Origin of the sequence: Chroococcidiopsis sp. [FACHB-1243], from assembly GCF_014696895.1 — a bacterium.
GTDB lineage: Bacteria > Cyanobacteriota > Cyanobacteriia > Cyanobacteriales > Chroococcidiopsidaceae > Chroococcidiopsis.
This window is the reverse complement of record NZ_JACJQX010000029.1, coordinates 57,672-99,653: the sequence shown is the minus strand read 5'-3', so window position 1 is coordinate 99,653 and position 41,982 is coordinate 57,672. Positions and strand designations below refer to the sequence as shown.

Genomic DNA, 41,982 nt, shown 5'->3' with positions numbered 1-41,982 from the left:
GAGAAAGAGGAAACTATAGTACCAGGCGTGTTAAATTTCACTCGAATCAGTCTAATTAATTTTTTGTTACATACTTGTAAATTTTCCTGTCTACTTACTTACCTACAATATAATATATTTTTTAAAGATCTATACCGCTCTAAATAACTATTAAATAGGAAGTATGTCCATTATCAAGACTAAATGTTTACGTCCATTTACCAGTCCTGAGCAGATTGACAAAATTGATGAAAGTTTGAGCTGGGCTGTCCGTTGTCAGATGAAATCGAGATGGTCTGACGAATTAAAGTGATTGCAGGTCTAGCTGACTTTATCCGTCAATTTCTCAATTGTGAGATAGAGGAAGCTTTCTCCCGCTTTAAAAACTTTGTCATGCACGAGTCAATGCCAAAGCAGTTGAGGCAATATTTACACCTTGTCTACAATGGACTCAAAGATAACTATCACAGTGCTGAGGTCGATGCGGAATTTTGTCTAACCCCATAGAGTGTGAGTAGATGGAATTAGAACAAGATGTGTATAAGATTGTGCAATTCTGGTTCGCGCAGCCTGTGTGTTAGTGTCGCCTACTCTTTTACGACTTCTAATAAGTCTTCTATAATCACATCAAAAGTTTGCGCTAGTTTACGCAGTGCGTTAATATCTGCCATTGCCATTCCAGGAGAGGCAGCATAAGTCTTCACTGTACCGTAAGCTACTCCCGATCGGTCGGAAACTTCTTTTAACGTCCACCCTTCTTTCGCAGCAAATTCTCTAATCTTTAATCGTACTAATCCGTTTGTTGACATGCCGTTGACTTGTCAGCTGAAGCGTTCTATAATACTCAAGCCTATTAAAAGCGATCGCCCTGGTCTGGCAAACTGTGACGATCGCTTTGTCAAAATACAACCCACGATGTGGGAAGTCATTCATATGATAGCAACAGAAAACCCGCAAGCAAAGTATATTCATCCTCTAGCGCGATTTGTCACCAAAGAAGCGATCGCCCTCTGCCTTAACTTGCAACCAGAGCAAATCTACAAAATCGACTGCTGGCGCTACGTCATTCACGTTGTAGGTAAAGGCGTGAGTACGTTTGTCAGCTATGCCGATTTACCTCCGATTTTGGGAGTAGAACCACCCACAGATAGAGATTTCTGGCGCTGGCGCAAGCGGTTTGCCAAGCAGAACAAACAAGCTCCCCAATTTTGGCAAGAATTCTACCAGCAAAAATTGCAGCAAGCAGCTTCCCAGATAGAGTTAGACAACTGGGAAATAATCATCAGGACAATAGAGCAAATCTTTCCCCTAGATGTTTTAACAGCATTACGCACTGTATTTGAGAAAATGCGATCGACAGTTATCAGTTATCAGTGACCTGTTACCAGTTAACAGGGTGTGGGGTGTGGTGAGAAATTTCTTGTCAATGACAAATGACTAACTACCTAAGCTACAATTATTAAGGCATATTTACAGAATTGCTATTATTGACCCAATTCTGCTAAAGGCTGCTAAATCCATACCAGCTTAATCCTATACAACATTCTGGAACGCCCTTATGACGCTCCCCATTCGCAACGTCGCCATTATCGCCCACGTCGATCACGGCAAAACAACTCTCGTTGATGCCCTCCTGAGACAATCTGGCATCTTCCGCGAAGGGGAAGACGTACCTGATTGCGTGATGGATTCAAATGCCTTGGAACGAGAGCGAGGCATTACCATCTTGTCAAAAAACACAGCGGTGCGCTACAAAGAGACGCTGATCAACATTGTCGATACTCCCGGTCACGCTGACTTTGGCGGCGAAGTCGAACGAGTTTTGGGCATGGTTGACGGTTGTATCTTGATCGTAGATGCCAACGAAGGACCGATGCCGCAGACGCGCTTCGTGCTGAAGAAAGCCTTAGAAAAGGGACTGCGCCCGATTGTCGTGGTTAATAAAATTGACCGACCCCAGGCAGATCCCCACGGTGCAGTTGATAAAGTCTTGGATCTGTTTTTGGAACTGGGTGCAGACGATGACCAGTGCGATTTTCCTTATTTATTTGCTTCTGGTTTAAGCGGCTATGCCAAAGAAGATTTAGAAGCCGAAGGGGTAGACATGCAGCCCCTATTTGATGCGATTTTACGTCACGTTCCGCCACCTGTAGGCGATCCGGCAAAGCCATTGCAGTTGCAGGTCACGACTCTAGATTACTCGGAGTATGTAGGACGAATTGCTATTGGTAAAATCCATAATGGTACGATCCGCGTCGGACAGCAAGCTGCTTTGATCCGCGATACGGGGGAAATTGTTAAAGGTAAAGTCACGAAATTGATGGGCTTTGAAGGGTTGAAACGAATCGACCAAGAAGAAGCATCTGCGGGTAATATTATTGCGATCGCCGGATTTGCCGATGCTAATATTGGCGAAACAATTACCTGTCCCAACGAACCCCAGGCACTACCACTAATTAAAGTGGACGAGCCGACCTTACAAATGACATTTTCCGTCAACGACTCGCCCTTTGCCGGACAGGAAGGAAATTTTGTTACTTCTCGTCAAGTGCGCGATCGCTTGATGCGAGAATTGGAAACAAACGTTGCTCTGCGCGTGGAAGAAACCGACTCCCCCGATAAATTCCTAGTTTCGGGACGCGGCGAACTGCATTTGGGAATCTTAATTGAAACTATGCGACGCGAAGGCTACGAGTTTCAAGTTTCTCAGCCACAAGTCATTTATCGCGAAGTTAGCGGGCAACCCTGCGAACCATTTGAATATTTAGTATTAGACGTACCGGAAGAAGCTGTAGGTAGTTGTATCGAACGCCTGGGACAGCGACGGGGTGAAATGCAAGATATGCAAGTTGGCGGGAACGGACGCACCCAACTCGATTTCGTCATTCCCGCCCGTGGATTAGTGGGCTTCCGAGGTGAATTCATGCGGATGACTCGTGGTGAAGGAATCATGAACCACAGCTTCCTCGAATACCGTGCTATTTCTGGGGAAATTGAAGCCCGTCGCAACGGCGTACTGATTTCTTTTGAAGAGGGAGTAGCCACCTTCTACGCCATGAAGAACGCCGAAGACCGAGGCGTATTCTTTATCACTCCTGGTACTAAGGTCTACAAAGGTATGATTGTCGGCGAACACAACCGCCCGCAAGACTTAGAACTGAATGTTTGCAAAACCAAACAGCTAACTAACCACCGCGCTGCTAGCGGCGACGAACTAGTGCAGTTGCAAGCACCTGTAGATATGAGCCTAGAACGCGCTCTAGAGTACATTGGACCCGATGAGCTAGTAGAAGTGACCCCTAAATCGATTCGGCTGCGGAAGCTATCGAAAAAGCTGGCTAAACGATAATCCCTGTAGAGACGTTATATGTAACGTCTCTACATCTGGTGAAATAAATCTTCTGTAGGGGCGCACAGCTGTGCGCCCCTACGTATATGCATCAACAATTGACAGGCTTTTCAATAATTCCCCCACCCAGGACAGCATCACCGTCGTACCAAACAGCAGCTTGTCCAGGCGTGATGCTAAATTGGGGTTCGTCAAACACCAACTTAACACGAGAATTTGCCAGTGGAACCACCGTCACATCTACCGCACTAGAACGATACCGCACTTGGACTTGAGCGCGAATTGGTGCATTCGGTTCTGTAATAGAAACCCAGTTGACTCGCCCGATGGTACATTCTAGCTGGTTAGCAGTGGTGCGATCGCCCACAATCACTCGATTCATCACCGGATCTAAGCCAATTACGTACAGCGGTTCGGCTGCGGCAATTCCTAAACCCTTGCGCTGCCCGATCGTATAATGATGGACACCATCATGCTGTCCTAGTACCTTACCAGTAGCATCGATAATTTCGCCCTTTTTAGGAGCAATGTATCTATCCAAAAACTCCTGCATAGAACCGTGGCTTTCAATCAAGCACAAGTCTTGGCTTTCTGGCTTGTCGGCTGTTTTCAAATTGTATTCAGAGGCGATTTGGCGCGTTTCGGCTTTTAGTTTTTCGCCTAATGGAAATACGACACCTGCTAAAACGTCTTGGGACAAATCGTATAAAAAGTACGATTGATCTTTATTCCGGTCTACAGCTCGTCGTAGTTGGTAGCGTCCCGATGTTGGGTCGTGAGTAATGCGAGCGTAGTGTCCTGTTGCAATTTTGTCTACACCCAATTTTTCCCTAGCATACTGCAACATAGGGCTGAATTTTACCGTTTTGTTGCACTGCGAACAGGGTAGTGGGGTAATACCGTCGCTATACCCAGATACTAGGTAATCGACAATATGGGTTTGAAAAACTTCCCGCATATCGACGATATGGTGTGGAATATCAAATTGTTCGCAGATATATGCAGCATCTACCATTCCCTCCGAACAGCACTGTCCTTTGCCTTTCATCAGCCAAAGGGTCAGACCAACGACATCATATCCTTGGTTATGTAGAATGGCGGCGGCGGTGGAACTATCAACTCCACCAGAAAGACCGACGACGATTTTATTCATGGTTCTGGGAAAATGGCGAGATACTGATACTAATTTAGATCTTCTTGGCGATCGCCTGCTGCTATTATCGGGAGTCGGGAGTCGGGGAAGAGAGCAGGGAAGCAGGGGAGTAGGGGAGCAACAACAGTTAACTACCAATTACCAATTACCAATTACCACTCACTACTGCGAACCATCCAATTTTAGTACAGCCATAAATGCTTCTTGGGGTACATCTACCGTACCGACAGCTTTCATCCGCTTTTTCCCTTTAGCTTGCTTTTGTAGCAGTTTCTTCTTGCGGCTGATGTCACCACCGTAGCATTTGGCGAGTACGTCTTTACGCAGTGCGGGAATGTGTTCGCTGGCAATGACTTTACTGCCAATGGCGGCTTGAATGGGGACTTTGAATTGATGGCGCGGGATTAATTCTTTGAGTTTTTCTGCCATCGCTCGTCCGACACCATAGGCTTTATCACGATGGACGATCATTGCTAAAGAGTCTACCGGATCGCCGTTGATCATCAAATCTAGGCGGACTAAGGGATTTTCGCGGTAGCCAATCAGATGATATTCCATGCTGGCATATCCGCGCGATCGCGATTTCATTTGATCGAAAAAGTCTGTGACTACCTCTGCCAAAGGCAATTCATAAGTTAATGTCGTGCGCCCCTGGGTAAGATACTTCATATCTTTGAAGATTCCCCGCCGATTTTGACACAACTCCATCAACGTGCCAACAAAAGATTCTGGCGTAATCATTTCTACTTGAGCGTAGGGTTCAGCAATGCTTTCCCGTTCGTTGGGTGCTGGTAACTTGCTGGGATTATCAACATAAATTTCTTCGCCGTTGTTGGTAACTACTTTGTAAACTACCGATGGAGCTGTAATTACCAAATCTAAATCGTATTCGCGTTCTAAACGTTCTTGGACGATTTCCATGTGTAACAATCCCAAGAAACCGCAACGGAAACCAAACCCCATCGCGCTTGAGGTTTCTGGTTCGTATTGCAAGGCTGCATCGTTGAGCCTCAGCTTTTCCAGAGCATCGCGCAGATTTTCAAACTCGTCTGAGTCAGTGGGAAACATCCCGCAAAATACCATTGGCTTTGCTTCGGTGTAACCTGGTAAAGCTTGAGCTGCTGGTTTTGTTGCCAGGGTAATTGTATCGCCTACCCGCGCATCGGCTACAGCTTTGATCGCAGCGGCGAGATAACCGACTTCTCCGGCGTGCAGTTCTTCGACTTGCTTTTGATTTGGAGAGAGGACACCTAATTCGTCAATTTCGTATTCTTTTTTCGATGCCATCAAACGGACGCGATCGCCTTTTTTCACCGTACCATCCATGACACGAAAATAGACGATGACCCCTCTGTAGCTATCGTAGTAGCTATCAAAAATCAACGCCCGTAAGGGATCGTTAATCGTGTTACTTGGAGGTGGTACGCGCTTGACGATCGCCTCTAAAATCTCGTCTATGCCAATTCCCTCTTTTGCCGATGCTAAAATTGCATTGCTGCAATCTAAGCCAATAATTTGTTCGACCTCTTCAATTACCCGTTCTGGTTCTGCACCTGGCAAGTCAATTTTATTCAGTACGGGAATGATTTCTAAGTCATGCTCTAAGGCTAAGTAGACATTTGCTAAAGTTTGTGCTTCTACTCCTTGGGAAGCATCGACAACTAATAATGCTCCTTCGCAAGCTGCTAACGAGCGAGACACTTCATAAGAAAAGTCAACGTGTCCTGGGGTATCAATTAAGTTAAGGACGTAGGCTTCTCCGTCCTTTGCTTGATAGTTCATCCGAGCCGCTTGTAACTTAATCGTAATGCCGCGCTCTCGTTCCAACTCCATATTATCGAGAAACTGCTGCTTCATCACCCGTTCTGCAACCGTACCAGTTGTCAGCAACAGGCGATCGGCTAGAGTTGATTTCCCGTGGTCAATGTGAGCGATAATTGAAAAATTACGAATACGCTCGGCGGAAACATCTGTCATATTTTTACGATTTAGTAGCAAGCAAATAGCGATCGTACTTAACGCATTTTAATCTTTTATTGAGGGAGTAGGAAGGTAAGTCGTAAGTCGTAAGTCGTAAGTTGTAAGTCACTGACAACTGACAACTGATAACTGATAACTGGTCGCCAATCGAGCTTACAATAGACCTATTCGGACGCGATCGCCCTTGAGTAGCGCCGGAAAAGTCCTGTTCTAGTTTAGATAGCTGCGCAGGAAGAACTGCAAGCCAAGTATGGCAAAAGGTACGTTTGCTAAATCAATTACCGTTTAGCGCTTATGAATGACAACATCGATACATCAGACGCAAACCTCGACAAGGTAAAACTTTCTATTCATTTAGATTCGGAACTCGTCGATCAAATTCAGCATTTAACTAACGATCCGAGTAAAGTGATAGAAGTCGCTATCCGTCAATGGTTGCGCGGTGAAACGCAGCGAGATGATGAACTAACCCGTACGATCCCTCGTATACCCGTACCACCGCGAGGTGAGTGGAACGATTAACAGGTTTCATCTGACTTGGTAAACGCTTTCTTGACTAGAGTGCTTGGTAAATTGTTGGCGACACCAAGCAAAATTCCCAATCTATCAGGTTTTGTGCCAAACTCGAAGCAAATGTTTGTCGAGTCATTCGACTTGCGCTGTGTCGAACTATCTTTAGTAATGAGTGCTAATACAGATTCCCACCAGCCAGCTTTCACATCTTCATTCGAGTCATTTGGTATGAATTCCAACGGCTCTCTATCATCTCTAGGAGCTGAATTAGCTTGCGTGCAGGATAGCTTGGGTTGCTATCTTGACTTTTCATGGCAACAAGCCGATAGTGTAGGTTTGCAGCAAGAGCGGATTGTAGGACAATCTTTAGAACAGACATTTGGACCTTTAGAGCCAACTCCCTACTTAAGACGGGTGCAAAGGATTTTGGAAAGTCTCGTTCCCGAACGCTGTCATTGTGTATTTCGCTACGGACAAAAATTGTTTGGATTTGAGTTGGCAATTAGCCCAATTTTACCCGCAACGGGATCGGCTACTTCTGTTTTAGTCATGGGGCGACACTTAGAAGAAATAGACAACGAAGTGGTAGCCGATGTCTATTCGGAATTGGCGACTACCGCAATGGGATCGCTCGGTTCAGTTTCGTCTAAAAAGCTTCTCAGTCAAATTGCGCGTAACATTCGCCGCACTTTAGATCTAAATACAATCTGGCAGCAAACTGTAGAAAGTTTGGGTCAAGCCTTGGGTGTCAGTCATTGTATTATCTGCTCGTATAGACCGGAAGATCTCCATTTACAAGTGGTAGCTGAGTATCGCCAAATGGCAGTGCGATCGATGCTGGGTCAATCAATTGATATCATGCACGAACCAGGTTATTGTCAGGCTTTAGAGACTCTTGCACCTGTGGCGATCGAGAAGACAGAAAATCTCCAGTTTCAACAATCAATCTTACTATTAGCAACGGTCGATCGCGATAAGCCCAACGGCTTAATTTGCTTGCAGCATTGCGAACGCAGCCTTCAACCACAGACTCACAGTAGTTCGATGTTGCATCCGATCCCTCACTTACGCCAGTGGACGACGGAAGAAATCGAGTTAGTCCGAGATTTAGCCGATCAAATTGGTACGGCGATCGCCCATGCTACTCTATACAGGCAGCTAGAAGAAGCTCGCCAACAAGCAGAAGAAGCCTCTCGCCTCAAAAGCGAATTTCTTGCTAACACTTCCCACGAACTCCGCACACCGCTGAATGGAATGCTGGGATTTTTAAAGTTAGTGCTGGAGGGGATGGCAGACGATCCTGAAGAACAGGAAGAATTTATCCAAGAAGCTTATCGCTCCGGCTTGCACCTGCTCAATATCATCAACGACATTCTAGATATTGCCAAAATTGAAGCAGGCAAAATGGATTTGGAGTTAGGTCAAGTTAGACTCAACGAACTATTTAGCGATCTCGAAGACTTTACCAGAACCCAAGCCGAGCAGAAAAATTTAAATTTGCAAATCCAATTACCACCTACGGCAGACGAAATAATTGTCTTAGGGAATTACCAAAGGCTATTGCAAGTGATGCTAAATTTGGTTGGTAATGCGATCAAATTCACCCATGAAGGCGGAGTCACCATTAGTGCGGATATCACCCGGAAAAAAACCATTTTTCAAAATCAAGTCCTACCGGGAATGGTGAAAGTTCGCGTTGCCGATACGGGCATTGGTGTTTCTTTAGATAAACAAGATAAACTATTTCAATCCTTTAGCCAAGTAGACGGCTCTCGCACGCGACAGTACGGCGGTACTGGTCTGGGATTGACTATTTCCCAAAAACTAGTGGAAGCTATGGGGGGAACAGTCAATTTTTATAGTATGGGCGAGGGACTCGGTTCCACAGTCACCTTCACCGTCCCTTTGTATCAAGAGCCGTTGATGGTATTAGGACTGGGAGATGGAGAATAGAAATACAAACACGCATCACGCGCCACGTACCACGCACTACTCACTCGGACTACACTGTAAAAGGTGAAGTCACAACAGTGCTATGACAGAGCAAACAAGTGCGCGAGACTTATTCAAGACGGCTTATGAAAACCGCTATACCTGGGATGAAAACTTTCCTGGTTACAGTGCAGACGTGCAATTGACGCAAGGTAATGAAGTCTACACGGGGAGAATTCGGATTAATCGCGATTTGAGCGTAGAAGTTACAGGCATAGAAGACGAAAAAGTACAAGAAAGCGTTTACACGCAGCTGCGAGATATTGTTACTCACCGCAAGCGATCGCAATTCGAGCAGTCTCACGGCAAAAATGAGTTTAGCCTCGGTAAACTCGATGACAGTGGCGCAGTGGAAATCCTGGTCAAAGGCGATGCTATGGGTTCTAACTATAAAGTGCGCGGTACGGAAATTTGCCAAGTCAGCCGCGTTATGGGTCGCATGGCTTTTGTTATCGACACCCACGATAGCTTAGATACAGGCGGGGGTTACGTAGCTAGTCGCTACGATGCGGTGTTCCGCAATCCCCAAACTAACGAAGTCATCAAGGTATTAAAGTTTCAAGACTTTTACGAAAAATTTGGTGACTATTACGTCATGACCAAGCAAATCGTAGAAGACTATCAGCAACAAGAACGGATTAAAACCGAGTTCAACTTCTCTAACATCAAATTACTAGAACCTGTAGCTGTTTAGGTGTATGGCGCGTGGTGTGTGGTGCGTGGTGCGTGAAAAGAGTTAAATTCTTCCCTACTCCCAGCTCCCAGCTCGTCCCTGCTCTCTCGGAAAAGCTAGGATCGTTTTAGCAAGTTTGTTAAATAAAGGTCTAATTCTATGGAACTTACAACAGATAATGTAGAAACAGTTTTGGATGAAATGCGCCCCTATCTGATCTCAGATGGTGGCAACGTAGAACTAGTCGAACTCGACGGTCCAATCGTGCGGTTGCGGTTACAAGGAGCTTGTGGTTCTTGCCCTAGTTCTACCATGACTCTGAGAATGGGAATCGAGCGCCGTTTGCGGGAAATGATCCCCGAAATCGCTGAAGTCGAACAAGTGATTTAAGGGAGCAGGGAGCAGGGACGAGCAGGGAGCAGAGAGAGTGTGACCAGTGAAGAGTGAGTCGATTTGTAGTAAGTAATGACTTACGAATATCCAACTTACAACTTAAGGCTTCTCCCTTGTCTTCCTTGTCCTCCTTGTCTCCTTCGTCTCTCCGTCCTACTCTAACCCCTAGTCCCTAGCCTATGTCTCATCCTTTATACGTTGCATTCGTCTGGCATCAGCACCAACCACTGTATAAAAGTCGCGATCGCAGTTCTACTTCTACATCCAATCAGTATCGCTTGCCGTGGGTCAGGTTGCACGGGACAAAAGACTATCTGGATTTGGTGTTAATTCTAGAGCGTTATCCTAAGTTACATCAAACGGTTAACCTCGTTCCTTCTCTGATTCTGCAACTAGAAGATTACATTGCTGGGACTGCTTTCGATCCCTATCTCACAGTTAGCTTGACACCTACAGAGCAACTGCAAAGGGAGCAGCAACAATTTATTATTGCTAACTTTTTTGATGCCAACCATCATACCCTGATCGATCCCCACCCCCGTTATGCAGAGTTGTACCATCAACGGCAGGAACGCGGTGCGGCTTGGTGTTTGGACAATTGGCAGAAGGAAGATTACGGCGATTTACTGGCTTGGCATAATTTAGTTTGGATCGATCCAATTTTTTGGGATGAACCCGAAATTGCTCAATGGTTGCAGCAAGGTCGGGGTTTTACTTTAAGCGATCGCCAGCGGATTTATTCTAAACAAAGGGAAATTATCAGTCGGATTGTCCCCCAACATCGCCACATGCAAAAAACGGGGCAACTAGAAGTTACTACCTCGCCTTACACTCATCCAATTCTGCCTTTACTTGCCGATACTAACTCCGGTCGGGTTGCCGTACCGAATATGAATCTGCCTAACTACCGCTTCCAATGGGCAGAAGATATTCCGCGTCACTTGCAAAAAGCATGGGAGTTATACGAAGACCGCTTTGGACAAATACCCAGGGGATTGTGGCCTTCCGAACAGTCTGTCAGTCCTGAAATTCTTCCCTATATTATCAAGCAAGGATTTAATTGGATTGTTTCGGATGAAGCTGTTTTAGGGTGGACGCTCAAGCACTTTTTCCACCGCGACGGGGCGGGAAATGTCATCGAACCAGAATTGTTATACCGTCCCTATCGCTTGCAGACAGCAGCAGGAGATTTATCTATTGTCTTTCGCGATCATAGATTGTCAGATTTAATTGGCTTTACGTATGGGTCGATGCCACCCAAACGCGCCGCAGCAGATTTGGTAGGGCATTTAGAGTCGATCGCCCATCAGCTCAAACAGCACCAAGAAGGCGATCGGACTAGCTTAGAACAACCTTGGCTCGTCACGATCGCCCTAGACGGAGAAAACTGCTGGGAATACTATCCTCAAGATGGCAAACCCTTCTTAGAAAACTTATATCAAACTCTCAGCAACCATCCTCATATCAAACTCGTCACCGTCTCGGAATTTATCGATGCTTTTCCCCCAACTGCAACAATTCCAGGTGAGAAATTACACAGCGGTTCCTGGGTAGATGGCAGCTTTACCACTTGGATTGGCGACCCGGCAAAAAATCGAGCTTGGGACTTGCTAGCAGCAGCGAGAGAGGTATTGGCACAGCATCCGGAGGCGACAGAAGAGAATAACCCCGAAGTTTGGGAAGCTTTATACGCCGCCGAAGGGTCTGATTGGTTTTGGTGGTTTGGTGAAGGTCATTCCTCCAATCACGATGCTATCTTCGACCAGTTATTTCGAGAGCATTTGTGTGGCATTTATCAAGCCTTAAATCAACCCGTTCCTCCAGTGCTGTTGCGTCCGGTAGAAATTCATGCCGCTCCAGCCGACCATCGCCCCCAAAGCTTCATTCACCCTAATATTGATGGCATGGGCGACGAGCAAGACTGGGACAAAGCCGGACGCTTAGAAGTTGGTGGAGCGCGGGGAACGATGCATCAAAGCAGCACGGTACAGCGCATTTGGTACGGGGTAGATCACCTAAATTTCTATCTCAGATTAGATTTCAAAATAGGGGCAAAGCCGGGTCAGGACTTGCCGCCAGAACTCAATTTACTCTGGTTCTATCCCGATCGCACCATGCATAACAGCCCCGCACCTTTGGTAGACTTGCCAGAGCAAGCGCCAATGAACTATATGTTTCACCATCGCTTGGAAGTTAATTTACTTACGCAATCGGTTCACTTTCAAGAGGCGGGAGAACACTATCAATGGCATCCCCGCGCCAGTCGCGCTCAAGTAGCGCTAGAGCGGTGTCTAGAAGTAGCAGTTCCTTGGGCTGATTTGCAAATGCCACCAGACTTTCCCTTGCGCTTGGTTTTGGTCTTGGCAGACGAGGGTAGATTCCAGCAGTATTTGCCTGAGAATGCTCTGATTCCGATTGAAGTACCGTAGAGAAGAGAGAGTCGCGGAGCTGAGGGAGCTGAGGGAGCTGAGGGGGTAATTTAAATATAGTTTTTCTGGCTTCTGTACGGACGGGTTTTGAACGAAGATTTATTGTCAAAGCCCGTGGAGTTTTTGCTAAACCCGCCCCAACAAGTACGGGTGGGTTTTGAGCAAAGATTTATTGTCAAAGCTCGTGGAGTTTTTGCTAAACCCGCCCGTACGACTCCCATCGCCGATCGCACATACTCGCATTTGTATACCCTTGAAAATAAATTTTTGTAAATGTGTGCGTAACCTCTATACTGCTGGATGAAGTGGTGAGTATAGGTTGCTAACTAAAGCTTAGCAATACAACTTAAAAATTTAGAATTTGGAATTTGAAATTCGGAATGAGTTGAATGCTTTCAAGCCCATATAAGGCGTGAAAAAATTGGATTTTTCTGTTTTCAGCCCCGTAGATTTGTCTGTGGGGTTTGTCATTCATAGTTCTACGACTATAATTCTAAATTCTTTTGATCGGAGTTTGCTGAGCTATTACTGTAACTTGAATTAAACAATCGGAGGTAAATAAAACCTATGTCTGATATGAAATCACAAAATTTAAATTCGTCAATTCCTTTTTTCGCTCGCTTTCTAGAAGGGCAATTCGGAGCAGAACTCTCAGAAACAGAAATGGCATCTGTGAGTGGTGGTAGCGAATATGTAACGCTAGCGTATCCATCTGACGTTGACGTTGACGGTGGGAATAAAGGTTATGAATTCCCCTCGATCGATGTACCCAAGATGCCATCTATGCCTGAGTTTCCGAAATTCCCATCCATCTCGGATTATTACAAAGAATAATTTGTAAGTCATAATTCGTAAGTCGTAATTCGTAATTTATTAACTCTAAGTACAAGCACTTAGCTTAGTGATAGAAAATAATTATCTAGTAATGATGTAGAGAGTAACAGCTACGAATTACGAGTTGGCGATCGCAAATTGGAGTATAACGATATGACAGTTTTGATCGTGACTCATAGTCGAGATCATGAGGGTATTTCCTTAGTTATGAATGCGATCGCAGCTCAAGGTGGAAAGGCATTTCGCTTTGATACCGATCGCTTTCCGACGCAGACACAGTTAGAGGTTTATTTCGGACTGGGAACAGAACGGTTCGTGCTGATTGATGGCGCAAACCAACTCAATTTACAAGATGTATCCGCAGTTTGGTATCGGCGCATTCGCATGGGTGCAAGGATTCCGACAACGATGGATACTCAACTACGCCAAGCCTCAGTTCAAGAGTCGCAAGCTACGATTCTGGGGGCGATCGCTAGTCTCAATATTTTTCATCTCGATTCTGTATCTGATATTCGCCGTGCAGAACACAAGCAATTACAATTACAAATTGCGCGATCGCTCGGTTTAGAAACTCCGCGTACTCTAATTACAAACAATCCCCAAGCAGTGTTGGAATTTGCGCGAGAGTGCAGTTCGGGTATGGTGACGAAAATGCTCACTGCTTTTGCAATTTACGATCGAGGACAAGAGCAAGTTGTTTTCACTAATCCAGTCAAGCCCGAGGATTTAGAAAATTTAGAGGGATTGCGCTTTTGTCCGATGTGCTTTCAAGAAAACATTCCTAAAGCGTTGGAACTGAGGACAACGATTGTCGGACAGCACGTATTTACAGCTGCTATTGACTCTCAGATTTCGCCTGAAGCGCGTCATGACTGGCGGCGACAAGGATTGACTTTGATTGATGCTTGGCAACCCTACAGTCTTCCTCAAGAACTTGCTGTAAAATTGCGACAGATGATGACATATTTTCAGTTAAACTATGGAGCATTCGATCTCATTTTGACTCCAGACGGGCGTTATATATTTTTAGAAATTAACCCTATAGGGGAATTTTATTGGCTGGAAAAACACGCGGGTTTACCAATTTCGCAAGCGATCGCAGATATCCTCATAAAAAGCTCTCCTTTTTAAGGCAATGATGTTTACGTAAAAAGCCCCCCTTTTTAAGGAGGGTTGGGGGGATTTTCTTTACTTGGTAAGCAAGATTCTGAGAATACAAAAGCCCCCTCAAAAACTGAAAACAAAAGGTATTAGGGAAATCTTCTAGCGATAATCTGAAGTCTGAATTTGCCGCAAACGTGCCGCATTTCTCATATCAAATTCTGGACGACAGAAGCGATTAATTTGCTTTTCAAAAAACTCGCGATTTGCTTGCAAATGTTTTGGATTTGGATCGTCTAATGGATACAACAATGCAGTCCTCAACGCTTGAATAACCGCAGAAGTTACGCAGTACATCGATCGCTGGAATGTAATACCCAATTGTACCAAAATATCATCTTCGCCTCGACAGTGCTGCTGATAATAATCTCGAAGATATTGAGGCAAGAAATGATACATATCTTGTGCTAACAACGTAGGTGGAATACCAGCCGTACCTACAGGAAATTTATCTGCATATAAAACGCCATAGTGGAAATCTTTTTGATCGGTAGGAATTTGTCCGGCTTGGGCATTATATGATTTCGTTCCACGGAAAGGAGAGGTGCGGTAGAAAACAGCTTCGACATAAGGTAACGCCGCTTCGTAAAGCCAGGTAAACCCTTTTGATTTAGGAATAATTTCGTAGCGTTCGCCGCGAATATAAACGTGGTGGTAAATTGGACGACCCGCGATCGCAAAAATTCCATTCACCAAGAAATTCATCGCGTCGGGGACTCCCTTAAATCCACCTTCATCGTAAATATCAGACATCTCGAAGAAGACTGGAGCCATCACCTCCCAGAATAAGCCCAGATTGGCGTAATAAGAAGCCTGACGGCACTGTTCTAAAAACATTTCTGGGAACAGTTTATACAGCCCCAGCATGGCTGGATTGTACTTGAAATAAGCTTTAATGGCGCGATCGGCGTTGGCTTTGTATTCATCTGAATCGAGATAGGCATCGAACTTGCCATAACCCATATCTCTACCGTGCCATAGCATCGCCCGCATACATTCTTCGGCAAATTCCATGTTGATGCGATCGTGGAACCAGTGATGCAACAATCTAGGCATCTTGCGGGTTTCACCTTCTTCCATAAAGGCAAGTAGTTCGGGATGCGCTGTGGCTGGTCCCCGCCAAATCCGCAAATCAGCATCGTCGCCTGCATAATGATTGTGCAGGTCTAAATACTCTTGGGGAATGAAGTATTTAAAGAAAGGTAGCGGATCGAGAAAGACTCGTTCGCCAATATAAAGTAAGTCGCGCCAGTAGAAATCCATCGGTACGGCATAAGCCTTGTAAATACCGATAATTTGCATCAGGTTTTCTGGTGTATCTGGTAGCATCGCCCCACCTGCTTCTAAGCGATGGATGATATCGGCAAATTCATGCTTGGATGGGGGCAGTTTCGCTGTAGATTTTTCTTGAGCAAGTACCATGATGGGAGTGAGTAGTGAGTAGTGGGGATTTGTAGGGGCGGGTTCACCAAGATACTTCACTCATAACAGAGATGTCCGGTGAACCCGCCCGTACAGAAGTCGTAGGGAATCGTAGGGGCGCACAGCCGTGCGCCCTTTCCTAATTTTTAATCGCAATTTGCTGTGTAGTGTTGACGCGGACGGAAGCAACCATAGCCGTAGTAGTGGTCTCACTCCAACGTACTAACCAAGTAGGTTGAATGCCCAAAAATAGGATCAGTGCCGTGAGGACGAGGGCGGGAACTTTTTCCGACCAGGTGACGACGGGATAGTAAGCTGTCTTGTTGTCTAGCTTGCCGAAGCAAGTCCGGTTGAGCAAAATCACAAAATATACCGCTGTTAACCCCGTACATAGAACGCAAACGAGGGTAGGTAAGGGAAATCTAGCGTAGCTGCCTTGCAGGACTAAAAATTCGGCAATAAAACCAGTCATGCCTGGAATTCCCGCGCTTGCCATGCCCCCCATTACTAGCAGGGCGCTAATGTATGGTAATCCGCGAATTGGACTCATCAATCCATTCAAGACATCGAGTTCGCGAGTCCCAACTTTGGCTTCAACGACACCAATCAAATTAAATAGAATTGCCAAAATTAGACCGTGAGCAACCATTTGCGCCACTGCGCCGACCGTACTCAACTCAGTAGCAGCAGCCGCAGCCAGCATGACATAACCCATGTGTCCGATCGAACTATAGGCAACCATGCGCTTGATGTCTTTTTGAGCGATCGCCGTTACCGCACCGTATACTGCGCTAATTGCGCCGATAATTGCTAATCCAGGTGCGACAATCGCCCAAGTTTCGGGAAATAATCCTAAACCAAATCGGATAATTCCATAAGTTCCTAACTTTGCCAGGATTCCCCCCAACATAATTGCTACGGGTGGAGAAGCCTCCGTGTAAGCATCGGGTAACCAAGTATGTAGGGGAACCAGAGGAATCTTGATGCCAAATCCAACTAACAGGATGGTGAGGAGGATCAGTTGCGCTTGTAGAGGTAATCCTTGGGTGGCGATCGCGTTGTAATCGAAACTAGAAGATCCTGTCAGCCAAGTAATCCCCAAAAAGCCAGCTAGAATCAAAATTCCTGAAACTGCCGTGTAGATCAAAAACTTCATCGCAGCGTAGCCGCGCTTTGCCGTTCCACCCCAGATTGCGATCAACAGATAAAAAGGAATCAGCTCGACTTCGTAAAATAGAACGAACAACAGCAAGTTTTGCGCTAGGAATCCACCCACCACCCCAGCATAGATCAGCAGTAACAAAGCGTAGTACAGCCGAGGACGGGTAATATTTTCGCTACTACTATAAATTGCAATCCAAGTCAATACCCCCGCTAAGGCGACTAGAGGGATAGACAAACCATCTGCCCCCAAGCTGTAGCTCAACCCCAGGGTATCGATCCAAGGCAACAGTTCGGAAAATTGCATCCCAGCTAGGGAGATGTCAAATTGACTCAGCAGTACCAGCGTCCAAATAATCATGCCAGTGGCGATCGCCAAAGCCAGCGATCGGGCGCGATTGCCTTGCATTGGTATAAATCCAATGCAAGCAGCACCGACGACAGGTATCCAGATCAAAGCACTCAGCATAACGATTTTGAAATTGGTAGTTGGTAGTTGGTAATTGGTAATGGGTAATTGGTCGCTAGTGCTTTACAAATGACTAATGACCAATTACCAATGACTTTTAGAATGAAAAACTGAGTTCCATATGGGATAGGAGGGGCCAGCCGACGATCGTGCCTAGCAAACAAACGCCTAGCAAGATGGTTAAGGCGTAGAATTGCGATTGTCCAGAAGTGCTGTATTTTAGGGTTTCGCCTCCGAAAATCGAGACTAAGCCAACTAAATTTACAATCCCATCAACTAAGTAGCGATCGATCAGAGCAATGAGGCGAGAAACTACGGCTACTCCAAATACAATCGTTACCCGATACAAGTTAGCTGTATAGAGGTCGTAGGCGAAAAAGTCTTGCAGTGGTTTCCAAGGTAGCGTGACTGGTTTTGGAACCAAGGGTGAGAGGTAAACTACAGATGAGATACTGCACCCAAAAATCGTAGACCAAATTAATAACAAAGCTACATCTTTGTTGATGTATGCCCATTCTGGCAGTAACGATAAGCTTTGCAATACTAAAGGAGCGTGCATGACAAAGCCCATTAAGATTGTCATTGGCAACATCATGGGCCAATGAACTTCAGGCGATCGCACGGTCATTGGCTTGGGTTTATTGCCAAACATGAGACAAAATACCCTGGTGACGCTGAAAGCTGTCAGCGCATTCGTGACTAAGATAACTCCGACTAGCAAAGGCTGAGTTGTCCACAGTCTATCTGCGATTTGCAGCAATGCCCAAAATCCGCCCAAGGGTGGAAAAGCCACTAATCCGCCTGCACCAACAATAAAGGCAATAGCTGAAATCGGTCGGCGCGACCACAAACCTCCATAAAGACGGAGATCCTGAGTAATGCTATTCCAGACCACACCACCCGTACTCATGACGAGCAGTGAAATTGCTACGGCATGGGTAAACACTAACAGTAGTGCGGCTTGAGTTTGTCCCGTACCTACAGCCACAAATACCAAACCCATGAAGGCACTGACAGAATATGACAAAGCGCGCTTGACATCAACTTGAGCGATGACAATCAAAGAAGCACCTACGGCTGTCACCGCACCGATGAATGTGGCAAAAGATAGGGCGAAAGGCGACAGTGCCAGGACTGGCTGAAGTTTCACGAGTACCCAAGCACCTGTTGCTACAACTACGGAATTACGCAAAATCGTTGCTGGTACGGGACCTTCCATTGCCTCGTCCAGCCATAAGTGCAGTGGAAATACGGCACATTTACCCATTGGACCGGCAATCAGAGCCAAGCACACTAACGTTATTGCTGTAGGGTTGACGTTAGCTGTTTGCACCCACCGTGCAAGTTCTGAGAAATCCCAAGTTCCAGCGAGGGGATATAGGGCAAGTACCCCCATCAATAGAAACAAATCGCCTACCCGTTTGGTCAAAAAAGCGTCTCTTGCTCCGGTGACTACCAATGGCTGACTGAACCAGAAGCCTAGTAACAAATAAGTACACAGGGTGAGAATTTCTAGAATAAAGTAGCTGAAGAACAGGGAGTTACATAGTACTAAGGCGCACATCCCGGCTTCAAACAGCGCCATCATGACGTGGAAACGCGCCCACCCCCAGTCCATTTCTAAATAGCCGATCGCAAAGACGATCGCCAGCACGTTTAAGCCTGTAACTAAAGCGATCGCACCTACCGTAAGTGAAGAGACTTCTACGGCGATCGTAAAGTCAAAATTGGCTACGTGCAACCAGGAAAAATATAAGTATTGAGCTGGTTTGTTCCAAGATGCGCTCAGGGCAATTAAAGCATGGGTGAAAGCAATAGCAGTCGTTACCAAGTTAATATATGCTGCTGGGCGGGGTCCCGTGCGTCGAATAATTCCAGGCGACCAAGGAATAGTCGATACTGCCCCTATCAGGGCATAAATAGGAACTAACCAGATGGTTTGGAGGAAGGTGTCAGCCATCGGTATAAATACTCACTGCGTAAAACAACTCAAACTCTGAATACATCGAATCTGCTTGGAAAAGCTATGGGTGTAGCTGAGAATATGTAAACCAAGCAGATTTATGATTATTTAATTTTTCAATTAATCAAAGCTTACACTTATATGGATTACAAAGAACTAATTTCTCTAATAAACTATGCGATAAGTTAGATAAATTTTTCTTATAAAGGGAAAATCATTGAGAATAACTATGCTTAAAATTGATTTCTGTTGATGGTTTGAAAGCGTACATTGAAATTGCTAATGGTTAGTATCGAGATCTACCGATTAGCAGAACGAGTGAGATCGCTTGCAGACGAAATTACAGAAGACGGGAATTAGAAATTAGAAATAAGAGTATTTTTACCTAAATAAAAATCCCAAATAAAAAACCTCCAAAATAAAAACCTCAAGTTCACAACACTTGAGGCAAATAAAAAAGTATTACCAAGGATACAGAATTTACAGACGGAGACACATGATACACATTCTTGTGAGAGCGTGTAACGGTAATTTTTGATTTGCTTGTTGGCAATAGCTATAGTTGTCAGTCTTGTCAGGCTGTTCTCAATGGATGGTTTCACATCCCTCTAAAGACTGTAAAGCAGGGGAAACGATAAAAACCCTACACCAGTACCAGCACTGCCAACAATTAAGTTGTACGGTCAATCAAACACTCGCGAGTTTGAGGCAACCATTTTCTACCCTGACATCGTTCTCCTTCGGGCGAAAATTAGCAGACTAAACAGCAAAATTTCTGCTCTGGTTGAACAACATTAGCGGTTTGTTCGCTAATAGTTTGTACTTTTAATTATGGACGATGCCATACAATTCTGTATAGCTTAAAACAATTTTTTAAGATTTTATTTCCGAATTCCGACTTCCGTAGTTTGTTTCCCCGTAGGAGTATTCCAAATTCTTTGTTGGTGTTGCTGGCGGTTAAACTGCTGCTGTGCGGAAGTAAGTAGTGCATATTCAATTGGCGATCGCATATCCCACTGTAATTGAGCTAGCAGTAGTAAATTACAACTCATGACCGCACCAGTTGTGAGAAACTGCCAACCGCCGACGTAAGATAAGAAACCAACGCTCAAAAAGTGAAGACATCCAGCCAAGCATAAAGCACGCGATCGCAAACCAATCCCCGTAAACAAATAACCAATTGCACTCAAACTCAACCACATCGGGCATAAGTGGATTAAAATCTCACCCCAACCGAGAAATATCCCCAAATCGGTTAAAACCACACCCGTTAGTACTAAAATTGCCCAACCACAGACGACCCAACGCAGACGTTCTACTCCTGCCCAAAACCAAGTTAGACTCATCATGGCGATCGCGCCAACTATAGTCAAGCTCGACCACCAAATTGCTTGTATTGTCCAACTAATCGGTAAAAACTGTGCTGTGGCAAACATAACGCCAACAATGACAGCCCAAATAACAAACACTTGGTCTACTCGTGTATAAATTCCTGAGTAAAGTGTAATGCGATCGATTTTCCAATTAATTCGCCATAAACCTTGTAAATCTTGAATATCTAACTCTTCTTGCTTTTCTTTGAGCAATGGCTGCGCTAAGCTACTCAGATTCATTTATATTTTGCTACTAGTTATTTTTACAATTCGTAACTCCCTCTATTGATAGATTATTTCATAAATTTTACAAAATGACACAAATCGTAAGAAGCACGATGGATAGCGAACTGAGTGATGTTAGGCAACCTAAAGTTATTTTTCTCGATGCTGTCGGGACAATGTTTGGAGTTAAAGGCAGTGTTGGTGCAGTGTACGCTCAGATCGCACAACAATTTGGCGTTACCGTACCAGCAGATCGTGTCAACAGTGCTTTCTATCAAAGTTTCAAAACTGCACCACTACCTGTATTTCCTGGCAAGCAGCCAGAGGAAATTCCTCAATGTGAATTTGAATGGTGGAAAGCGATCGCGCGAAATACTTTTCAAAAAGCTGAATGTTTAGATAGTTTTACCGATTTTTCTGGCTATTTCAGCCAACTGTACGTACATTTTTCCACAGCAAAACCGTGGGTACTTTATCCCGACGTGCTACAAGCATTGCAGTCTTGGCAGAAATTAGGCATTGAGTTAGGGGTGTTATCTAATTTTGATTCGCGCTTGCATTCGGTTTTACAAGCTTTGGATTTATCCAAGTTTTTCACTTCCGTAACAATTTCTACCGAAGTTGGTGCGGCTAAACCCGATCCACAAATTTTTGCTGCTGCTTTAGACAAACATCAATGTTCGGCAAATTTGGCTTGGCACGTAGGCGACAGCTTACAAGAAGATTATCATGGTGCAAAAGCGGCTGGACTGCGGGCAGTTTGGTTGCAAAGATGATGGAAAAGTCAAAAGTCAAAAGTCAAAATTCACTCACTCTCAACGAATAGTGATAAAACTCTTCATCTCTGGTATATCCGAGTGATTCATATAAAGCTTGTGCTGAGATATTAGAAATTTGTGTGGCGAGAGTCATTCTGATTGCTCCAGTTTCTTGAGCATACTGCTTTGCTCCTGCCAGCAATAATTTGGCAATCCCTTTTCTACGATGCGTTGCGACGACGAATAGATCGTTCAAAATCCAAATTCGTTGCATCGATACTGAGGAAAAACTGGGGTAAAGCTGAGTAAATCCGACGATTTTTCCATCGCTTGCAACAAAGATGACAGAATCGTGTTTTTGCAATCGTTCTTGCAGAAAAATCTTTGCAGTTGCCAAGTCCGATGCTTGTCCGTAAAAAACGCGATATTGGTCAAATAGTATAGCTAGCGGTTCAAGATACTCGATTTTAGCCTGAAAAACTTCCATAGTCTGCTTGGAGTTTGCTCTATTCCCAGATTACCAGGCTAAGTTGGTAATAGCAGAGGTATAGAAATCAGGCTTAAGTACGCTTGTACTATAATGGTAGGCAGGTATATTTTCACTTACAGCTCGAACGGAGTCGATCGCCTCTGAATCCAGCTTGAGGTAACACCACCAAGGATAGCGTTATGAGCGAAACATTAACTAGCGCCACAGCAACCAGCGAAACAGCGACTCATACCAAAAGTCAGCTATATAAAAAGATCTTAGCCGTACAAAAGAATTTGCAACCTTTAGAAAAAACTGGTTGGAACGACTTTCAGAAATATAGCTACACCACTGCTGGCGATGTTCTTCTACCAGTACACAAAGCCTGTAGCGAACAAGGATTAATTGCGATCGCCGATTGTATTGAATCTCACATCGAGCCGGGACGAGCTTCAGTCGTCGTCCGCTTAACAATTGTAGATACAGAAACAGGTGAGTCTTTAAGTGTCAGCGCGCCAGGCTATGCCGAAGACTATTCGTGGAAAGATAGTCGTCCTACTGGCGATAAAGCTGTATATAAAGCGATTACAGGAGCCACAAAATACGCCGTCCGTTCTTGCTTTTGTCTTCCATCAGATGACGATCCAGAAAGGACACCACAAAGGCTCAATAATAGGCAGCCGATGAATCGATATGTCGTCAATTCTAGCAAAGTAGACTCGGTACTGCTGGAACAAACCACAGCAGAATTAAAGCGTGTCGGTTGGTCGAGTACCCAAGGACGGCTATACTTACAAGATAAATTTGGCAAATCTAGCCGTCAGCAGCTCAGCCAGCAGGAACTACAACAATTTCTCAATCACCTCCGCTCCTTACCAGAACCAGAAGCCCAACCGATTCTGCAAGAAAGCTGATAATTATCTGCTTATGATGAGAGGTAATTGGTAGTTAGTCATTTGTGTAGAGTTTTTGACTTTTGACTTGCACGAGCGTTACCAATTACCCATGACCAATTGAATTAGGACACTTGAAAGGTGACTCTATCTCATTCAGCCGAAAAAAGTTCATCTGAAAATAACTTGTCCCAATCTAGATCGCGATCGCTCTTTAGTATTGGTGAAGATTTAGAGCGATTAAATGAAATCCTAGATGAAGCTGGCGACGACACCCAACAACAAGAACTCCTCAACGAATGGTTACAACAGTTAGGAACAGAACGCGATCGCAAGTTGGATGGATACGCGGCTTTGATCTCGGAAATACAAGCGCGTGCTGAGGCGAGAAAAGCAGAAGCGCAACGCCTAATGGAGTTAGTTAGAGCGGACGAAAGGCGATCGCAACTCTTAAAAGAGCGATTGAAATGGTTTTTTGAGTCGCAGCAACTCAAGACGATTGAAACCACTCGTTATCGGCTGTCTTTATCCAAAAATGGTGGTAAAGCCCCCTTAATCCTTAAACCAGATCTCTCACCGCAGCAACTCCCCGAACGGTTCACAACCACTTCAATCGAACCAAACACGAGTGCCATTCGCGCCGCCTTAGAAGCAGGAGAGAGTTTAGATTTTGCTTCCCTGGGCGATCGCGGTACGAGTATAAGAATTAAGTGACTAGTGGCTAGATAAAGAATCTAGCCACTCACCAACTACCAAAAAAAACTCTCCCGCAACAGCAGCTTTCACAGGGGGATAAGGCTGAGAATTGTTGCTGTGCAGGAGATCTTGAAAATTAATAGAGAGCGAGCTTTTGACTCGATCGCTGCGATTAAGGGGTAGCAGCAGGAGAAGGGGATTCAGCAGGAGAGGGGCTAGTACCAGTACCGCCACCACCACCAGCATCACCACAGGCTCCTAAAAAGCCGCCCAATAAGCTGAAAACTAAAGCTAAACCGATGAATTTTTTGTTCATAACTCCTCTTTCACCAAATGCGGTAAAAATGAACGAGCCGCTCCTGATCACGATACCGCATTTGTTGACTTTTTTTACACTACCGGAACTATAGCGGCTGAAGTTGACGGCTGATATACAGCCTGGACTGAGGGTTTTGACGATTGGTTGAATTTATTTACTTGCAGTACAGAGCTTCATTTATAAAGCTTATACTTCAAGCATGGATGCCATGCCCTCAAAATTAAAGTTTTATTTAAGTCGTTCCTGATGTCAAATATCTTCCCTCTCTGGACGTAACTTTGAGTGCGAGAAATTCAACAGTACTTTTATAACAGGAGACAGGAGACAGAATGTTTTCTGGCGACTTCTTCAGTGAATAAATTTCTTTAACAAAGTTGACGAGAGTATCTGTTAGAGAAAGTTGCCATTAGAATTGGGGTGTTCATCTGCCCAAAGTATGATGGCTAAGTATGATGGCTAAGGCTCCTAAAACTCGTGTTTCCAATCGCCAACGGCAAAAACCAGTGCCTGCTAATGCTAAGAGCGTCAGATCTTTGAATAGTTCGCGATCGGCTCCTGTATGGCTGACTAGCTTGCGCCACTTACAAAATCGCTGTGCGGCTGTGACTGCTCTATTAGTGACTGCATTACTTGTAGCTTATGGCTGGTCGGCGTACTCCCAAAGCTCATGGCAAGAAGCGCACAGTCAACTAGAAGACTTAAAAAAACAAGAACGGCAATTGATGCAAAAAAATGAAGTGCTAAAAAACGATTTAGCAACGCAAGCACAGCAACCAGAAACGGGACTCGTGTATCCTAGACCTGCTGAAGCGATCGCCCTAGAGCCTGCCAGCCAGACTAACAGAGCGCCAAAGCCAATTTCACCCGCACTTCAATCTCCTCGTTTGACTTCTTTGCCACTAGGTTATTAGACAGTTATCAGTTATCAGCGAACAGGGTGTGGGGTGTGGAGTGTAGGGTGTAGAGTTTATGTTATTCGCTCCCTCAGCTCCCGAGCGCTCCCTCAGTTCTCTTATCCCGACTCCCTACGGGCGGGTTTGGAAACCCGCCCCTACCGACTCCTGACTCGTACGCTCCCTGCTCCCTCACCACGCATTACTGAAAATGTCGATCTTTCCTTCTTCTGATGCCCGTCGTCAGCGTCGTACTGCTAAAAACCGCGATCGCAGCCAAGCAAATCGCCCTCAGCATCGCCAACGGCTGAAGCAACCTCGGACAGTAGAAAAGCCAGTTTCAAATCAGCAACAAAAGAGCAACCGCTTACCCTTATTTCGGCTGCTACTTGTATGGAGCGTCCTGATGGGGACTTGCGTAGCAATGGGAATAAAATTGTATCGGCTGCAAGTCATACACGCACCAAAATTGTTTGCACAAGCACGCAAACAGCAGTTGACAAGTATGCCTGGGTTTGTCATCCGTCGCCCAGTGGTAGATTGCAATCAAAATGTACTGGCGATGGATCGGTTGGTCTATCACTTATACGCTCGTCCCGGTCAATTTAATGTATCCAAAGAAAAACTTGCCGCTCGGCTAGCACCCCTGCTTCAGAGTTCTCCTGCTCAACTTGTCAAACGGTTCAATCAATCTAGCAATTCAATTCGCTTAACTTCTGTCGTACCTGAAGAAATGTTTCAACAGATCGATAGCTTGACAATTGATGGTAAGAAGGTTAGAGGTCTTGAGCTAGTTCCACAATTTTCGCGCTTCTATCCGCAACACACTCTCTTAGCAGACATAGTGGGATATGTCAATACGGATCGTGAAGGCAAGGCAGGGGTAGAAGCGAGTCACAATCAGCAACTAGAAAGCTTGGTCAAACCAATTCCATCGTTGTCCAGGGACGGAAATAACGAAATTATGAGTTATTCCGTTCCCGATAACTTTGCCGAGGTTGACGATACACGCTTGGAATTGACTGTAGATCTGCGCTTGCAGCGTGCAGCTCAAGCAGCTCTCAGTAAGCAGTTAAAAGCAGTGCAGGCGAAGCGGGGTAGCGTTATTGTCATGGATGCGCGAGACGGCAGCATTTTGGCAATGGTGGACGAACCATCTTACGATCCAAATGAATTTTACAAATTTGATTTTGAGTTGTTTCGGAATTGGGCAATCTCAGATTTATACGAACCAGGCTCGACATTTAAGCCATTGAATGTGGCGATCGCGCTGGAGCTAAAAGCAATTCATCCTAATGAAATCTTTCCCGATCCAGACACGATAAAAATAGGCGGAAGGATAATTAAAAATGCCGATCCAGAACCTTATAAAGAGCTTTCCGTCGCTGGTATCCTACAACATTCTAGTAATGTTGGAATGGTACAAATTGCACAACGCATTCCGCCAGCTACCTACTATGATTGGTTGAAAAAATTGGGGATAGGGCAATCTCTCGCTACAGATTTAGCTGCTGTCGCTCCCAGTCAAATCAAAAGTAAAAAGCAGTTTGTAACTTACCCAATTGAACCAGCTACCGCTTCATTTGGTCAAGGTTTTGCTCTTACGCCGATTAAACTCGTACAATTGCACGCTGCTTTAGCCAATGGCGGTAAACTCGTCACGCCTCATGTCGTTAGAGGACGCTTCGATTCCAATGGTCATCCTCAATGGCAACCGACCTTACCAACACCGCAGCAAGTGTTTTCTCCTTCTGTTGCGAAAACAGTACTAGAAATGATGGAGACTGTGGTTACACAAGGATCGGGGAAAAGTGTTCGGATTCCCGGTTATCGAATTGCGGGTAAAACGGGTACGGCTCAAAAAGCCAGTGCCAGAGGTGGCTACGATAGTACAGCCAAAATCACCAGTTTTGTGAGTATTCTGCCCGTAGATGCTCCGCGCTACGTTATTTTAGCAGTCATAGACGAACCGACCAAAGTACCTAAAGGTCAACTGATTCGCGGCTCCACCACAGCCGTTCCCGTAGTGAAATCTGTCATAGATGCCCTAATCTCTACGGAACGAATTCCACCGAATCAACCCACTCAAAGAATTCAGAATTCAGAAGTCGAAATTCAGAATTAATGTATATTGCTCCTTACTCCCTGCTCCCTGCTCTCTACTCCCTACTTCCTAATAACTGTTGAGTTGCTCTGCATTCTTGCCTAGAATAAAGCAAATCCAAGAATCACCTTGGCTAGCCTTTTTAGCTTCGTAGGAGTCACCATGAGCAATCGTCCGATCGTGCTAGGTATTGTTGGTGATAGTGCCGCTGGCAAAACAACTTTAACTAAAGGAATTGCTCAGGTGCTAGGTGAAGAAAATGTTACGGTAATTTGTACGGATGATTACCATCGTTACGATCGCGTCCAACGTAAAGAGCTAGGAATTACGGCATTACATCCCGACTGCAACTATCTAGATATTATGCAACAACACCTGTCTCTCTTGCGAACGGGACAGCCAATTCTCAAACCAATCTACAGCCACAATACGGGTACGTTTGAGCCACCACAGTACATTAAACCGAGTAAATTTGTCATTATTGAAGGCTTGCTCGGTTATTCTACGCGGGGTGCGAGAGACAGCTATGATGTTAAAGTCTATCTCGCTCCACCCGAATCGCTGCGGGCGACTTGGAAAGTTAAGCGCGACACCATGAAGCGCGGTTATACTCCAGAACAAGTCATGAGAGAATTACAAAAGCGCGAACCCGATTCTGAAGCTTTTATCCGTCCCCAGCGCCAGTGGTCTGATATTGTAGTCAGTTTCTATCCACCGCGCGAAGATGCAGAAGAGAGCAACAGTCATTTAAATGTCAGACTAGTCCTGCGTCCTACCATCCCCCATCCAGAGTTTACCGAAATCCTTCAATCAAATCGAGCTGACTATACCTCGCCAATTCGCCTAGAACTCGATCGCGACATGAGTAAGCCAGTCGATGTCCTCGAAATTGACGGTCATGCCACCAAGGAAGACGTAATTCACTTAGAACGAATGTTGTGTAGCGAAATTCCTTCCTTAATCCCATTTTGTAGTACGGATAGCAACCCCGATCTGGGTAAGTTAGTGGGAACAACCGGAGAAATCCTGCAAAGTTATCCACTTGCCTTAACTCAACTCCTAATTTCCTATCACATGCTCAAAGCCGCTCGGATTGTTTAGTGGTAATTGGTGGTTGGTAGTTGATAGTTGGTTGACGGTTGACGGTTAACTGATAACTGATTTCAATCGTGATTTTTTTAACTAATTGGGGATAACTAAAAGTATAGCGATCGGTAGTTGACAAAAGACTACCGATTTCTTTTTTTATCCCGCGCGATCGCCCGCGCGATCGTTTTCTTTATGACCTATTGCCTCAGAATTGCTGATTTACCAACTACAGAACGCCCCCGTGAGAGGCTAATAACTCATGGAGCGCAAATTTTAGCCACAGCCGAGTTAATTGCTATTTTGCTCGGTACGGGGCAAGGAGCAGGAAAACTTTCCGCGGTTGGATTAGGGCAATATATCTTACAAGAATTGAGTAAAAATCAACGCGAACCTTTAGCAGTGTTGCGAGAAGTCAGCATTCAAGAACTGATGCAAATTGATGGTATTGGTCCTGCTAAAGCAACAACCATTTTGGCAGCAGTTGAGTTGGGTAAGCGGGTGTTTCAGTCTCGTCCCTTAGACCGTCAACCAATAGAAAGTCCCGCAGTAGCGGCGGCAGTGTTGAGTCAAGATTTAATGTGGCAACCGCAGGAGCGTTTTGCCGTCTTACTTTTAGATGTCAAAAATCGTCTGATTGGGACGAAGGTAATAACAATAGGTACGGCAACAGAAACTCTTGCTTCTCCCCGCGAAATTTTTCGCGAGGTAATTCGTCAAGGAGCAACGCGGGTTATCGTGGCTCACAATCATCCTTCAGGAAATGTCGAACCAAGTTCGCAAGATATTGAATTGACTCGCCAGTTATTAGCAGGAGCGCAGTTACTAGGTATTCCCATACTCGATCATCTAATTTTAGGTAATGGTAACCATCAAAGTTTGCGCGAGCTAACAGATTTATGGGAAGAATACCCGCAAGGAGATTGAGCGCCAGGAAGAGGAGCGGTCGTGCGGGTCAAATATACAAATAGGGACGCACATCAGTACGCCCCTACTATTGTTTTTCAATTGGCTGTCTACCAATCAGCGTGACGACGATGTTTATAGGGTTCTCCTGTAAAAGGCTGCGTACCAATAGCTGGATATGCATCATCGCTAGGACCAAAAATCCGTGTCATGGCTTCAATAATATATTGAGCAGCGCTGTCTAGCATTTTGGAAATATTCATATAGTTCATCTCCAGAAGTGAGGATGAATGAGATAGCTGTATGAATTCTTATTTTATGTTTGTTATCGGCTAATTATGAGCGTTACTCAATCTATTGCAATTGATCGCAATACTTATTTGTTGATGTTTGCAATTCGTTATACAGCCGACTCAAATAGTTCGTTATGACTGTCATTAGTCATTGGCTAAATATTATAACAAGTCTTTTGCGATCGTGCGATCGATGGCGATCGCTAACTTATCAGTAGTCTGATTTTATATGAATAAAACTCTCCACAATTACTTTTTCTACGATTGGATTTCTTCTGAAATCACCATTAAGAAAGGTATATATTTGGTCAGTTATTAGCGATCGACGATCGGTTATCAGTTGTCAGGGAATTAGTAGTTGAGTAGTGTATGACGCATGGAGTGTGAGGAGTGGGGATAGAAATAAGCACGAGTCACGAGTCAAAATTAACTGGTAACAGGTCACTGCTCCCTGCTCCCTGCTCCCTTTCCAAGGGACTTGACATGTTTTTGGTAGAAATTACTATAATCAAAACAATGCTGCCATGAGAGAACGATGAGATGACGAGTTCACGCTGGAACGGTGCAGAAAACACCATACTCCAAGAACGAGAAGATCGAGCCTTGACGCTGACAGAGGTTGATTACAGCTTGCTGACCGATCTTTATCAGCTAACAATGGCAGCTTGCTATGTTGGTGAAGGGTTGGAACAATCTCAGGCAAGTTTTGAATTAACAGTGCGCCGCTTACCCCAAGGATTCGGTTATTTAATCGCGATGGGTTTGGCGCAAGCATTAGAATACTTGGAAAAATTGAGATTTAGCTCCGAACAAATTTCAGCTTTGCAGGCTACGGGACTGTTTCAGCACACACCAAAACAATTTTGGACGCTGCTGGCTGAGGCTGAGTTTACAGGCGACGTATGGGCTGTACCAGAGGGAACGGCAATATTTCCTCACGAACCGTTGTTACGAGTCGAAGCCCCTTTGTGGCAGGCACAGTTAGTAGAAACCTATCTCCTCAATACCATTAATTATCAAACTTTGATAGCTACACGCGCTGCTCGAATGCGGGATGTTGCGGGTGCGGAGGCAACGTTATTAGAATTTGGTACGCGCAGGGCATTTAGTCCTCAAGCTTCTCTGTGGGCAGCCCGCGCAGCTTTAGCAGCAGGACTAGATGCTACATCGAACGTACTAGCAGCGGTGCGACTAGGGCAAAAACCCAGCGGAACGATGGCACACTCGCTAGTGATGGCACTTGCAGCTACAGCAGGTAGCGAAGCTGACGCATTTACAGCTTTCCATCGCTATTTTCCGGGCGCACCGCTATTGATTGATACTTACGATACGATCGCCGCTGCAAAATCCCTGGCAGAATCAATTCAGTCAGGCAAAATGCAACTGGCTGGAGTAAGAATCGATTCGGGGGATTTGCTAACTTTATCGCAACAGGTGCGATCGCTCCTTCCTGATGTACCAATCTTCGCCAGTGGTGATGTAGACGAGTGGGAGATTGCCAGACTGAAAGCAAGTGGTGCTTGCATTGACGGTTACGGATTGGGAACGCGATTGGTTACGGGTGCGCCTGTCAATGGTGTCTACAAGCTGGTAGAAATTGATGGCATTCCAGTCATGAAAGAATCGAGCAACAAAATGACTTATCCCGGTCGAAAACAGATTTTTCGCCACTATGGAGAGACGTTACATGTCAAGTCTCTACACGATCGCCTGGGATTAATAACGGAAAATCCGCGATCGGCCGAACAACCTTTGCTAGAAATGATGATGCAAGGAGGGAAAATTATACAGCCACCAGAAGCGATCGCCCAGATTCGCCAACGAACGGCGGCGACAGTTGAAAGCCTACCTACCCAGTGCAGGCAACTCGATAATCCTACAACAGTAGAGGTGCAAATTTCTGCTGCTTTACAGGAGTTGACAGAGACAACAAGACACCAACCGCCCAAACTTGTAGCGAACGAAGGAAGATCATGAGGATTGCTTTATTTGGCACGAGTGCCGATCCACCGACAGCAGGACATCAAGAAATTTTGTGTTGGCTGGCAGAACGTTACGATCGCGTAGCGGTTTGGGCAGCAGATAACCCGTTTAAGTCGCAGCAAACACCGTTACAACATCGCGCTCAAATGTTGCAACTGTTAATTGCCGAGATCGAACCTCAACGGCAGAATATTGGGTTTTATCAGGAGTTGAGCAGCCAGCGAACGCTAGAGACAGTGGAAAAGGCGCAACAATGGGGACAGGTAGAACTAACGTTAGTTATTGGTGCGGATTTAATCGAACAATTACCACGCTGGTATCGAATTAAAGATTTATTACAGCAGGTACAATTACTAGTTATACCGCGCCCAGGATATGGAATAGAGGAATCGGATTTGGCACGCTTGCGCGAGTTAGGGGCAAAGATTGCGATCGCCGATTTGACTGGTTTAGATGTCTCTTCTACAGCGTATCGCGATCGCTGCGATCCAGAAGCCGTTACCCCACAAGTCAAGGCATACATTCACCAACAGCATTTGTACAAATGCCAGGACGCACCCAAAGAAAAGTTATCGATCCGATAAGTTCGCAACCTTTAGCTGATTTTAAAGTTGGAGTTGATAGCGTGATTTTCTCCGTTGATACTTCTCAAAATCGGCTTTTGGTACTGTTAGTCATGCGCCATCAGGAACCTTTTGTAAATTACTGGGGTTTACCTGGTACTCTGGTGCGTCAAGGAGAATCGTTAGAAAATGCTGCTTATCGAATTTTGGCAGAAAAAATTAGAGCCAAAAATCTCTATTTAGAACAGTTATATACATTTGGGGGACCTCACCGCGATCCGCGCGAGGAAGCTAATAGTTTTGGAATCCGATATCTTTCCGTGAGTTATTTTGCCTTGGTGAGATTTGAAGATGCAGAACTGATTGCTGATGGTGTGAGTGGGATTGCTTGGTATCCTGTTAAGGAAGTGCCGCAATTAGCTTTCGATCACAATGAGATTTTGACATACGGACATCGACGTTTGCGAAATAAGTTGGAATATAGTCCAGTCGCATTTGAAGTGTTGCCGGAAATGTTTACTTTAAGCGATTTATATCAGCTTTATACCACAGTTTTAGGCGAGAATTTTTCTGATTATTCTAACTTTCGAGCCAAGTTATTAAAATTAGGTTTTTTATGCGACACGGGAATTAAAGTATCGCGGGGTGCAGGTCGTCCGGCTAGTTTATATAAATTTGACGCTGGAGCATTTGCTCCTTTTAAAGATAAGCCTTTGGTGTTTATTTAAATGGGTAATGGGTAATGGGTAATTGGTAATGGGTGAGTGGCTAGCCACTAGCCACTAGCCACTAGTCACTGATAACTGATAACTAATTTATGAAAGAAGCAGAAGAGTGTTTAAATATTCATGAGATTCGACAAGAAATTGATGCGATCGATCGCAAAGTTATAGAATTGCTGGGTCAGCGATTTAATTATGTGAAAGCAGCGGCTCAATTTAAAAAAGATGCTGATGGTGTAAAGGCTATAGATCGGTTTAATGCCATGTTACAACAGCGGCGAACTTGGGCGGAGGAAGTTGATTTGAATCCCGATGCTATCGAGAAGTTATATCGGGATTTAGTTGGCTATTTTATCGAAGAAGAATTGAAGCACTGGGAATCGAAGTAATGATGATTCCATCCACCCCAATCAATCTATTTGAATACGAAACGCTGGCACAAAATCGCTTATCTCAAATGGCTTGGGATTACTATGCTAGCGGTGCTTGGGATGAGGTGACGTTGAAGGAGAATCGTATTGCTTTCAATCGCTACCGATTGCATCCACGCATGTTGGTGGATGTGAGTCAACGAGATTTGAGTACGACAATTTTAGGGCAATCTTTGAGCGCGCCAATCCTGATTGCACCAATGGCTTTTCAGTGTCTAGCAGATCCCGCAGGGGAAGTTGCTACAGCAAAGGCGGCGGCTCATTCAGGTATTGGGATGGTGTTGAGTACGCTGTCTACTAAGAGTGTGTCAGAAGTCGCGATCGCCAATCCTCAGACTTGGTTTCAGTTATATATTCATCGCGATCGCAATTTAACTCGCGCTTTAGTAGAGTACGCCTATAAGTGTGGTGCAAAGGCGCTTTGCGTCACCGTAGATGCGCCATTTCTAGGAAGAAGGGAGAGGGATACGCGCAATCAATTTATCCTTCCTCCAGGCATGGAATTAGCCAATTTAAATCATTTAAAAGATCAAAACTTAGATATCCCCCACCGTCAAGGCGAGTCGGGTTTGTTTGCCTATTTTGCCGAACAACTCGATCCTGGCGTAACTTGGACAGATTTAGCATGGTTGCGATCGCTCGTGCCGATACCACTCGTTGTCAAAGGAATTTTACGTCCAGATGATGCAATACGTGCTGTAGAAGTTGGCGCTGAGGCAATTATGATCTCAAATCATGGTGGCAGACAACTCGATGGAGCGATCGCAACTATTGACGTTGTATCTCAAATTGTCACTGCTGTAGGCGATCGTACTGAAGTCTTAATGGATGGTGGAATTAGACGTGGTACTGATATTTTAAAGGCGCTAGCATTGGGAGCAAAAGCTGTACTTATCGGTCGTCCCGTGTTGTGGGGTTTAGCCGTAGCAGGTGAGACAGGAGTACAGCACGTTATTGAAATTTTACGCGACGAACTCAGTTTAGCAATGGCATTAAGTGGCTGCGCCAAATTACAAGATATTGACTTCTCACTAGTACAACGGGAGTCGGGGAACAAGGGAGCAGGGAGCAGGGAGTAGGGAGCAGAGTAAGAGAGCTTCAGGTGCAGAGGAGCAACTACCAATTACCAATTACCAATTACCAATTATTATGAAAATTGCGATCGCTCAACTCAATCCTATAATTGGCGACTTAAATGGAAATGCTCAGCAAATTTTAACAGCAGCACAACAAGCCGAAAAATACGACGTGCGGTTGCTGCTGACACCAGAATTATCTTTATGCGGCTACCCACCACGAGATTTACTCCTAGACCCCAGTTTTGTAGCTCAAATGGGGGTGACTTTGCAACGGCTAGCTGAAGAATTACCAGCTCAAATGGCTGTATTAGTCGGCTGCGTTCGACCCAACGAGCGATCGCTTTCTTTTGGTGGTAAGCCTCTATTTAACAGTATTGCTCTACTACAGAAAGGCAAAATTCAACAAATCTTTCACAAGCGTCTTTTACCCACCTACGACGTATTCGATGAATACCGTTATTTTGAACCTGGATTAGAGGCGAATTCTCTGGTTTTGGAAGGATTTGTAGAGGCGCACAACTGTGCGCTACCAACACACCACGCACCACTCAAAATTGGAGTCACCATCTGCGAAGACTTATGGAATGACGAAGAATTTTGGGGTAGGCGCAGCTATGCAATTAATCCAATTGAGGAGTTAATTCAACAGGGAGTCGATTTGGTTGTGAATTTATCTGCTTCTCCCTATAGTGCCAACAAGCAGCAGATACGAGAAGCAATGCTGCAACACGGAGTTGTGCGTCACCAAATTCCAGTATTGTATACCAACCAAGTTGGAGCGAATGACGACCTGATTTTTGATGGCTGTAGCGTTGGCTTTAATCGTGTTGGGGAAATGGTTTGCCGCGCGCGAGCATTTGAGACAGATTTGTTAATCGTAGAATACGACGAGCAAGCAGGAGATTTGCAACCCAGTAAAATTGCTCCAATGCCTGCAAATCTAGATGAGGAAATTTGGCAGGCACTTGTTTTAGGCGTACGAGACTACACTCGCAAGTGTGGCTTTTCTAAAGTCGTACTCGGTTTGAGTGGGGGGATTGATTCATCACTGGTAGCAGCGATCGCAACCGCAGCGTTGGGTAAAGAGAATGTCCTTGGCGTACTCATGCCTTCTCCCTACAGTTCGGAACACTCAGTTCAAGATGCCTTGGAATTAGGCAAGAATTTGGGCATACTAACTCAGACTATTCCGATTGGAGAGTTAATGCAAGGTTATGACAAAACTTTAGAACCGTTGTTTGCTGGTACGCCCTTCGGCATTGCCGAGGAAAACATTCAATCGCGGATTCGTGGCAATTTACTCATGGCAGTTGCCAACAAATTTGGCTATCTCCTGCTTTCTACTGGTAATAAGTCAGAAATGGCTGTGGGTTACTGTACCCTTTACGGCGATATGAATGGAGGACTAGCGGCGATCGCAGATGTCCCCAAAACCCGTGTCTATTCGATCTGTCGCTGGCTGAATTCTAGAGCTGAGGGAGCTGAGGGAGTAAATACCAATTTTCGACTCCCGACTCCCGACTCCCGACTCCCCACAATTCCTGAAAATGTCATCAACAAACCCCCCAGTGCAGAGTTGAAACCAGGTCAATTAGACCAAGATTCTCTACCTGACTACGATACTTTGGATGACATTTTACAAAAGTTGATTCAAGAGCATCAATCGGCGGCGCAAATTGTTGCTGCTGGACACGATGCGGCTGTTGTCGATCGCGTTGTAAAACTTGTTGTTAAAGCGGAATTTAAACGCCGTCAAGCGCCTCCTGGCTTAAAAATTACCGATCGCGCTTTTGGTACTGGCTGGCGAATGCCAATCGCGAATAAGTGGGTTTCTCATAGTAAAATGCCATCGTCTGAGGTGGTGTCTCAAGCTTCTGTGAGTCCTGTTGTTCCACCGCGATAGAGTTCCTCTTGTCATTCATGCTCGATATTTGGAGGAAAAAAGATGTTTCAAACTCAACAGTTTCAAGATAATTGCGTGACGCTGTACGATATTTCGTGGGATAAATTTGAGGCGATCGCAGCATGATTAGAAGAGACAAAAGTACGCTTGACTTACCTGGATGGAACTTTAGAAATAATGGGGTAACAGTAACTTTGTTACTGTTACCCCAGTTGTAAAGTTGGAGAACTGAACTTATTTACCTGTACGAGCTTTTGTCTCTCTGTCACCAGAAATTTTCTCACCAAAAAGAGTGAAGTAAAGCATACGGTAAATGTCAGTGTTGCTAATACCTGTTGTAGGCATCAGTTCTTCTGCATTCAGTCCTGCCGCACGAGCAATGACACCGCTACCCACGTCATCACCAGATCCCCATTCGACTGCAAAGGGGAAGGAATTACCATTTAAATCGGGAGCGGATATAAAAGGTTTAGTTCCGGTTCCATCCACGCCATCGATTGCAGAACCGCTGACTTCATCATTGGCTGGCAGTGGTTCATCAGCCGATTCGACATCGAGTAACTGCATCCCACCAGCATTGCTATCGCTTGCAGTCACCATGAAGGTGTTGGGGTTTTGCTTGATGAAATTGAGGATAGTTCCTGCTGCATCATCGGCGCGTTTGAAGGCTTCAAGGCAGCCAGATGCGTTGAGGTTATTGCAAAAGTTATCAGTTCCTTCTTCCTCAATTACCACTAAAAAGCCTTGTTTATCGCCAGAGACACGGTTGAGTGCGAATTCAGTCATCTCGGCGATTGTTGGAGCGCTAGGAATGTAGTTAGGCAACCCTTGCGCCCGTAACTCTTCTTCAGTCTGGTCGTTGAAAGTATCTTCCACGTTGAAGACTCCAAAGACCTTACTAACTTCTTTGGGTAGACTTAACAGATCCTCGCGGGTATAAACAATGGTGTAGCCTTGGGATTGTAACTCCTTAATTAAGTTGCGGCGATCGGTGCGTTTGCCTATACCAAAGCGTCCTTGAGTACCTTGAGGCAAAAGCCACTCTTCCCCTGCGCCAAGCATGATGTCTACACCAGATTTGACGACTTCCAAAGCAATCTCTTCGTAATCTTGTCGCCTTCTTGCTTCTGATACAAAGGCAGCCGTACCTGGCTCTATCAGAGAACCAGATTGAACCAGTGCAGTACCAAGACCAGCTTTTACAGCCTCTTCCATAATAGTGTTCGTAGTGCCATTAGCTGAGACATACTCGTTACCATTAGGATCTAATCCAAAAGAAGTTGAGTAGGCACGAGTACCAGTTGCATGAGTCACAGCACCAGCATTAGAGGTTCCTCCTAACTGATCTGCTAGATGACCGCGATAGGGTGCAATAAAAGGTAGGCGATCCCAGTTGAGTTCTCCATCTGAACCGTAATTGAGAATACGAGTTACATCCCAGTGGCTAGCCGAAGTCCCATCAGGATGGAAGAAGATCGCGCCATTGCCCGTTGGTTTTGGAGCAGCCTGTGCAGGCTTAGCCCAAGTAAGAGAGACGATTTGTGGAGTTACTAATGTGCCAATGAGTAATGCACCTAGTAGTTTCAATTTGGTAAATGTCACAACTATCCACTCCTCACGCTTATACATGATGATTCAGTATCGATTTAATTTGATATCAATTATTTTTGGACTCGCTATTAACTTGAACAAATGTTGAAGCTATTGTCCCAAAGGGTTTCCGCGTCCACGCATAATTGATGCGAATCGCAAAAATAGTTGTTATTCAATACAATTTGAATTGCTACTAAATCATATCAGAACAGCAATCAGTGCCGATGTGTTGCAGAAAACATAGAAACTGTAATCTTGGTCACAAAATAGAGAAACTATGTACAAATTTGCGCCAGCTTCTAAGCAAGAATCGATTGTATTCGGCTCGGCTCGACCAGGTTATTCAGAAGCACAGGTGCGAGATTGGCTGAAATATATGCAAGGTCAAGAAATTAGACGAGTTTGCTGCTTGCTGCCTCAAAAACAACTCGCTCCCTACTCAGATTTACTTGGCACTTACGCACGAGAATTTGGCACTCAGCAAGTCTGTTGGACACCAATTGAAGATTTTACGCTTGCTGAGCCTGAAACACTGACAGGGAAGATTTTACCATTTTTACTGGAAGCCGACCGACAGGGCGAGAAAGTTGTCGTGCATTGCAGTGGGGGTATTGGGCGCACGGGTCATGTTTTAGCGGCATGGTTGGTAGGTGGTCGCGGTTTTTCTAACCGAGAAGCAATTAAAGCAGTGAGGCAGATGGGTAGAAATCCATACGAAGTTGCGATCGCGGCTGTTTTTCAAGGTAAGAATCCGTTTAGAATGGTTGCAAAGTTGGAATCACTTTTAGATTGTTGTTGTATTTAAGATGAGTTGGCGATCGCGGTTTTTGTAGCTCTTCGATCGAGATAAGTTAGTATCAAGAGTTACTGAATTTTTGTAGGAATTAGTACTTTAATTCTTAGGAGAACGATGAGGAATACATTTTTATAGCTGTACCAAGTTACATGTACAGAAAAGATTTGTGTCGCGCAAAGACACGAAGTGGCTTCTCGGAGAGTAGACGCAAAGACGCGAAGAAGAACGCTAAAGAGATCTCTGAGCGCGATCGCTGTTTGATATTAACTATAAATTATTAGGAAAATGAGTAAAAATTCTCTTGCAAGTCATGGGAAGATAAATGTGGAGCCAGAAATTATAGTGCAATGACCAGATCGCTAGTTATCAATTAAAAAACTGCGATGAAAATACTTAAAATTCAGACGTTACAAGGTCCTAACTATTGGAGTATCCAAGACCACAAGCTGATCGTCGTGCGTCTCGATTTGCAGGATTTGAGCGATCGCAAACCGAATAGAGTTTCTGGCTTTTTGCAGGGGCTGACTGAGACGTTACCTAGTTTGGGCGATCGCGAGTGCGATTTGGGAGAAAAGTTTTTAGATCGGTTGCAAGACGGCTGCTTATGGATGGAGGAAGTCGTCGAACACGTAGCGTTAGAATTGCAAACTTTAGCTGGGATGCCCGTGAGTTTCAGCCGTACTAGAAAGACTGCAACTCGCGGAGTTTATTACGTCATATTTGAATATCAAGTTTCAGAAGCAGGACGCTATGCGGCGAGAGCTGCTGTCCGTTTATGTCAAAGTATCGCAGATAAAAGGCGCTATCATCCCGACGATTTACGGCAAGATTTGCAAGATTTGCAGAGACTTGGGGCAGAGGCAGCGCTGGGTCCGAGTACGGAAGCGATCGTCAAAGCTGCTGAGGCAAGAGGTATTCCTTGGCTGCAATTGGGGGCGCGGTTTTTAATTCAGTTAGGTTATGGAGCCTACCAGCATCGAATTCAGGCAACGCAAAGCGATCGCACTAGTATTTTAGGTATCGAGCTAGCGGGAGACAAGGAAGGAACGAAACGCATTCTTCAAGATGCTGGGGTTCCCGTTCCGCGTGGCATGACGATTAGCTATCTTGACGAGTTAGAGAATGCGATCGATGCTGTAGGTGGCTTTCCCGTGGCAATTAAGCCCCTCGATGGCAATCATGGCAGAGGTGTGGCGCTGGATATAAATACCAGGAAAGATGCAGAAGCAGCTTACGATGCGGCAAGCGTAGTCTCAAAATCTCGGACTGTCATTGTCGAGCGTTACTACACGGGACGCGACCACCGCGTGCTAGTAGTTGATGGCAAAGTTGCTGCTGTTGCCGAACGAGTCCCCGCCCATGTTGTAGGGGATGGGCGTTCTACGATTAACGAACTAATTGAAATGGCAAATCGCAATCCGCGCCGAGGACAGGGACACGATAACGTGATGACGCGGATCGAATTAGACCGTAGCAGTTTTGAACTTCTGCGCCAGCAAAGGTATAGCCTGGATACCGTGCTGAGAGAAGCAGAAATCTGCTATTTACGGGCAACAGCTAATTTGAGTACGGGTGGAATTGCGATCGATCGCACCGATGAAATTCACTCTGACAACATCTATTTAGCTGTAAGGGTGGCAAAAATCATCGGACTGGATATTGCTGGTATCGATATTGTTACCCCCGACATCTCCCGTCCCCTAGCAGAAGTCGGTGGCGTAGTTGTCGAAGTGAATGCTGCGCCTGGTTTTCGGATGCACGCTCACCCCAGCCAAGGTTTACCGCGTCCGGTGGGGGAAGCAGTCTTGAATATGCTGTTTCCTCCTGGTACTCCCAGTCGTATTCCAATTGTGGCTATTACAGGGACTAATGGCAAAACGACGACTACCCGTTTAACTGCCCAGATGTTTCGCCAAACCAAACGCATTGTTGGCTACACGACTACCGATGGGACGTATATAGACGATCGCCTTGTGGAAGCAGGGGATAATACGGGTCCCCACAGTGCGAGGTTGATTCTGCAAGACCCGATGACAGAAGTTGCAATTTTGGAAGCGGCGCGGGGCGGAATTTTGCGTTCTGGTTTGGGCTTTCCGACTTGCGATGTGGGTGTTGTCTTGAATGTCGCCGCCGATCATTTAGGAATTGACGGGATCGATACAGTGGAAGACTTGGCATATGTCAAAAGCGTAGTTGCAGAAACAGTCATGCCTGAAGGTTATACTGTCCTGAACGCTGACGATCCTTTAGTGGCGGCGATGGCAAAGCGGGTTAAGGCGCAGATCGCTTATTTCTCCATGCAGCCAGATAACGAAATTGTCCAGTCGCATGTCCAACAGAGGGGACTTGCCGCAGTCTACGAAAACGGTTATTTAACATTTAGAAAACAAGATTGGTCGGAACAGATCGAACAAGCAGTAAACGTACCGCTGACATTAGGCGGAAAAGCTAACTTTGCGATTGCCAATGCTTTAGCTGCCAGTCTAGCCGCCTTCGTGCAAGGTGTAAAAATCGAGGATATTCGCGCTGCCTTGATTGCCTTTAAACCATCGACCAGTCAAACTCCAGGACGAATGAATTTATTCGACTTGGGCAAATATCAAGCTTTAATTGACTACGCTCATAATGGGGCGAGTTATCAAGCAATGGGTGATTTTGTCCGGCATCATACGGGAGAACGGATCGGTGTAGTGGGGGGTCCAGGCGATCGCCGCGACGAAGATTTACTTAATTTAGGTAGGCTAGCGGCGGGAATCTTCGATCGCATCATTGTTAAAGAAGATGACGACACCCGCGATCGCCCCCGTGGTGAAGCTGCCGATCTGATCCGTCAAGGCATTGAGGAGGAAAAACCCGATCTTCACTACGAAACCATCCTCGACGAAACCACAGCAATTAACACCGCCTTGGATACTGCAACTGAGGGTAGTTTAGTCGTCATTCTACCTGAAAGCGTCAGCCGTGCAATTAAGTTAGTAGAAACTCGCGATCGGTGAACAGTTGTCAGTTATCAGCGACCAACTACCAACTACGATTAAAGGATGAGCAAAAGCCCACCCTTAAACCTAACTCAAAGCCGATCGCAGCTCTTTTTGAGCCGTTTCTAAGGCTTCTGGTAGCTTACTAGCATCTCGTCCGCCAGCTTGGGCTAAATTCGGTCTACCACCGCCGCCACCGCCGCAAATAAGCGCGATCGCACCGATAAATTTGCCAGCTTGCAAGCCTTTTTTATTCACTTCAGGACTGAAAGCTGCAACCAAACTAACCTTTCCTGCTTCGGGAACGGAACCTAAAACAACAGCACCATTACCTAATTTTTGCAACAATCTTTCGGCAGCTGTTTTTAAAGATTCAGGATCGACAGCTTCCATTTGGGCAACGACATATTTGAATTCTCCCACCGATTCAGCTTGAGCTAATAACGAT

General features: G+C 45.3%; 39 protein-coding genes (1 of these 39 cut by a window edge). 26 read left to right on the top strand and 13 right to left on the bottom strand.

Annotation, left to right across the window (positions count from 1 at the left end; all coding sequences use genetic code 11):
- Window positions 1-288 precede the first annotated feature (288 nt).
- A complete protein-coding gene (locus H6G17_RS21225; RefSeq protein WP_192160568.1) occupies window positions 289-486 on the top strand; it encodes a hypothetical protein in 198 nt (65 codons plus the stop codon).
- Window positions 487-566: 80 nt separating this feature from the next.
- On the opposite strand, the gene H6G17_RS21220 is transcribed toward H6G17_RS21225, so the two are convergent.
- On the bottom strand, window positions 567-788 hold the full coding sequence (locus H6G17_RS21220) for a helix-turn-helix transcriptional regulator (protein WP_015152181.1): 222 nt from the start codon (window positions 786-788) through the stop codon (window positions 567-569).
- On the opposite strand from H6G17_RS21220, the gene H6G17_RS21215 reads away from it, so the two are divergent.
- Together H6G17_RS21215 and typA are read left to right on the top strand one after the other, a co-directional pair.
- On the top strand, window positions 787-1,356 hold the full coding sequence (locus H6G17_RS21215; protein ID WP_242038520.1) for a hypothetical protein: 570 nt from the start codon (window positions 787-789) through the stop codon (window positions 1,354-1,356). The two genes, H6G17_RS21220 and H6G17_RS21215, sit on opposite strands and share 2 nt — an antisense overlap.
- Window positions 1,357-1,537: 181 nt before the next feature.
- On the top strand, window positions 1,538-3,328 hold the full coding sequence (typA, locus tag H6G17_RS21210) for a translational GTPase TypA (RefSeq protein WP_015152179.1): 1,791 nt from the start codon (window positions 1,538-1,540) through the stop codon (window positions 3,326-3,328).
- A gap of 91 nt (window positions 3,329-3,419) precedes the next feature.
- On the opposite strand, the gene mnmA is transcribed toward typA, so the two are convergent.
- Window positions 3,420-4,481 (bottom strand): tRNA 2-thiouridine(34) synthase MnmA, encoded by a 1,062-nt coding sequence (mnmA, locus tag H6G17_RS21205; protein ID WP_192160566.1) that lies wholly within the window; start codon window positions 4,479-4,481, stop codon window positions 3,420-3,422.
- Between the two features lie 162 nt (window positions 4,482-4,643).
- Window positions 4,644-6,458, bottom strand: coding sequence for a translation elongation factor 4 (gene lepA, locus H6G17_RS21200; protein ID WP_192160564.1), 1,815 nt, complete (start codon window positions 6,456-6,458; stop codon window positions 4,644-4,646).
- Between the two features lie 297 nt (window positions 6,459-6,755).
- Here lepA and H6G17_RS21195 point away from each other — a divergent pair, with 297 nt between their 5' ends.
- The 8 genes from H6G17_RS21195 to H6G17_RS21160 all read left to right on the top strand — a co-directional run bounded on the left by H6G17_RS21195 (window position 6,756) and on the right by H6G17_RS21160 (window position 14,426).
- Complete coding sequence (locus H6G17_RS21195; RefSeq protein WP_192160562.1) at window positions 6,756-6,983, top strand: hypothetical protein; 228 nt, start codon at window positions 6,756-6,758, stop codon at window positions 6,981-6,983.
- A gap of 111 nt (window positions 6,984-7,094) precedes the next feature.
- Window positions 7,095-8,927 (top strand): ATP-binding protein, encoded by a 1,833-nt coding sequence (locus H6G17_RS21190; RefSeq protein WP_199316894.1) that lies wholly within the window; start codon window positions 7,095-7,097, stop codon window positions 8,925-8,927.
- An 82-nt stretch (window positions 8,928-9,009) separates the two neighbouring features.
- Window positions 9,010-9,660: a DUF3386 domain-containing protein gene (locus H6G17_RS21185; protein WP_192160560.1), complete on the top strand. Its 651-nt coding sequence runs from the start codon at window positions 9,010-9,012 to the stop codon at window positions 9,658-9,660.
- 138 nt (window positions 9,661-9,798) lie between these two features.
- Window positions 9,799-10,029, top strand: coding sequence for a NifU family protein (locus tag H6G17_RS21180; RefSeq protein WP_190955665.1), 231 nt, complete (start codon window positions 9,799-9,801; stop codon window positions 10,027-10,029).
- 182 nt (window positions 10,030-10,211) lie between these two features.
- Window positions 10,212-12,461, top strand: coding sequence for a glycoside hydrolase (locus tag H6G17_RS21175; protein ID WP_192160558.1), 2,250 nt, complete (start codon window positions 10,212-10,214; stop codon window positions 12,459-12,461).
- 87 nt (window positions 12,462-12,548) lie between these two features.
- Window positions 12,549-12,734, top strand: a complete 186-nt coding sequence (locus H6G17_RS21170) for a hypothetical protein (RefSeq protein WP_192160556.1) — start codon at window positions 12,549-12,551, stop codon at window positions 12,732-12,734.
- A 303-nt stretch (window positions 12,735-13,037) separates the two neighbouring features.
- Window positions 13,038-13,295, top strand: a complete 258-nt coding sequence (locus H6G17_RS21165) for a microviridin/marinostatin family tricyclic proteinase inhibitor (RefSeq protein WP_199316893.1) — start codon at window positions 13,038-13,040, stop codon at window positions 13,293-13,295.
- Window positions 13,296-13,448: 153 nt separating this feature from the next.
- On the top strand, window positions 13,449-14,426 hold the full coding sequence (locus tag H6G17_RS21160) for an MvdD family ATP-grasp ribosomal peptide maturase (RefSeq protein WP_192160552.1): 978 nt from the start codon (window positions 13,449-13,451) through the stop codon (window positions 14,424-14,426).
- A gap of 132 nt (window positions 14,427-14,558) precedes the next feature.
- Here H6G17_RS21160 and H6G17_RS21155 read toward each other — a convergent pair whose 3' ends face one another.
- The 4 genes from H6G17_RS21155 to H6G17_RS21140 form a co-directional block, all read right to left on the bottom strand.
- The gene (locus H6G17_RS21155; RefSeq protein WP_192160550.1) at window positions 14,559-15,878 is read right to left on the bottom strand and encodes a CO2 hydration protein; all 1,320 of its coding nucleotides are present in this window, start codon (window positions 15,876-15,878) and stop codon (window positions 14,559-14,561) included.
- A gap of 139 nt (window positions 15,879-16,017) precedes the next feature.
- Window positions 16,018-17,508: an NADH-quinone oxidoreductase subunit M gene (locus tag H6G17_RS21150; protein ID WP_192160549.1), complete on the bottom strand. Its 1,491-nt coding sequence runs from the start codon at window positions 17,506-17,508 to the stop codon at window positions 16,018-16,020.
- 97 nt (window positions 17,509-17,605) lie between these two features.
- Window positions 17,606-19,468: an NAD(P)H-quinone oxidoreductase subunit F gene (locus H6G17_RS21145; RefSeq protein WP_192160548.1), complete on the bottom strand. Its 1,863-nt coding sequence runs from the start codon at window positions 19,466-19,468 to the stop codon at window positions 17,606-17,608.
- 884 nt (window positions 19,469-20,352) lie between these two features.
- A complete protein-coding gene (locus tag H6G17_RS21140) occupies window positions 20,353-21,084 on the bottom strand; it encodes a hypothetical protein (protein WP_192160547.1) in 732 nt (243 codons plus the stop codon).
- Window positions 21,085-21,158: 74 nt separating this feature from the next.
- Here H6G17_RS21140 and H6G17_RS21135 point away from each other — a divergent pair, with 74 nt between their 5' ends.
- A complete protein-coding gene (locus H6G17_RS21135) occupies window positions 21,159-21,845 on the top strand; it encodes an HAD family hydrolase (protein ID WP_242038519.1) in 687 nt (228 codons plus the stop codon).
- A gap of 22 nt (window positions 21,846-21,867) precedes the next feature.
- Here H6G17_RS21135 and H6G17_RS21130 read toward each other — a convergent pair whose 3' ends face one another.
- On the bottom strand, window positions 21,868-22,314 hold the full coding sequence (locus tag H6G17_RS21130) for a GNAT family N-acetyltransferase (protein WP_192160546.1): 447 nt from the start codon (window positions 22,312-22,314) through the stop codon (window positions 21,868-21,870).
- A 182-nt stretch (window positions 22,315-22,496) separates the two neighbouring features.
- On the opposite strand from H6G17_RS21130, the gene H6G17_RS21125 reads away from it, so the two are divergent.
- Window positions 22,497-23,210 (top strand): ERF family protein, encoded by a 714-nt coding sequence (locus tag H6G17_RS21125; RefSeq protein WP_192160545.1) that lies wholly within the window; start codon window positions 22,497-22,499, stop codon window positions 23,208-23,210.
- Window positions 23,211-23,330: 120 nt separating this feature from the next.
- Window positions 23,331-23,903: a siphovirus Gp157 family protein gene (locus tag H6G17_RS21120; RefSeq protein WP_199316892.1), complete on the top strand. Its 573-nt coding sequence runs from the start codon at window positions 23,331-23,333 to the stop codon at window positions 23,901-23,903.
- Window positions 23,904-24,057: 154 nt separating this feature from the next.
- Here the strand turns inward: H6G17_RS21120 and H6G17_RS21115 are convergent, their stop codons facing one another.
- On the bottom strand, window positions 24,058-24,201 hold the full coding sequence (locus H6G17_RS21115) for a hypothetical protein (RefSeq protein ID WP_015152161.1): 144 nt from the start codon (window positions 24,199-24,201) through the stop codon (window positions 24,058-24,060).
- 452 nt (window positions 24,202-24,653) lie between these two features.
- On the opposite strand from H6G17_RS21115, the gene H6G17_RS21110 reads away from it, so the two are divergent.
- The 3 genes from H6G17_RS21110 (at window position 24,654) to H6G17_RS21100 (ending at window position 28,302) form a co-directional block, all read left to right on the top strand.
- On the top strand, window positions 24,654-25,115 hold the full coding sequence (locus tag H6G17_RS21110) for a hypothetical protein (RefSeq protein ID WP_192160544.1): 462 nt from the start codon (window positions 24,654-24,656) through the stop codon (window positions 25,113-25,115).
- A gap of 193 nt (window positions 25,116-25,308) precedes the next feature.
- Window positions 25,309-27,222, top strand: a complete 1,914-nt coding sequence (locus H6G17_RS21105; protein WP_192160542.1) for a penicillin-binding protein 2 — start codon at window positions 25,309-25,311, stop codon at window positions 27,220-27,222.
- A 141-nt stretch (window positions 27,223-27,363) separates the two neighbouring features.
- Complete coding sequence (locus H6G17_RS21100) at window positions 27,364-28,302, top strand: phosphoribulokinase (protein WP_192160540.1); 939 nt, start codon at window positions 27,364-27,366, stop codon at window positions 28,300-28,302.
- Here H6G17_RS21100 and H6G17_RS21095 read toward each other — a convergent pair.
- Window positions 28,280-28,426: a hypothetical protein gene (locus H6G17_RS21095; protein ID WP_192160538.1), complete on the bottom strand. Its 147-nt coding sequence runs from the start codon at window positions 28,424-28,426 to the stop codon at window positions 28,280-28,282. The two genes, H6G17_RS21100 and H6G17_RS21095, sit on opposite strands and share 23 nt — an antisense overlap.
- A gap of 56 nt (window positions 28,427-28,482) precedes the next feature.
- On the opposite strand from H6G17_RS21095, the gene radC reads away from it, so the two are divergent.
- Complete coding sequence (radC, locus tag H6G17_RS21090) at window positions 28,483-29,214, top strand: DNA repair protein RadC (RefSeq protein ID WP_192160572.1); 732 nt, start codon at window positions 28,483-28,485, stop codon at window positions 29,212-29,214.
- A gap of 89 nt (window positions 29,215-29,303) precedes the next feature.
- On the opposite strand, the gene H6G17_RS21085 is transcribed toward radC, so the two are convergent.
- The gene (locus tag H6G17_RS21085) at window positions 29,304-29,456 is read right to left on the bottom strand and encodes a hypothetical protein (protein ID WP_015152156.1); all 153 of its coding nucleotides are present in this window, start codon (window positions 29,454-29,456) and stop codon (window positions 29,304-29,306) included.
- 570 nt (window positions 29,457-30,026) lie between these two features.
- Between H6G17_RS21085 and H6G17_RS21080 the strand changes: the two genes are divergently transcribed.
- From H6G17_RS21080 to H6G17_RS21055, 6 genes are all read left to right on the top strand, one after another.
- Window positions 30,027-31,463, top strand: coding sequence for a nicotinate phosphoribosyltransferase (locus H6G17_RS21080; protein WP_192160536.1), 1,437 nt, complete (start codon window positions 30,027-30,029; stop codon window positions 31,461-31,463).
- On the top strand, window positions 31,460-32,053 hold the full coding sequence (locus tag H6G17_RS21075) for a nicotinate-nucleotide adenylyltransferase (protein WP_192160534.1): 594 nt from the start codon (window positions 31,460-31,462) through the stop codon (window positions 32,051-32,053). Before H6G17_RS21080 ends, H6G17_RS21075 begins: the two co-directional genes overlap by 4 nt.
- Complete coding sequence (locus tag H6G17_RS21070) at window positions 32,014-32,760, top strand: NUDIX domain-containing protein (protein ID WP_192160532.1); 747 nt, start codon at window positions 32,014-32,016, stop codon at window positions 32,758-32,760. Before H6G17_RS21075 ends, H6G17_RS21070 begins: the two co-directional genes overlap by 40 nt.
- An 89-nt stretch (window positions 32,761-32,849) precedes the next feature.
- A complete protein-coding gene (locus H6G17_RS21065) occupies window positions 32,850-33,143 on the top strand; it encodes an isochorismate lyase (RefSeq protein WP_192160530.1) in 294 nt (97 codons plus the stop codon).
- On the top strand, window positions 33,143-34,264 hold the full coding sequence (locus H6G17_RS21060) for an alpha-hydroxy acid oxidase (RefSeq protein WP_192160528.1): 1,122 nt from the start codon (window positions 33,143-33,145) through the stop codon (window positions 34,262-34,264). Before H6G17_RS21065 ends, H6G17_RS21060 begins: the two co-directional genes overlap by 1 nt.
- Before the next feature lie 70 nt (window positions 34,265-34,334).
- Window positions 34,335-36,167, top strand: coding sequence for an NAD+ synthase (locus H6G17_RS21055; protein ID WP_192160526.1), 1,833 nt, complete (start codon window positions 34,335-34,337; stop codon window positions 36,165-36,167).
- A gap of 234 nt (window positions 36,168-36,401) precedes the next feature.
- Here the strand turns inward: H6G17_RS21055 and H6G17_RS21050 are convergent, their stop codons facing one another.
- Complete coding sequence (locus H6G17_RS21050) at window positions 36,402-37,796, bottom strand: alkaline phosphatase (RefSeq protein WP_192160524.1); 1,395 nt, start codon at window positions 37,794-37,796, stop codon at window positions 36,402-36,404.
- Window positions 37,797-38,037: 241 nt separating this feature from the next.
- Between H6G17_RS21050 and H6G17_RS21045 the strand changes: the two genes are divergently transcribed.
- Together H6G17_RS21045 and cphA are read left to right on the top strand one after the other, a co-directional pair.
- Window positions 38,038-38,565, top strand: a complete 528-nt coding sequence (locus tag H6G17_RS21045) for a dual specificity protein phosphatase family protein (protein WP_192160522.1) — start codon at window positions 38,038-38,040, stop codon at window positions 38,563-38,565.
- Window positions 38,566-38,939: 374 nt separating this feature from the next.
- A complete protein-coding gene (cphA, locus tag H6G17_RS21040; RefSeq protein ID WP_192160520.1) occupies window positions 38,940-41,552 on the top strand; it encodes a cyanophycin synthetase in 2,613 nt (870 codons plus the stop codon).
- Window positions 41,553-41,621: 69 nt separating this feature from the next.
- On the opposite strand, the gene alaS is transcribed toward cphA, so the two are convergent.
- Window positions 41,622-41,982, bottom strand: the end of a protein-coding gene (gene alaS, locus H6G17_RS21035) for an alanine--tRNA ligase (protein WP_192160518.1). 2,270 nt of this gene lie beyond the right edge of the window; only the last 361 of its 2,631 coding nucleotides appear in the window; its start codon lies off the right edge, out of view; its stop codon occupies window positions 41,622-41,624.

What these genes read in the sequence shown, in the direction of transcription:
- H6G17_RS21215 (WP_242038520.1), top strand. Translation starts at nt 787, where the DNA reads ATGCCGTTGACTTGTCAGCTGAAGCGTTCTATAATACTCAAGCCTATT.
- H6G17_RS21220 (WP_015152181.1), bottom strand. Translation starts at nt 788, where the DNA reads ATGTCAACAAACGGATTAGTACGATTAAAGATTAGAGAATTTGCTGCG.
- typA (WP_015152179.1), top strand. Translation starts at nt 1,538, where the DNA reads ATGACGCTCCCCATTCGCAACGTCGCCATTATCGCCCACGTCGATCAC.
- mnmA (WP_192160566.1), bottom strand. Translation starts at nt 4,481, where the DNA reads ATGAATAAAATCGTCGTCGGTCTTTCTGGTGGAGTTGATAGTTCCACC.
- lepA (WP_192160564.1), bottom strand. Translation starts at nt 6,458, where the DNA reads ATGACAGATGTTTCCGCCGAGCGTATTCGTAATTTTTCAATTATCGCT.
- H6G17_RS21195 (WP_192160562.1), top strand. Translation starts at nt 6,756, where the DNA reads ATGAATGACAACATCGATACATCAGACGCAAACCTCGACAAGGTAAAA.
- H6G17_RS21190 (WP_199316894.1), top strand. Translation starts at nt 7,095, where the DNA reads ATGTTTGTCGAGTCATTCGACTTGCGCTGTGTCGAACTATCTTTAGTA.
- H6G17_RS21185 (WP_192160560.1), top strand. Translation starts at nt 9,010, where the DNA reads ATGACAGAGCAAACAAGTGCGCGAGACTTATTCAAGACGGCTTATGAA.
- H6G17_RS21180 (WP_190955665.1), top strand. Translation starts at nt 9,799, where the DNA reads ATGGAACTTACAACAGATAATGTAGAAACAGTTTTGGATGAAATGCGC.
- H6G17_RS21175 (WP_192160558.1), top strand. Translation starts at nt 10,212, where the DNA reads ATGTCTCATCCTTTATACGTTGCATTCGTCTGGCATCAGCACCAACCA.
- H6G17_RS21165 (WP_199316893.1), top strand. Translation starts at nt 13,038, where the DNA reads ATGAAATCACAAAATTTAAATTCGTCAATTCCTTTTTTCGCTCGCTTT.
- H6G17_RS21160 (WP_192160552.1), top strand. Translation starts at nt 13,449, where the DNA reads ATGACAGTTTTGATCGTGACTCATAGTCGAGATCATGAGGGTATTTCC.
- H6G17_RS21155 (WP_192160550.1), bottom strand. Translation starts at nt 15,878, where the DNA reads ATGGTACTTGCTCAAGAAAAATCTACAGCGAAACTGCCCCCATCCAAG.
- H6G17_RS21150 (WP_192160549.1), bottom strand. Translation starts at nt 17,508, where the DNA reads ATGCTGAGTGCTTTGATCTGGATACCTGTCGTCGGTGCTGCTTGCATT.
- H6G17_RS21145 (WP_192160548.1), bottom strand. Translation starts at nt 19,468, where the DNA reads ATGGCTGACACCTTCCTCCAAACCATCTGGTTAGTTCCTATTTATGCC.
- H6G17_RS21140 (WP_192160547.1), bottom strand. Translation starts at nt 21,084, where the DNA reads ATGAATCTGAGTAGCTTAGCGCAGCCATTGCTCAAAGAAAAGCAAGAA.
- H6G17_RS21135 (WP_242038519.1), top strand. Translation starts at nt 21,159, where the DNA reads ATGACACAAATCGTAAGAAGCACGATGGATAGCGAACTGAGTGATGTT.
- H6G17_RS21130 (WP_192160546.1), bottom strand. Translation starts at nt 22,314, where the DNA reads ATGGAAGTTTTTCAGGCTAAAATCGAGTATCTTGAACCGCTAGCTATA.
- H6G17_RS21125 (WP_192160545.1), top strand. Translation starts at nt 22,497, where the DNA reads ATGAGCGAAACATTAACTAGCGCCACAGCAACCAGCGAAACAGCGACT.
- H6G17_RS21115 (WP_015152161.1), bottom strand. Translation starts at nt 24,201, where the DNA reads ATGAACAAAAAATTCATCGGTTTAGCTTTAGTTTTCAGCTTATTGGGC.
- H6G17_RS21110 (WP_192160544.1), top strand. Translation starts at nt 24,654, where the DNA reads ATGATGGCTAAGGCTCCTAAAACTCGTGTTTCCAATCGCCAACGGCAA.
- H6G17_RS21105 (WP_192160542.1), top strand. Translation starts at nt 25,309, where the DNA reads ATGTCGATCTTTCCTTCTTCTGATGCCCGTCGTCAGCGTCGTACTGCT.
- H6G17_RS21100 (WP_192160540.1), top strand. Translation starts at nt 27,364, where the DNA reads ATGAGCAATCGTCCGATCGTGCTAGGTATTGTTGGTGATAGTGCCGCT.
- radC (WP_192160572.1), top strand. Translation starts at nt 28,483, where the DNA reads ATGACCTATTGCCTCAGAATTGCTGATTTACCAACTACAGAACGCCCC.
- H6G17_RS21085 (WP_015152156.1), bottom strand. Translation starts at nt 29,456, where the DNA reads ATGAATATTTCCAAAATGCTAGACAGCGCTGCTCAATATATTATTGAA.
- H6G17_RS21080 (WP_192160536.1), top strand. Translation starts at nt 30,027, where the DNA reads ATGACGAGTTCACGCTGGAACGGTGCAGAAAACACCATACTCCAAGAA.
- H6G17_RS21075 (WP_192160534.1), top strand. Translation starts at nt 31,460, where the DNA reads ATGAGGATTGCTTTATTTGGCACGAGTGCCGATCCACCGACAGCAGGA.
- H6G17_RS21070 (WP_192160532.1), top strand. Translation starts at nt 32,014, where the DNA reads ATGCCAGGACGCACCCAAAGAAAAGTTATCGATCCGATAAGTTCGCAA.
- H6G17_RS21065 (WP_192160530.1), top strand. Translation starts at nt 32,850, where the DNA reads ATGAAAGAAGCAGAAGAGTGTTTAAATATTCATGAGATTCGACAAGAA.
- H6G17_RS21060 (WP_192160528.1), top strand. Translation starts at nt 33,143, where the DNA reads ATGATGATTCCATCCACCCCAATCAATCTATTTGAATACGAAACGCTG.
- H6G17_RS21055 (WP_192160526.1), top strand. Translation starts at nt 34,335, where the DNA reads ATGAAAATTGCGATCGCTCAACTCAATCCTATAATTGGCGACTTAAAT.
- H6G17_RS21050 (WP_192160524.1), bottom strand. Translation starts at nt 37,796, where the DNA reads ATGTATAAGCGTGAGGAGTGGATAGTTGTGACATTTACCAAATTGAAA.
- H6G17_RS21045 (WP_192160522.1), top strand. Translation starts at nt 38,038, where the DNA reads ATGTACAAATTTGCGCCAGCTTCTAAGCAAGAATCGATTGTATTCGGC.
- cphA (WP_192160520.1), top strand. Translation starts at nt 38,940, where the DNA reads ATGAAAATACTTAAAATTCAGACGTTACAAGGTCCTAACTATTGGAGT.